The following is a 57,671-nucleotide window of genomic DNA, read 5'->3' as shown; positions in this document are numbered from 1 at the left end:
GTCTTCCGAAGGATATGGCTGCGGAACTTTACAAGCCGTTTGTTATTCGGAAACTGATTGAACGCGGTATTGTCAAGACCGTTAAATCTGCTAAAAAAATCGTTGACCGAAAAGAACCTGTCGTATGGGATATTTTGGAACATGTGATGAAAGGTCATCCCGTATTGTTGAACCGTGCTCCGACATTGCACCGCTTAGGTATTCAGGCTTTTCAGCCGAAAATGATCGAGGGAAAGGCTATTCAATTGCATCCATTGGCATGTACGGCATTTAACGCCGACTTCGACGGTGACCAGATGGCCGTCCATTTACCTTTGGGAAATGAAGCTATTCTGGAGGCTCAAATGTTAATGTTGGGTGCTCATAATATTCTTAATCCTGCAAATGGAGCTCCTATTACAGTGCCGTCTCAGGATATGGTGCTCGGGTTGTATTATATTACAAAACTTCGTCCGGGTTCTTTGGGTGAAGGTTTGGTATTTTATGGACCGGAAGAGGCCGAGATAGCGTATAATGAAGGAAAAGTTTCCCTTCACGCTCCTGTAAAAGTCGTAGTAAAAGATTTGGATGAAAACGGGAATATTGTAGATATACTTCGTGAGACTTCTGTGGGTCGGGTTTTAGTAAATGAGAAAGTGCCTGTAGAAGTCGGATATATTAATGAAATTCTGACAAAGAAATCTTTACGTGGTATTATCGGTAAAGTAATTAAAGTTTGCGGTGTTGTTCGTGCAGCTCAATTCCTTGATGATATTAAGAATTTAGGATATCAGATGGCTTTCAAAGGAGGTTTGTCCTTTAACCTTGCCGATGTGATTATTCCGCCAGAAAAAGAAGCCTTGGTTAATGAAGGGTATGCTAACGTAGAGCAGATCATGGCGAATTATAACATGGGTTTCATCACTTATAATGAACGTTACAATCAGATTATCGATACATGGACTCATGTCAATTCGAAATTGTCGGATATTCTGATGAAACAATTGACAAATGATAATCAGGGATTTAACTCTGTATTCATGATGTTGGATTCTGGAGCTCGTGGTTCTAAAGAACAAATTCGTCAGCTTTCCGGTATGCGTGGTTTGATGGCAAAACCTCAAAAATCGGGAGCAGAAGGCGGACAGATTATCGAGAACCCTATTTTGGCGAACTTTAAGGAGGGATTATCTGTATTGGAATATTTTATTTCCACTCACGGTGCTCGTAAAGGTCTTGCTGATACGGCTTTGAAAACAGCAGATGCCGGATACTTGACCCGTCGTTTGGTCGATGTAGCTCATGACGTAATTATTCATGAAGAAGATTGCGGTACGTTAAGAGGACTTGTATGTACTGAATTGAAGAATAATGAAGAAACCGTCGCCTCTTTGGAAGAACGTATTTTGGGACGTGTTTCGGTACATGATATTCAACATCCGTTAACTGGAGAGATTTTGGTTCATGCCGGTGAAGAGATAACCGAGGATATTGCTAAGAAAATAAGTGATTCACCGATTGAACGTGTAGAAATTCGTTCGGTATTGACTTGCGAATCGAAAAAGGGCGTTTGTGCTAAATGTTACGGACGTAATTTGGCTACAAATCGTTTGGTTCAAAAAGGTGAAGCTGTAGGTGTGATTGCTGCTCAGTCTATTGGTGAACCGGGAACACAGTTGACATTGCGTACATTCCATGTGGGAGGTATTGCATCCAATATTGCAGCAGTATCGAATGTTACTTCACGTTATGACGGTATTCTCGAAATAGATGAACTTCGTACGGTGGATAGTATTGACGAAACCGGAAAGAAAGTGATGATTGTAGTAGGCCGTTTGGCTGAAATGCGTATCATTGATCCAAATACGAAAATCGTGTTGACGACAACAAATATTCCTTACGGCTCTAAGCTTTACTTTAATAGTGGGGATACTCTTAAAAAAGGAGATGTCGTTTGCGAATGGGATCCGTTCAATGCCGTTATCGTTTCAGAAGCTACCGGTAAGGTTAAGTTCGATAATGTAATCGAAGGTGTGACTTATAAAGTCGAATCGGATGAGCAAACCGGTCTTCGTGAAAAGATCATTATAGAATCTAAGGATAGAACCCGAGTTCCATCGGCTCTTATTTTGGATGAAAAAGGAGATGTAATTCGCTCCTATTCATTGCCTATGGGGGCTCACCTTATGGTTGATGAAGGTCAGGAAATAAAATCAGGGGATGTGTTTGTTAAGATCCCGCGTGCCGTAGGTAAAGCCGGAGATATTACCGGAGGTCTTCCTCGTGTTACCGAGTTGTTTGAGGCTCGTAATCCGTCTAATCCTGCTGTCGTTTCTGAAATCGACGGAGAAGTTAATTTCGGAAAAGTAAAACGAGGTAATCGTGAAATTTCTGTAACTTCTAAAACCGGACAGGTTAAGAAATATTTAGTTCCTTTGTCAAAACAAATATTGGTACAAGAGAATGACTATGTCCGGGCCGGAACTCCACTTTCGGACGGTGCTATTACTCCTTCTGATATTTTGGCGATAAAAGGACCGACTGCCGTTCAGGAATATATTGTTAATGAGGTTCAGGATGTGTATCGTTTGCAAGGTGTGAAAATCAATGATAAACACTTTGAGGTTATCGTCCGTCAAATGATGCGTAAGGTAATGGTGATAGATCCGGGTGATACTCGTTTCTTGGAACAACAGATTATCGATAAGCACGAATTTATGGAGGAAAATGATCGTATCTGGGGTAAAAAAGTGGTTATCGATGCCGGAGATTCTCAGACAATGAAACCGGGACAGATTGTGACTGCTCGTAAATTGAGAGATGAAAACTCTGCATTGAAACGTCGTGATTTACATTTGGTAGAAGTGCGCGATGCTGTGCCTGCTACTTCTGAACAAATTTTGCAAGGTATTACTCGTGCGGCTCTTCAGACTTCCAGCTTTATGTCGGCTGCTTCGTTCCAAGAAACTACAAAAGTGTTGAATGAGGCTGCTATTAACGGTAAAGTAGATAAACTTGAAGGAATGAAGGAAAATGTAATTTGTGGACATCTGATTCCTGCCGGTACTGGTCAGCGTGAATTTGACAAATTGGTTGTCGGTTCTAAAGAAGAATTTGACCGAGTATTTGCTAATCGGAAAAATGTAACGGATTTTTAATCTTAGATTTCTAAATAAAAATAGATCGCCTGAAAATTTTTCAGGCGATCTATTTTTATTTTATGCTATGCAGTTCGTGTTATTGTCTTTTTTTTACAGAATCGTTCGCACTGCATTGTAATATCATAGCCTAACATTGCCCCTAATATAAAATCTTCTTCTGGAGAAAGTTTATTTAACGGTTTATTGATGAATGTCCGTACAGTTTCCAGGCAAGAACGTTTTCCGAAATATAAATTGACTTTATTTTGTACGACTTCTTGAATCAAATACTCGATTTTCTGCTCTTTTAATCGTTCTGTGACGAGATCGGCGCAAGATTTACACATCGTACAGAGAACCAGATTACGGACACCTTTCTTAAATTCATAAATCTGGTGAAGAAATACTTTTATAGAGTCAAAGCGGTTATAATCTTCTACACTCATTCAATTTCTTTTTTGATTAAGTTACACCATTCGTGTATGCGTTCTGATACTTTTTGTGAACTTTCATTGCAATCATCGATTGCCAGACCTACGAATTTTCCATTTTTGCAGATTAAAGAATCCGTTACGGTATAGTCTTTGGGTTCGAAACTACCGATAAAGTTGCAACCGTTTTCAGATAATTCATCATAAATTAATCCTACTGCATCACAAAATGTGTCGGGATATGATTCACTGTCTCCACATCCGAATATACCGACTTTTTTCCCATTCAAATTCTGACTTTTTAATGATTTTATGAAATCATACCAATCGTCTTGTAATTCTCCACATCCCCATGTCGATGAACCTAATAACAAACAATCGTATTTGTCTGTCGCTTCTACTGGGGTTTCGGATACATTGTGAATATCGGTAGAAGATATTCCTAATTCTTGTGCGATTTGGTTGGCTACGGACTCTGTTGTTCCTGTTGTACTGCCGAAAAATATACCTGTCATAATTTTAAATTATTTGTTTTTGGCAAAGTAATAAGATATATCTTCCTGCATCAATCCCCTGAACTTATGAAAATAAGCTCTTTCTATACCTACAAATTATGATAACCCTGCCAAAATCTTGTCTGAATTTTCCGACAAAAAATATTATCAGATCATTCTTGCGTTTTTTCCGGACTGTTTTCCCGTTTTTACATGTCTGTAATCCACTCGTTTTTTATCGGGAAGAAATTTTTTTCAAAAAAGCTCTCAAAAAACGTTCATATAAAATTTTAAAATAGGCTTATTAATAATGCTATATTCAAAATTGTAACTAATGTCCCTAAAGATAAAAGAATGATCGTTGTCGATTTTTTGTTGACGTGTTTACCCATTACTTTTTTAGAGGAAGTCAGATAAATTTGTGTGAATACAGTAATAGGAAGTTGTACGCTCAATAGCATTTGGGATATGATAAGTCCCTGAAACGGATCTTTGATAAAAAAGATGAGCAATAAAGCCGGAATAAAAGAGAGTAATGTTCCTATTTTCGTGTGAATGTCTTTCGGGCTATAAGCCTCGTTGAAAAAACCCGCGAAAATAGAAGCTCCTGCAATTCCCGATGTAATGGTCGATGAAATTCCTGCAAATAATAGGGCAATTGCAAATATAACTCCTGCATTGTTTCCGACGAGGGGGGTAAGTAAATTAGCAGCCTGACTAAGTTCGTCCACAACGACTCCTTGTTTATAAAAAGTTGCTGCAGCAAGAATGATCATTGCAGAGTTAATAGCCCAACCTATTCCCATAGAGAGTAGCGTGTCGTAGAATTCATATTTTAATTGCTTCTTTATTACGTTTTCATTCTCTAAATTCCATTCCCGGCTTTGAATAACTTCGGAATGAAGGAAAAGATTATGTGGCATAACTACAGCTCCGAGTACACTCATTATAATCAATAATGAATTGTCCGGAAAAGATGGTGTTACCCAACTTTTTGCGGTGTTTGTCCACTCTACATCTATCAATGTCAGTTCATATAGAAAAGAAAGACCTATTATTGAGACAAACATGATAATCCACCGTTCTATTTTACTGTATGTATTACTGAACAGCATAATAATACAAGCAATTGTTATGATGACAGCTCCTGCTTTTATCGGAATATCGAACAACATTTCTAAAGCGATTGCTCCCCCGAGTATTTCGGCAAGCGAGGTAGATATGCTTGCTAATATCGCAGACCCTAATATTGGTCGGGAGACTGTTTTGCGAATATATTTGTTGGTGGCCTCTGCAAGGCATAATCCCGTAACGATTCCCAAATGAGCGACGTTATGTTGGATGATAATCAACATAATGGAAGAAAATGTTACTACCCATAGTAATGCGTAGCCAAAGGAAGATCCGGCAGCTAAATTTGTAGCCCAATTTCCGGGATCTATAAACCCGACAGTAACAAGCAATCCCGGACCGATATATTTAAGTAAGTCCAGAGCCCCTGACCGGGTTTTATGGGTTGTTTTTAATTTCTTGAAAATATTCATATCTTGTAATTAACAGCAATTCCCGTCGCAATGTTCTCCGGGAAGCTCCATTTCTAATGTGACGTGTTGAATGTTTGCTTTTCTCAGTATTTCTTTCAAATGGCATTTCAAGTTTTGACTGTCAGCGAACGAGTCTATAACAATATGAGCCGTTAAAGCCGTTTGAGTCGTACTGATTGCCCATATATGAAGATGGTGTATTTCTTTTACTCTATTGTCTTCCAATATTAATGTCTTGATTTTATCGGGATTAATTCCGACGGGTACTCCGTCTAAAGATAGGCGTAGGCTGTCGTGGAGCAGATTCCATGTCGATATTAAGATGACGATGGCAACGACCAATCCGATGATAGGGTCTATCATGTACCAATTTGTATATTGTATGATTATACCTGAAATCAAGACTCCGACCGAAACAAGAGTATCGGCTGCCATGTGCAAGTAAGCGCCCTTGATATTAAGATCGTGTTTACGATCTTTAAAAAAAAGCCAGGCTGTAAAAGCGTTGATAAAAATTCCGATTCCGGCAACCCAGGCAATGGCATTGCCTTCGATAGGCTGTGGATTTTTCAGTTTTTCTATACTTTCGGAAAATATTACACCTACAGCAACTAATAAGATGATAGCATTTAACAAAGATACCAAAATTGTACTTTTTTTATATCCGTATGTATAGTTTACCGAAGCCTTTACCTTCATAAGGCGAAAAGCAAATAATGCCAATATGAGACTGACTACATCGCTTAAGTTGTGCCCTGCATCAGATAATAACGCAAGAGAATTCAAGTATAGTCCTGCGCCGGCTTCTACAATAACAAATGCAAGGTTTAGCCCGATTCCCCATATAAATGCTCGGTTTATATTTTCTATATGGGGAGTATGATGGCTGTGGTCATGATAATGTCCCATAACTTTAAATTTTTATTTCACAAAGTTATTTAGAATAATTATAAATAAAAAGAAATAGGTACTTTTTCTTAGTACCTATTTAAATTTTGTGTAGCTATTTTTCAAACAACTGCGTGAATAAAAATTTCTTTTGGCCTGTTTTTTCGTTTTTATTCGTCAGATAGCCTCTTTGTAAAATGAGAAGCCTTTCTCAGTCCTGACCCGAATAAAACTTGGGAGAATAGGAACATTCTATTTTAGCTTGAATGTATAGCCTATTGTCAAAGTTGCCATATCTACTTTGTTCCCATAGCAGTACCGGATTCGGATAGGCAGTTCACATTTTTTCAAATGTAAGTACATTCCTATGCCGGCTATAATTCCCCAGTTATAAACGTTGATTGCGTTCTTTGCTTTGTATTGTTGTGCAATGAAGTATCCGTGATGTACTCCGATTTCAAAAAATGGCCTGGCAGTTCCATTCATTACACGACTTTCTATTGTATAGTAGTTTGTGAGGGTATAGGACCATCCTTTTTTGCTTGAAGGGAATTCTGTCCAATATAAATAATCAGGAGATGTGTTTAGTTCCAATCCGATATTGAAAACAAAACGATCGGAGAATTTACTTAAATTTGTCGTTACAAATGAGCCGATGGCAAATCCCGGATGCCAACCGTTGAGATCGTTATAATGATTTATTACAGCCCCTGCTTGAGGAGTGATCCACCATCTTCGAGGAGAATTTTTTTCTTTATATGATACACAGGAGAAGTCGGCGCATATAATTTTATGAAAATTACTGAATAGTTTGATCAGGCTTTTTCTATCAATTCTGATATTATCGATTTGTGACTTAAGTTCTGGATATTCAGTAAAAAGAAAATTTAATTTTGCTCTGTTTTGTTGTCGTGTAATATTTTCGGTCTTTAGATTTTTGTCCTCTTTTAGTTCAATCATTTTTCCTGAAGGAGCTTCTGCTATAAAAGAAGATTTTCCGTCAGGATATTCAGGGCAGACTCCTATCTTCAAATAGTATAAATTTATATTTCCGGTCAATAATGTTTCTATAAAAACATATTTTTTGAAATGAGGAATATCTATTTCTTTTGATACGTATGTCAGCCCTTTTTCATAACCGTAAGAGATAATTTCTTCAGGTATGTAGGTTATGATTTCCGATTGTGGACTATTTTTAAATAAACATTCTCTCCAATCTCCATTTCCATTTCTATAGCCGAGTATTCCATGTATAGTGTCGTTACTGTGTGTAATTATGTATCCATTCATCCATTCTATGTTTGAGTTTGATGCATAAATTACAAAATTGAGAGATAAAAGCAAAGATGTAAAAAGTCCTTTAAAAAAATGCGTATTCATGATTTTATGGTATAATGAGGTTAACTTAACTATATTATAGACATATTTAGATGAGTGAAAACGTCAGTTTGAAGGCATAAATAACCCTCGAAAATTGGAAATAAAAACTTTCGAGGGTTGTAATTTTTTTGAGGTTATTATGTAATAAATAATCGGGCTATTTTTGTCCGAATTTTTTCGATTGTTCTGCAATTAATTCATCATCATCGAAATAGTTGATCTTCATCGCTTTGCGTACATCAGAAAGTGTATCGGCAGCCGCTTCTCTTGCCACTTCACTTCCTTTTTTCAATATATTATAAATTGCAGGAATATCTTTTTCAAACTCTTTTCTTCTTGAACGTATCGGTTCTAATTCTTCCTGCATGATTGCATTCAAAAATCTTTTAACTTTAACATCACCCAATCCTCCTCTTTGATAATGAGCTTTTAATTCATCGAGGTTAGGATAGTCTGGCAGGTATTTCTCAAAATGTTCGGGTTTGCAGAATGCATCGAGATAAGTAAATACCGTATTACCCTCAATCTTTCCCGGATCTTGTACACGTAAATGTCCGGGATCGGTAAACATACCCATTATTTTTTTCTGTAAATCGTCCGCAGATTCCGACAAGTATATGCAATTGTTCAGTGATTTGCTCATTTTGGCTTTCCCGTCTGTTCCCGGAAGTCTCAGACAGGCAGAGTTATCCGGTAATAAAATTTCCGGTTCGATCAAGGTTTCTCCATAAACGGCATTGAACTTCCGGACTATTTCTCTTGTTTGTTCCAACATCGGTTCTTGGTCTTCTCCGACAGGAACTGTTGTCGCTTTGAAAGCTGTAATATCAGATGCTTGGCTGATCGGATAAGTGAAAAATCCTACAGGAATTGAGGTGGCAAAATTTCGCATCTGTATTTCTGTTTTTACAGTAGGATTTCTTTGCAGTCGGGAAACCGTTACCAGATTCATGTAGTAAAAAGCCAGTTCGCAAAGTTCCGGTATTTGGGATTGAATGAATATGGTCGATTTTGTCGGATCGATTCCGCATGCTAAGTAATCTAAAGCTACCTCTATTATATTTTGACGGACTTTTTCAGGGTTTTCTGCATTATCGGTAAGAGCCTGAGCGTCGGCAATCATGATAAATATTTTGTCGTATAAGTTTGAATTTTGCAGCTCTACTCTTCTTTTCAACGACCCTACATAATGTCCGATGTGTAATTTCCCGGTCGGGCGATCTGCGGTCAATATTATTTTTTCTTTTCCCATTTATATGTTATGTTTAATTATGCTGTTTCGATATTTTGCAAAAATACAGATTTAGAGATTAGTTTTGCCTATTTAATTTATTTTTTTTGTATATCCTTTTGTCTTTCTTAGAAAATATAAAATTTACGTGTTGCTGTATTTTTAGAACGTTTTCCTCTTGAGAGGAGTTTCAATAGGGTGTGTGATTAAGAAAATAAGAAAGATGATGATTATAGGACGTGAAACAGGTTGCTTTATTCTTACAAAGCAGCCTGTTTGTTTTTAGAGACCAGTAAAAGTTCTATATACGGATTTTTTAGTTTTTTTCGGTGTATTCACTCGTTCCTGCATGTCTACGCTGCGCTTTTACCGGGACAAAGGGATGCCTTTGAAAACTATTCTCAAAAATTATCTGTGCAAAATTAAACACTCAATTACTGAAATTTTTTATTCAGGGAATATTTCGTAACCGCAAATTTGTGGAGCTCCTGATCTTATATCTTTCAATTCAATTGTGATTCTTTGATCTTTATCGGGAGCAATTCCTTTAATTTCTTTGACAAGAGCTTTAAATTTACTTCCGGCTTCATTAATAACATCTAAGTTTTCCAATACGATTTTACCGTTGATCAATACGTTGAAACGTCGTTTTCCCGGAGGTGTGTTTTTATCCAACTCTGCAAAGTGCAATCTGACCGTGTAAATTCCGTTTGGATTCTTCATCAAATTCGGATAGGAGCAAGATCCCCAACGAACCGTCTTATATATTGCTTCAGGTCCTGACATAGGTGCACTTACGTCGACGTCTTCAGTACAATATCCTAAAGCTCCTTCAAGAAAGCCCGGATCTTTGGAAAATCCGTCTCTGTTATATCCGGCACAATTGATACGGATTTCATCGGACGGTTCTATTTTCGGAGCGATGAATGTAAACTCTGATTTAGGCCAACTATTTACTTCTGCATTTTTATTCGGGGCTATATAGGTCGATGGGGATACTTTGATGTTCCATCCGTCAACCAGGACAAGAGGTTTTTCACCTTTGAGATTGTCAGCATCAGCTTCGATTGTTATTTTTTTCTCTTCTTTCGGGGCTAATGAAATATAATTGTCGCTGTAATATACCGGAAGTACACGTTCTCCGGTTTTCCCTCGATGCAATTGCAAGTGTGTCATTAAAGCGATCTTTTTACTCGGGTTGCGTAAAGTAACGTCAATGAATACTTTTTCGCCTTTTGTACGGGTAGAGGCTTTCGTTGCAAGTTTTACCACAGGCATCGATTCAAGAGCCGTGAGATCGTTTGGTTTTGAAGAGATCCCCCGCCAGTAAAAGTTGTCTGAAATCAGCTTTCCGTCAGAGTCTCGAAGTTCGAGTTTTATAAAATGCACCGGAGTTAAGGCCGAAGGCCATTTAATGTCGCTTATTTTGTTTACCGAACAGGCAGCAGTGTTTACCTCATGGTTCTTTTGGGCAGCAACAGACCCGTCGATATTGTAAATCATAATTTTTGCATGAGCTTTGTTTAATGCTTTCGGTTTGTGATTAATTACCTGTATTATACCATTCTCTGTTTCGTTGAATTGAATGTGTATTTGTTCACAGGCTTTTTGTAAAGCGAAGAGAGAGGCGTTCGGTTCTAGATCATAGTGGAACATTTGCCACACGAAACTCGGTTGGGCGGGAACACTCATCCATAGTAATATCCCTTGTGTCGGGGAAAACATTTTGCCTATTCGTCCTTCGTATAAAGCACGGAAACCTTCATAATTCATCATTTGTGATTTACGGACAAAATCAGCTATATTGACAACTTTTCCATAACGTTTTGTCATTATCTTCATTAAGTTGCGTCCACCTCCTGAAATGAAATTATGTTCTGCCCATGCATCGGTAATACTTGTCCAATCTTTTTCCGGCATCATGCCTTGAATAGATTCCAATGTCGGTATCGATTGAGGGCCGATCTCTGTTTTGAAAGTCTCTTTTTTGTTGAATTTTTTACTTTCGGAAAAACGGTAATAATCTACCGGAGTTTGCCATTCATACGGACCGCCAGAATTGCATCCGCCTCCACCTCCGGAATTGGATTGATAATGGCGCAAGGGATCGAGTTCGGCAAGTGCGTATCGTACAGCATCATCCAGATATTTAGGGGGATATGCTTCGTTGCGTGCACACCATATAACCAGTGACGGATGATTGCGGAAATTTAATATTTTATCGCGGACATTTGCCATATAAAGGTCTTGGTCGAGAGGATCTGCTGCATTGAATTGCCAGAATTCGTCCCAAATCATTATACCGTATTTATCGCAAAGGTCATAGAGGATTTTACTCGCTGCTTGTCCTCCCCATAGACGTATCATGTTGAAATTGGCATCTTTGTGCATGCGTATTTGAGCTTCTAACCGTTTGGGATCGATTCGTTTTAGGGCTTCATCCAATCCCCAGTTGCCTCCTTTACAAAATATGCGTACTCCGTTCACCGTAAGACCCAGATTATCGCTTCCGGGAATATCGTATGATATTTCTCGGATACCGAATGTTACTTCTTTTTCATCGGAAATTTTTCCATCTATTTCAAAAGACAGGTGCATGGAGTAAAGATTTTGTTCTCCCAATCCATTCGGCCACCAAAGTTTCGGATTTTTTATATTTAGTTGAGCAAAGTCTTTAGGATCGAATGTGAATGTCAGAGATCGCCAGGGTGCGATTTCTATTGTTTTTTCGAACTTTATGCTGTCAAAACTACCTTTGATTATTCCTTTCTGTACGTTTCCGGTCGTATTTTGTACTGTTGTTTGCACGGTTACGGAAGCTATATCGGTACGAGGTAACGGTAGGTCTGATGTAATTAATGGATCTTTCATTAATACGTGACCTGTTGCCGAAAGAAAGACATCTTGCCATATTCCGCTATTCCGATCACGGATTCCGGACAACCAGTCCCACCCGTTGGAACATCCGAAGGTAGGTCCGTCAAGGCGTCCTACACCTCCGCACGGACCTCCGACCGTACCCATAATATGTTCGAAAGGAACTCCTGTATTCGGTTGAGGAGAAATGCGTACGGCAATAATTGCTGTTTGCCCGGGTTTAACGAATGACGTAATATCGAAATTGCCTCGTATGAATGCTCCTTTAATTGGACCTACCCGATGTCCATTTACCCAAATATCGGCAGAGTAGTTAATTCCGTCGAAATTGAGCCATATCGTTTTATTTTTATATGAGTCGGGAATCATAACTTCATTTCTATACCACCAGTCTGTGTGACAAAGATATTCGGGTATTACTTCGGGTCGATTGTTCTCTCCGTATAGCGGTTCGGGATAAACACCATTATTTACTAAGGTCGTAAGAACCGTTCCAGGGACTGTTGCTTTATACCAGCCTGAAGGTTTATATTTTGTTGTAGATATTACTTTCCCCTCTTGTGGAACTTTGGCAGCGTTTTCCATTTCCCATCCGTCTTTCATACCCTCTTTGGAAATTATGGCTGCGTCTTGCATTTCCCATCCGGAGTTGATCAGTATCTTATTTGATGTTTGTCCTTGAACAGACAGAGGCAATAGCAATATGGTCAAGGTTGTAAACAAGTTAAGTATCCCTTTTCTTTGAATGATAGTTTGGAGTAGGCGCAATGCTCTGTTAAGGAGAGTGTGCGGTTGATGATAATAAAGTGTTTTCATAAGATTATGTGGTTTTTTGATATATGTAATGTATTGGAAACCCTTTTCTTTATTTCAGATTTTCAGTTGTTCTTGAAATAAAAAAACAGCTTTTGATAGAAGCTGTTTACAAAGTAAATCCCACAGGATTAACGATCGGATAAAATTGTACTTAAATTTGCATTAAGAATCATTCAACCTTATTTTAAGCCGATAATCTGTCATTTTTATCTGATATTTTCTTTTAGTAATAATGTAATGTCCGAATTTCCGGCAATGATTGAAATGCCTCTGTTATTCCGGAATGAAATTACTTTGCCTTGGGCTTCTTCTACCAGTAAAATGCCGGCGCAAACATCCCATAAATTCAGATTTAATTCCCAATAACCATCTAAATTTCCGGCTGCTACGCAACATAAATCATATGCAGCAGAGCCCATACGCCTGATCCCTCTTACTTTGGGTAAGATATGGACTATATTGGCTGAATTGTTATCCGGGTTAGTCCCATGATCGTATGGAAAACCTGTCGCAATGACAGATCGTGATAATTCTGTTTTATCGGAGACTTTTAATTTTTGTCCGTTTCTATAAGCCCCTTCACCTTTTATTGTAGTATAGAGTTCGTTTAAATAGGGAGCATAAACAACCCCGATAATTGTCTCTTTTTTATATTGCAGTCCTATCGATACACAAAAGATAGGTAATCCTTGGCTAAAATTCGTAGTTCCGTCTAAAGGGTCGATAACCCAACAATAATCACTGCCTTTTTCATGTATTCCGGTTTCTTCTCCTAACATATCGTGATCTGGATAATGAATGGTAAGCTGATCTTGGAAATATTGTTCACAGGCTTTGTCTGCGGCAGTTACTATGTCGAAAATATTCGATTTGGTTTTTATCGACAGTTGACTTTTCCTGAAATATGAAAGTTGAATTTCTCCCATCGTTTTAGCCCATTCTATTGCTTTTGCTTCTAGTTCTTTCCAATTGTTCATGGTGAAACATTGATTAAAAAAATCCGCTATGCCTTTTTCCATAGGTATAGCGGATTTATGTGATTTTTTATCGTTATTTAGTTAGTCTTCTGACTCATCTTCCAGATCTTCAATCGGTAATTGCCGTTTGAAGGCCTCTTTGAAAGAGATCAGCGATTCGGTTCTGGCTAAACCTAAAGGCTGTAATTTTGTGTGGATTATTTTTAACAGATGGCTATTGTTACGAGCATACAATTTGATAAACATATCATATTGTCCTGTCGTATAATGGCATTCTACGACTTCGGGGATTTGCTGGAGTTTTTCCAGAACTTCTTTGAATTGTCCGGGATTTTGAAGGTAAAGGCCTATATAAGCACATGTTTCGAACCCGATTTTGTTAGAGTCGATCGTGTATTCCGATCCTTTAATGATCCCCAAATTTGTCAATTTCTGTACCCGTTGATGAATTGCTGCTCCGGATACATTACATTCACGAGCTACTTCCAGAAACGGAATGCGGGCATTGGATGCGATTAGTTTTAAGATTTTATAATCTAAACTATCTAATTGGTGGTGTCCCATTTATATATGTACTTTAATTGATTTAAATGCAATTTTATACAAATGTATGGAAAATAGATTACATTTTCAAATAAAAATGAAAGAAAAACGAATTTATTTTTGAAAATCAATCTTATAATTTTCTTTTCATAATATTTTGATATTCTGATTATAACTAAATTCATTTTTATTTGTATCCGAAAAATGATATTTGTTTATGGTTTATTTAAAAAGCGGTATGCTAACCAGGATAATATTTTTACTCCGGTTTTTAAAGCTGCTTCATCAATTAGGAAATACGGAGTATGCTGGCCTTGACATTCAGGATTAGCAGAGCCTTTTATTCCCAATCTGAAAAATGTGGAGGGTATGGCATGTGAGTAAAATGCGAAATCTTCAGAGGTCATTCGTTTTTCTAACGGGATCACGTGTTCTTCTCCTAATAATTCTATTGCGTAGTTGCGAGCTTCTTTTGTAATGCTTGCGTCATTTATGAGTGCGGGATAACCGTCTTTCATGTCTATTTTGCAAGTACATCCGTAGCTTTCGGCTGTTTGTTTGATTGTTTGCAGAATGAGAGGTCTTAGTTTTTTTCTTTCGTCTTCCTCCATACACCTTAAAGTTCCGGATATTTGTACTTCCTGAGGAATGATGTTCGTCGCTCCGTCAGCAATGAAACGACCGATAGACAAAGTTGCCGGAATAAAGGGGTTTCGTCTGCGGCTAATGATTTGTTGTAAAGATATTACGACTTGAGCTGCCGCCAGTACGGTGTCGTTCAGCAAATGAGGCATTGCCCCGTGTCCTCCTTTTCCCTTTATTGTGATATGAATTTCATCTGCTGAGGCCATTACGCATCCTTCACCGAATGCTACTGTTCCACAAGGTATTTCGGTATGGGTATGTAGAGCCATCATACATTCCGGGCGGATATTGTCGAAAAGACCATCTCGGAGCATTAAACGTGCCCCACCCGGATGGCGTTCTTCTCCCGGTTGGAAGATGAGTAACAATGTTCCGCCGAATTCTTTTTTTAATTTGTTCATTACAAGTGCGCTACCTAATAAGCAAGCCGTATGGGCATCATGCCCGCAGGCGTGCATTACATGAGGGATCTTTGACCGATATTCGATTTGATTTTTTTCTTCTATCGGTAGAGCGTCCATATCTGCACGGAGTCCGATAATATGTGTGCCTTCTTTTTCTCCCTCTATTCTGGCCAAAATTCCATAGCCGCCTATTCGGCTGCTGTGAGGAATACCTTCTTTTTTTAATATTTCCTCAATAAAAAAAGATGTTTCTTTTTCTTGAAAAGAGAGCTCCGGATATTGGTGCAGATGTCGGTATATCGATATGACATCTTTTTCGATTTGGTCGCTGAGCCGGTTGATAATATTTTTCATATAAATATAAATGATTCACAAACTTACGTATTCTAATAATAAATAACGATATTTTTTCGTTATTCTTTTGTTGTTTTTAATAAGATACGATGTGTTAAAATCGTTAGTTTAAAATATTAAAGGCATCTGAATTTTAGATTTATTTAGCCTTTTGTCTTATATTTGTTTGAATTTTTGCATTTAGCAAAGATTTGTAACACAAAGGAAATAAAATGAAACTATTTCGTCCTATATGGATGGTTGCTCTTTTTTCTTGTTTTTTGCTTGTATGTTCTTGCATTCGTCAGCCAGAGCAAAAGAGGATAGTGACCGTAACCATACAGCCTCAAAAATATTTTGCGGAAAAAATTGCCGGAGACAGGTTTGATATTAATTGTATTGTGCCTAATGGCAGTAATCCGGAAGCTTATGATCCTTCTCCTTCCCATTTGGTTCGTGTAGGAAAAAGTGTTGCCTATCTGAAAATCGGTTATATCGGTTTTGAAGTGGCTTGGCTTGATAAATTGGCAAAGAACAATCCTGAAATGAAGATTTATGATACTTCTGAAGGTGTGTCATTGCTGACCGGTACTCATGAGTGTCATGAAGAACCGAATGCTTTGCACATGGAGAATATTGATCCTCATATATGGAGTTCTCCCAAAAGAGCCCGTATTATTGTAAAGAATATGTATGATGCATTTGTCGATATTGATTCTGACGGGAAGGAGTATTATACCCGAAATTATGAAAAACTTGTAGAGGAGATAAACCGGATAGATACGTTGTTGACTCATAAGCTTGCTCCTCATAAAGGGGAAATGTTTGCAATCTATCATCCGTCGCTTAGCTATTTGGCGCATGATTATGGTCTACGTCAACTAAGTGTAGAGTTGAACGGAAAAGGACCTTCGGCTTTCTATATGAAGAGGGCAGTTGATATAGCACGTGAAAATAATGTTCATATCGTATTTATTCAGAAAGAGTTTAATATTAAACAAGCTCTTACATTTGCAGAGGAGTTGAAAGGGACGGTTGTTCAGATCGATCCTTTGAATTATGAGTGGGGAGAAGAATTAATTCATATCGCAGATGCTTTTGATTAGGGATAAACGAATCGAGGTTGCCGGGGTTTCGTTGCAATATGATCGTACTCCGGTTCTTGAAAATATCGATCTTACCGTTTATGACAAGGATTTTTTGGCAATTACCGGTCCTAACGGGGGAGGAAAGACGACATTGTTGCGGATTATTCTTGGATTGCTGCCGCCTTTGTCGGGAACAGTTTCATTTTATCGAAACGGATTGGAAGTCCCGTATTTGAATATGGGATATTTACCACAAAAGAATGCAATAGATTCGCGTTTTCCTCTTACTGTTTCGGAAGTTATTTTTTCGGGTTTGATGGGAGAAAAGCGTTTTTTGAAACCGTTTACTCCAGAGCAGAGGTTGCGGGTAGAAGAGGCGTTGTCTCTTGTTGGGCTTGAGAGATTTGCGGAAAGACCTATCGGAAAACTTTCCGGAGGACAAATGCAGCGAGCCTTGCTTGCCAGAGCTCTTGTTTCACGTCCTGAAATTCTCTTGTTAGATGAACCGTCATCTTATGTCGATCAGGAATTTGAGGAACGGATGTATGAAATCTTTCGTGAAATAAATAAAACGACAACTGTTATTTTGGTATCGCATGAACTGAACAGAATGGAGGAGATGGCAACCCGTATAGTCAGGATTAATCGGTCTATTCGTGAGATAAATAACCGGGAATTATGATTTTCGGTATAACCCTCCGGGATATGGACGGACAAGACCTTTGAATTCGAGTTCGAGAAGAGTTGCCAATACTTGAGATGCAGGAAGGTTGCCGATAATTGTCAATTGATTTATATGGCATTCTCCTTTTTCCTCCAATATTTCCATCAATAATGTTTCGGTTTCGTTCAGCTCCGGAAAAAGAGATATTTGTTTCGGTTCTTTATCCGGAATGTCCCAACACATGGCATCGGCGATATCCCGAGCCGAAGTTACTAAGGCTGCCCGGTTGTTTCTTATTAATTGATTGCAGCCTTTAGAATATTCATTTTGTATGTTTCCGGGCAGAGCGAATACATCCCGATGATAGCTTTCTGCAATTCCGGCAGTAATTAAAGAACCACCCTTTTCTGCTGATTCTATAATCAGTGTTGCATCCGACATTCCGGCAACTATTCGGTTGCGGGCTACAAAATTCCCTTTATGTGTCGGATGTTGAGATGAATATTCAGTCAATAATCCTCCGCAAGAAAGCATTTCTGCAGCAGTCTTTCTATGTGTAGCCGGGTATAAAGTATTCATTCCGTGAGCTAAAATGCCAATAGTTTGAAGCTTATTATTTAGAGCTTCTCGATGTGCGCATATATCTATTCCGTAAGCTAACCCGCTTACTATTATTAGGTCAGGAAACCATCTGGACAATTCTTGTAAGAGGGTTTTACAAAAGTCTCGTCCGTAATTAGTCGCATGACGAGTACCTACAATACTTATTATTTTAGAGGAATTCAGGTTTGCTGTACCTCTATAATATAATAATATCGGAGCATCGATACACTCATTCAAACGGGCCGGATATTCAGGGTCGGAGAAGAATAGCGGGATAATATGATTTTTTTCAATAAAATCTATCTCTCTTTTGGCTGTTTCAAGGGCTGTTTTTATTGACTCGTCACTAAAGACAGGTGTTTGCAGTTTACATATATTCTGCAAGTTTTGCCCTTTTTCCTTAAATATCTCTGAAGCACTGCCTATTGTATCCAGTAATGTTTTTGCGAGTAACAAATTCATGCCCTTAATACGAGTCAATGCGATCTGATATATTGTTTCTTCGCACAGTGCCATAACAATAAAGAGGTTAAAGATATTCCTTGAATAGTTTTTCCAATTCTTCTCCCCGGCTGATACGTCCGTTTACGATACAGACAGTTTCCACTCTACTTTTGATACAGAGTTTGCCGTCTGATCGGCGAAAAATATCCTGATAAAAGACAAATTTAGCACCTTCTTTCCGTAAAAATAGCTTACAAATAAACCAGTCTTGACTTTTAAGTGAGGTTTTGTAGTCTATTTCTATACGGCAAACTACCGGTTCTATACCTTGTTCCCTCATATCGACAAAAGCTGTTCCCGTACTTTGCAGAAATTCATGCCGTGCATGTTCCAAATAGTGCTGGTAGTTTGCGTTGTTGACTATACCTTGCATGTCGCACTCGTAGTCACGCACTTTCATTTCCAATTCAAAACAATATTTCTTTTCCATTAAAAAGTTGATGCTAATTTATTAAATGGGCGATACGATCGATCAGTTCGTTCCCCAATTCTGTTTTTGCTTTAATATGTTCGTTTACGGTTTTTACAAAAGGATTATTCTCAAAAGCTCCTCTGACCTGTTCGAAATCGACATTTTTTTGTTGAGTGTTTCCGTCTATTCCGAATCCGGTTTTTGCAGTCATTGAGAATTCTTTTTTCGCATCGGCATATAACATCTCGTCGAGGCTTACAACGGCATCTTTCCATATATTGACGATTTCCGTAATATCTTGTGCCGTTATTTGGTCGATAGAACGGTGATACCATGATTGCATTACTTCATATGCCCATGCCCATTCTAAATCATAGTAGCGTTTATGCAGACTTATAAATGTTTGCTGTATCGGTTCGAGCGTTTTTATTTCTTCTGATTCTATTTGGTTGATGAGGCGGTCTATTTCCGATTTGGGAGCTATCAAGCCCGAAAGATCCAGCCAATCTCCTGTCCCTATGTTATTGTCGGGACGTAATCGCTCTCTTATTTCTTCATCGCTTTTGAACCGGATGTTTTCTAAACGTTTGATTATAGAGTTCCCTAAAAATTTGTTGATAGCTTTGGAGTATAAGTTAATACCCTTGACTAAAGATGTGTTTTTGATACAAGCGCTTTGATAGGAATACACTTCGGATGTTTCTCCCGAACTTTCCTGTAAATGGCGCAAAACGTCTATGGCTGTCAGCATTTTCTGTATCGTGTAGGGACTTAGTAGATTAAAATTCACCATGTCGAGGTGTTCCGGGTCTTTCCGATTATCTCGTTTCGGCCATTTTAGCGCATCCCGAATAGTTCCTACACTTTTCAGGTTTACTCCCGGTACGAGATATGATTCAGAACCTTTCTCGATAAGATAAGAAAAAGGAAGTTTAGACGTGTCCGGATGTCGCACATGCCGACCCATGACAAGAGAAAAAGCTCCTATTTTAGCAGGCCAAAGAACATAAGAATCACTTGTCGTTTTAGACCCTCTTTCTACGATGCCTTGGTGAATAGGTCCGAGTTTATACATATGGTTACTTTGGTTAGAACCGCTTCCTGCATTCAAGAAAGAAAACATGCCGGCGATTAAAAGACTCGATTTGTGCATCGATACGGTATAAGGCCCGGCGAAGATCGCGCAGGCTTCTCCGTTTTCTCCTTGACAATTACAGAAGAATAAAGAATCGTGTGCAGAGAAAAGGTGAGAAAGATGACAAGCTTGTCCGATAAAACAACGCATCATGACAACACCATCGCTGACATGTGCACCTGAACTGATAATGAAATCTTCTGCCATTACATTATGCCCGATCACGACGGGATCGTGTTCGTTACTGTTGATAGATCCGTTTTCCAGTCGTGAAGTTCCGTCGATGGTACAATAACTTCCGATACGGACATTTTTAATTGTTCCGGTATTTATGATAGTTACATGGTCTCCGATAGTTCCTGTTTCTGAGGCGTGATTTTCGGCATACGTGTCGATCATTTTTTTTAACTTCTCTATTAAGAGGGGGCGATGACGATATAAAGCTATGATATAAGCCAGATGAGCCGATAGTTTATCATAAATGGGAACTTCCCGTCCGCCTGTTTCGTTAAGTACAGAAACCTCTGTTCCGTTTCCGAATTTGCTTTTACCGTCAACTACCAGAATATTTACATTTTGGATGAAACTGTCATTCCCGATTCGGTAATTGGCGATATAATTAGGTACGTTTTCGATTAATACATCGTCTCCGATTTCGCAGTTATGTAAAGTCACGTGGCGCAATCCGGAATGTTTTTTTAATCCTCCATCTAACATGAACTCTTTTTTGAAAGCACCTAATTTTATTTGACCCGAAAAACGGGTATGACATATATGATCGGGAATAAAGTCCTTTGTTACGGATATTGCCGACCAATCATCTGCCATGCAGTTCTGCTGTTTTAATTGCTCGATTTCTGTAATCGTTAATCCTCTGTAAGCTCCCATTGTGTAGTGATGTATTAGTTGTATTTTAAAGTTTGCTCCTTTTTCAGAGCCTATATGTTTTCCTCTTCATCATATTTTTGAAAAAGGAAATCGTTATAGGGGAAACGGGTCACGTGTATCTCTTTAACACGTTCGTATAATAGTTTTTTTAGTTCTTCGATATTGTTTTTTTCTTTTGCCGATATGAAAATACAGTTTTCATTCATTCTGGCCATCCAAGTTTCTTTCAGCTCGTCTAACGAGATATTCTTTTTCGTTTTAGGCGATAGGTCATCCGGATCTTTTTCTACATACGAAAATGCATCGATTTTGTTGAATACGATTATCATCGGTTTATCGGAAGAATTGCAAACTTCGTGCAGCGTCTGATTCACGATTTCTATCTGTTCTTCGAAAGATGGATGGGAAATATCAACGACATGTACTAATAAGTCGGCATCCCGCACTTCGTCTAATGTAGATTTGAAAGATTCGACCAAATGAGTCGGAAGTTTCCGGATAAAACCTACTGTATCGGTCAACAAAAAAGGCAGATTGTCGATAATGACTTTTCGTACGGTCGTGTCTAAAGTCGCAAAAAGCTTGTTTTCAGCGAAAACTTCCGATTTACTGAGTAAGTTCATCAGAGTAGATTTCCCGACGTTTGTGTATCCGACCAGTGCGACACGCACCATCTTCCCTCTGTTTTTTCGCTGCATTTCTTTTTGCTTGTCTATTTGCTTCAGTTCTGCTTTCAACCGGGAAATTTTATCCAAAATGATTCGGCGGTCGGTTTCAATTTGGGTTTCACCCGGACCGCGCATTCCGATACCTCCTCGTTGTCGTTCCAAGTGAGTCCATAACCGGGTCAATCGGGGAAGAAGATATTGGTACTGTGCCAGTTCTACTTGACTTTTTGCATTGGCGGTTTGCGCTCTTTTTGCAAAAATATCGAGGATAAGACTGGTGCGGTCTAATATTTTTACTTGCAGTTCTTTTTCTATGTTTTTTAATTGCTTCGGAGAAAGATCATCGTCGAAAATAACGAGACCTATTTCGTTTTCTTCAACATAATCTTTGATTTCCTGTAATTTCCCGGCTCCGACAAATGTTACGGGATTTGGATATTCTAACCGTTGTAAAAATTTCTTGACCGGTTCTGCTCCCGCTGTTTCTGCCAAGAACGCTAACTCGTCCAGATACTCGTTTGCTTTTGTTTCGTTTTGAGTTTGGGTGATAATACCAACTAAGACCGTGCGTTCAGATTCTTGTTTAGTCAGGATAAATTCTTTCATTGACAATATTCTTATAATTATTGCAAATATAATGCAAATGGCTTATATTTTGTTCTTCTTGCAGTTATAAACTGTATATATCCTAATCTTATTGACAGAGTTACAAGTCGAGACGCTTTTTTACTGTTGCAGGGTTGCCTGCGGCAAAAGAGTCATCGGGAATATCTTTGACTACAACACTTCCTGCTCCGATAATGCACCGGTTACCGATCGTTACTCCCGGGCAAATTACGACACCTCCTCCGATCCAGCAATCATCTCCGATCGTGATCGCTTCTCCGTGTTCTACTCCGGTAGCTCGTGTTGTGTAGTCGTATGGATGAATCGGTGCATAGATCTGGACATTCGGACCTATCAGTATATTTTTACCTAAAGTGATGGGGGCAGTGTCTAAGATTGTGCATCCGTAATTGATGAAGCCGTTTTCTCCTCCATATATTAAAAAACCGAAATCACAAAGAAAGGGGGGCTGTATTCGCAATGTAGGATGCGCATTGGGTAGTAATTTACCTAATAGAGGGTTTTCTTCGAGACAATTGACAAAGGATTCTTTATTGTATTGTTCGACTAAAGCTAATGCTTGTTGATGCATTTGTTGTAATTCGGAGTCGTAAGGAGTGTATAATTCTCCCGCTAACATTTTTTCTTTTTCTGTTTTCATTCGTTATTCTTGAGTGAAGATAAAATTTGTTTTGTCTGAAAGATTCTTATTGAAAGAAAAACCTTCCCATGAAAAAGCTTTCAGGTCTTCAGGTTTTTCGATTTTATTTTTGATTATGAAACGTGTCATCGCACCGCGAGCCATTTTTGTGTAAATGACGACAGTCGTCTGTTTCCCGTTTTTCCAGACTTTAAATTGCGGAGTAATAATGGTAACGGAAGATTCTATTTTTTTCCAATCGAATAATTGTTTCATTTCGCTACTTGCCAGATTGAACAAAATATTCCCGTTTTTTCTTATTTCCGATAAAAGCGGTTGTGTTAGTCGGGATTTCCAGTATTCGAACATGGAGTCTGTTCCGGTTTCGGGTAATGAGACATTTCCTTCTAATCGATATGGTTTGATGCCATCTAACGGGCGTAATAATCCGTAACAAAAAGACGTGATTCGTAAATGTTCTTGTGCATATAAAAATTCTTCACGAGTAAAGTCCCCCGGATTGATATTTTTGAATACGATTCCCGTATATGCAAGCAGAGCCTGCAATGTCGGTGTCTCTTCGGAGTGGAAGAGTCTGTATCGTTCATAGTTTTCCATAGCCAATCGGGAAGTAGTATGTAACATCCTTTTTAGCTCATCGGGAGAATATTCGGTTAGTTGCAGGATAATATCCGAAGCCTCTTTTCCGAATTTCGGAGTAGTAAGAGCCGGAGCTTTTATTCCGGTCGTGTCACACATTGTTTTGGCACAAGATAGAAGTGTCATCATAATCGTGTCGGTAAAATGTTTATTCAGTAAATGTAAAAGAAAAAATCGTATTATGGAAAAACTTCTTTTGGTATGGTTAATATATTATTGTGTATTTTGTTGGATTACAATTTTTTTTATCTTTGTGAAAGTTGAATTCGTCATCAGTCGCTGATTAATACCATGTGCTTATAATAGGTCTATGAAAATCTCTCAAGTATATTTGATTTTTAGTGTATTCTTTATTATCGGTTTTGGAGAAGCTTATTCTATTTTAGACAAATCTCGGTATTTGTTTCATACGTTTCCTGTATCTATCAATACACATCAAGCTGTTACGTCTATAACGAGAGACCGTCAGGGGAAAATGTGGATAACAACAGAAGATGATGTTATGAGTTTTGATGGATATTCTTTTGTGTCGTTTATTCGTAAAGTGGATAAACCGGAGAATGCCGACCGGATGATGTTTAATCGTATTATCCCTGATTATTGCGGTAATTTGTATTTATCCAGTAGATATGGTGGTCTGTTTCGGATGTCTGCTGACCAGCTTTGTTTTAAGAATTTGTTTAAAGGAAATGTTGCATTCCCATGCGAATCTTCTGATCATAAAATTTGGCTATTATATAATGAGCAACCTTTCGTGTTTGATCCTGCAACTGGTGAACTAATGAAAGTTTCCGGTATGGAACGGGAAAAAGGCAGTTGCCTGTATGTTTTTAATAATGAATTTTGGGCAGGTGGTATTGCCGGTGGAATATTCCGCTTTGATACCGATTCCCAGAGGTTTGTCCCTTTTTCTCAATTGTTTGTTAAAGATATGATTCAGAGAATTGTGAGATATGGAGATTTTGTTTATGTTTTATCTGATCATAGTGGATTATTTAAATATGATATGTCGGGAGTATTGGTACAACATTATCCTTTATCTCATGATGGCAAAACTTCTGTTTATACGAAGGATATGAATATAGATAGTCAGAATGTGATGTGGATTGGAGTACAAAACGGTCTTTTTTTGCTGGATCTTCAAAGCGGAGATGACTTTTTTTTACAGAATGATCCACATCAGTTATATTCGTTACCCTATAACTCTGTTTGGACTATATATACTAATGAAGATGGAGAGGTTTGGACTGGCACATACGGAGGAGGACTGGCATATTTTAATTATTCCGATTCTCATTATCGTTTTTTCACCCAGACGACCGAAATACCGTTAAGTTATAATATTGTCAGTTGTTTTGCCGAAGATCAAGATCATAATATTTGGATTGGAACAGAGGGGGGCGGTCTGAATCGGTTGGACAGGGAATCAGGACGTATTACTTACTATAAACATAATAGTAGGTCGGATAGTCCGGGAAGTAATTTAATAAAAAAGTTGTACTATCATCCTATTTATGGAAAACTGTATGCCGGGTTATATAGGGGAGGGCTGAATGAAATAGATCCACATACGGGTAAGGCGTTTCGTTACCGATTGCCTGACCCTTCAAAATCTTCCCGAAATTTGGACGTTTATGATTTTGAAGTTCTTAACGATAGTATTGTCTTAGTGATAGATAAAGAGAGGGGAGTGTTTTCTTGCAATATACGGCTTGGAACGACCCGCCCGTTGTTTCCTGATGAGAAATTGAAATTTTATAGTTTATATAAGACAAGAGACGGATTATTATGGTTAGCGGGACAGCAAGGTATTGTCGTGATTAATCCTAATAATCAAAAGATCGTAAAGCGCTATGATAAGTATTCTGAAAAGGGCCGGTTAAGTGGTAATAATGTATATACAATTTGTCAGACTGTTACAGGAGATGTTTGGATCGGTACGCGGGGCGATGGGGTGACAGTTATCAGTCCTCGAGGGAATGTGACTTATTATAATCGAAAAAACGGACTTGATGCCGATATTGTATATAGTATATTAGAAGATGCAGAGTTTCATGACCTTTGGTTAACAACTGATAAAGGCATGTTTCATTATGTAACGTCTTCAAAAGAGTTTGTTCGGTTTGATCTGCCTGATGCATTTGTCTCCGGATCTTTTTATCCGAATGCCCAATATAAAACGGCTTTAGGAGATTTGTTATTCGGACATACAAATGGTTTTTTGTGGATTGAACCTTCTCGAATAAAAGTAAATCGGAATAAAGCTTCAGTATATTTTACGGGGTTATATATTAATAATGTTAAGGTAGAGCCGAAAGAAAAAAATTCACCGTTAAAACAAGATATCTCAGTAACCGACAAAATTGTGTTGGATGCTTCTGATACGAATATAGCTTTTAGTTTTGCATCGTCGAATTACCTTTATCCGTCCAGAAATCAGTTTGCATGTAGATTGAAAGGTTTCGATGACAATTGGAGGGTATTGGCTCCAGGGGAGTATAAGGCTTATTTTTCAGGATTATCTACCGGCCGGTATGTTTTTGAAGTGAAAGCCGCAAATAATAATGGGATATGGAATGATGCCGTTACTTCGGTAGTGGTGATCAAGAATCCACCTGTATGGTTTACCTGGTATGCATTTGTTGCTTATTTCTCAGTTTTGGTTTTTCTGTTTTATTGGTTATGGCGCAATTCATCTCGTTTCCGGTATTTACTTTTGCAGTTGTCGAAAGAACAGGAACAACGGATGCGGATAGAACAAACAACTGAGCAAAAAGTCTCTTTTTTCACGAATATATCTCATGAACTACGAGCGCCTTTGAGTGTGGTTAATGATTTGATTATACGTTTACGTCCCGGTTTGAGGGATAATAAAGAGTCTGAAGAGCTGTTGGGACAAATGCAATCCCAGGTTATAAGGGTAAATAATTTGCTTGATCAGTTGTTGGATATACAAACGATTGAGGGTAATTCTTTAATTATTAACTGTTTTAAGGGGGATTCTGTCACTTTTTTTCGAAAACTGTGTTCTAATTATGAGAATGTAGCGACAGGATATAATATTTCTATAATATTTAAGTCCGCTTTTGCTTCTGCAACTTTTTTGTTTGATCCGCTTATATGGGAAAAGATAATAGGTAATTTATTTATTAATTTGGTTCGTTATCTCCCTTCCGGAAATGATTTGACTTTTTCTTTGGAAGAGCCTGATACCCGGCATTTGGAGCAAAGCGGTTATTCTACGTTAGATAGCAAGAGAAAAATATCTTTAAGAATTTCAGGAAATGGAGTATTGTTATCTTTAGATGAAGCAAACGCTTTGTTTTATAGGTTCTATTCAGAAGCAGGAAATACTATTTCGGGGATAAATGCCGAATCTCGTTTAGGTTTGTCTTTGGTTAAAGAATTACTGGCATTATTGCAGGGGAATATATTTTATACTTATGTGGAGAGAAAGCTTGAATTCAATATCGTTTTTCCTGTAGAGTCCGCTCAAATGTCGTCCGTAAATTCAGAAGACTTCGATTTATCTTCTTATACTTTTTCTTATACGGCTCATTTATTGTCCGGGTTATGTCCCCAAATAAACAAGGAGGAATCGGAAACGATAGAAAAGAAAAAATATTCGATATTAATTGTCGAAAGGGATGCCGTATTAAGGAGTTATTTGACGGATATTTTGTCTTCGAAGTTTTCGGTTATTGCAGCGAAAGACGGGAAGGGAGCTTTAGAGATAGCTTTGCGGGAGAGGATTTCTGTGATACTTACAGAGATCATGATTCCTATAATCGATGGTTTTGAACTATGTAGGCAATTGAAATCCAATCCTACAACATCAAATATACCGATCATTATTTTATCCTCACGTTTATCTGAAAAAGACAAATGGAAGGGTATGGACTCTGGGGCGGACTTATATATAGAAAAGCCATTCGATTCAGCGTTATTGATTCGGCAGATACAGAATTTGATTCGAACTCTTGAAACCCAACGAATGATTTCAGGAAAAACATTGGTACCTGTGCCGACTCCCGTTTCGGTGGAATCTGCGGATAGTATTTTTTTGCAAAGAGCATTAGCGTTGATAGAGAAAAATATGGATGATCCGTCATATGATGTGGAAAATTTTGTTTTAGATATGGCAATGAGCCGTTCGTTGTTGTACAAAAAAATAAAACTGTTGACCAGACATTCTGTGAAAACGTTTATTTTAGAAATAAAGTTGAAACGAGCTGTACAGCTTTTGACCGATACGGATTTGAATATAAGTGAAATATCGGATCGAGTAGGCTTTACCGAATCTCGTTATTTCGGTACTTGTTTTAAAAAACGCTTTGGTATGACTCCGAGCGAGTTTATAAAGGAAAAGAGAAAAGCCGATAAATAACATCTGTTTATGTGCGGTATTTGTCCATAAAATGTTTAAAAAATGGTATAACTCCGTTTTTATACATCTTATAAATGTCTGTAAACCAATTCCTGTTTTTCGTACTTGATATTTGTATTGTCGGAATAGACCGATAAATAATATTAACCTTTAAATATTTTAGATTATGAAAAACAGATTACTGCTTCTTTCGGTTTTTTTATTAGCTGGAGTTATTTCTAAAGCCCAAAATTTAATTACGAATGGAGATTTTGAAAACTCGGATGGCTGGATAGTCGCTTCTCAAATGGTTAGAGGTGATGCCGCAATAGTAGATCATAGTCCTGATTTGCCGTTGGAAGATGGGGGAAGTAAGACTATGAGGCTTCATGGAAATTCAAATATTTTGACTACTGCCAAAACTTATTATAGAAGAGATGAAATAGCTGCTGCAGTAGAGAAACAGGTCTATACACTTACTTTCTGGGCAAAGGGAAAAAATGCAGAAATGGATATTTATCTTGCATTGGTAGGGAAAAATGCTGCAGGTGCGAATAAAGTTGATTTAGGAAATGGCGTGTTTACTATTCCGGCTGATGATGTATGGCGAAAATACACAAAAGTTTTAGATTACTCTTCCGGTAAAGTTATGGCCGGAACTGTAACTGATGTTTTAGAAGAAACGGAATGGGATTTTACTCAGCCTTTTACCTTTCGTATAGGTATTGCCGGTCCGCAAGATATGACGGGTAAAAATGCTTATGTTGCATTGGATAATGTGAGTATTGTTGCAGGAAATGCTTCCGGTATAAAATCTTATAGCGACAATTGTTCTGGTGAAATATATGGTAGTTCTTCGGGAATTGTCGTGAACGGTATTGAGGGGAAAGTCTCTTTTTATACAGCAACAGGAAGTTTGGTAAAATCGGCATATGTTGATGGTTCTTCTTCGGTATTTGATTTGCCACAGGGGGTGTATTTGGTGCAGATGAATGGGAATAAAGTGTATCGAGTTATACGTTAGGAAGGAGTCTTATAGTTTAAAATCTAAAAGTGATGAGAAATAAATTATTATTGATTGCTGTTTTGTTAGGGGGATTATCATCTCTTTGGGCACAAGAAAATAAGTTGATGAATGCCGGATTTGAAGAAGGTACGGTAAAAACCAAACGTGGAGGGGTTGAGAATGGAGAATGGTATAAAAATAATTTGCCGAATTCATCGATAATGCCTGTTGTAAATGTTGCGTATGAAGGAGATAAATCTCTACGATTTGTTTGTAATGATAGGATCGATACCCGTTATAAAAATTTTGTAGCTCAGAAAGGTCTTCAATTAAGTCGAAAAAAAATAAAGGTGTCGTTTTATGCTCGGTCAGCTAAACCTGTAATACTGAATGTCTCTTTTGTCGGTTTTGCAGAAGGTAAAGGAAATAAACCGATTGCCGGTCGTGGTGAAAATGTCAATATAACGGGTGATAATGATTGGCATTTATACACCGTAGAAGTGGATTTTGGATCAGGAAAAATCGTTTCGGATAAGAAATCTCATAGTTTAAATTTTGATGAGCCTTTTGAATTGAGAATTGCTGTCGATGGGGGACAAGATTTCAGTCGTGCGAAATCTGTTTTTTATATTGATAACATTTCTGTAAATGAAAAAGTGTAGGTGTTAATTTTTTATTATAAAACTACCGGCTTATTCTTGTCTCATCTGATATTTGAAAGCTCGGGGATAGGTCTGAGTCGGTTCTAAGATATACATATATGCAAATACTTGTTTTGAAAAAAATATGTGTTTTGATAGCTTCTTTGTTACTATTTGCGAATAATACAATTGCTCAAAAAAACAGTATGAGCAAAGTTATTGATGAAGCTTTCAAAAACGCAAGTTCTCAATATGCAGGATTAATAAACGAGATGTCTTCTACTCCGGGCCTTTTACCTCATTCTATTTTGCCGGACGGATCTTTACATCGGGTATCTCCGTCTTCTTGGGTGAGCGGTTTTTTCCCGGGATCTCTTTGGTATATTTATGAGTATACGGGAAACGTTACTGTTCGTAAAAATGCTGAGAAATTTACAACTTATCTGAAGACACAAAAAAATAATAATAAAACGCATGATATCGGTTTTATGCTTTATTGCAGCTATGGCAATAAATGGCGGTTATGCGGAAAGGATAAAGAAACAGAAGATGTCCTGTTGGCTGGAGCAAAGGCGTTAAGCTCTCGTTTTAATGTTCAAGTGGGTTGTACGCAATCTTGGGATACCGGTAAATGCGGTTGGAGTTTTCCGGTTATTATCGATAATATGATGAATTTGGAGTTATTGATGTGGGCATATAAAACAAGTGGTGATCCGGTATTTAAGAATATTGCCGTCAGGCATGCCGATACGACCTTAAAAAACCATTTTAGAAAAGATAACAGTTCATATCATGTTGTCTCTTATAATCCTAAAACCGGAGCAGTAGAGAAAAAAGAGACGCATCAGGGATATAGTAACGAAAGTGCATGGGCGAGGGGACAAGCCTGGGGGCTATACGGCTATACGATGATGTATAGGGAGACCGGAAATAAGTCTTATCTCGAAATGGCCCGCAAGATCGCATCTTTTATCATTCGTCATAAAAATTTGCCTAAAGATAAAATTCCTTATTGGGACTTTGATGCACCTAATATTCCTCATGCATATCGAGATGTTTCGGCAGGTGCTATAATATGTTCGGCCCTAATAGAATTGAGTGATTATGTAAAGGCAGATGAAGCTGATGAATATCTTGCTGTTGCCGAGACGCAATTGCGCGCTTTGGCTTCTCCGGCTTATACAGCCAAGCCGGGAACAAACAAATTCTTTATTCTGAAACATTCTGTCGGTTATTTGCCCGGGAATAGGGAAATAGATGTCCCTTTGAGCTATGCCGATTATTACTATCTCGAAGCTATGCTTCGTTTCAAAGATAGAGTATTAAAGAAATAACCTAATATATGTCAGGCCATGAAAATAAACGATTATTATTGTATCTATCTACTGTCATTATTACGAAAATGGCGGTTCGTATATATGTTTTTTCTTGTTTTGTTATCCTGTGTTTCTGTTTATGCTCAGCAAAACCGTAATATTTCGGGAAAAGTAATGGATGAGAAAGGGGAAATGCTGCCCGGTGTCAGTATTATGTTAAAGGGAACTTCCCGAGGAACGATGAGTGATGCGAATGGAGCTTTTTCTATTTCTGTGTCTTCTGATACTTCGGTTTTGATATTTTCGTTTGTCGGTTATGAATCTCAAGAAATCCCTGTGAAAAAAAATAAGCAGTTGCGGGTTATTATGACCGAAGATGTGCGTCAGTTGAATGAAGTCGTAGTAATGGGATATGGATCTTTTTCCCGGAAAGATGTGACCGGATCAGTTGCGAAAGTAGACATGGACGAGTTGTCAACCATTCCGGTATCTTCTTTTAGCGAGGCTTTGGAAGGTCGTGTTGCCGGTGTACAGATACAGGCCTCTGACGGGCAACCCGGAGAGACTCCCGGAATATTGATTCGTGGAAATAATTCCTTGACTCAAGATAATTCTCCGTTATATGTCGTAGACGGTTTCCCTATGGAAGATTTTGATGCGGCTTCGATAAGTAATGATGATATAGAATCCTTAAATATTTTGAAAGATGCTTCGGCTACGGCTATTTATGGAGCTCGGGCTGCTAATGGAGTTGTGGTCATAACGACAAAGAAAGGACGGAAAAGTCGCCCGATTATATCGTTCAGTGCATCGTTGGGATGGCAAGAAATCAGCAAACAGATGGAGATGATGTCTCCGTATGAGTTTGTTCGTTATAATCTCGAACTAAAGCCGGATATTACCGAGAGACGCTATTTGTCAGGATGCAATATGACTTTGGACGATTATAAAAATATGAAAGGGATAAATTGGCAAGATGAGATACAGAATGATTGTCCTTTGCTGATGACATATAACTTGAGTATAAGAGGCGGTAATGATCGTACGAAATATTCCGTTTCCGGTTCTACTTATAATCAGAATGGAGTTATTGATAATTCCGGATATGATCGATATACAGGACGAGTTTCTTTGGATCAACGAATAAATCGCTTTTTCTCTGCCGGATTAAATGCCGGATATACTGAAATGACAAAGTTCGGACAAAACCTGGCTACGGGTGATACTGAAAGCAATTCTACGACTTATTTGCTGTATCGTACGTGGGCATATAGGCCGGTAGGAACCGGAGGCAGCTTGGATATATTGGATGAAATTGTGGATGAGGATAACCTGTCGGCAACTGATGTACGGATCAATCCGGTACTCTCAAATGCGAATGAGTCGAGAAAGACCCGGTTAAAGGTCCTTACGACGAACGCTTATTTGGAAGCAAAACCACTTAGCGGATTGACTATTCGGATTACCGGTGCTTTAAATAAACGGATGCAACGGCGAGAGACCTTTAATAATTCGAAAACGACACAAGGAAGTCCTTTGAATAAATTGAATACAAGAGGCCAGTGGGGATCGGTTCTCAATGATGAACGTTCGGTGTGGAGTAATGAGAATACGGTAACTTATAATAAAACATTTTCTGGCGCTCATCATTTGAATGCAGTTGCCGGATTTTCGGTACAAGGAGGAAGGAACACGACTTACGGCTCGTCTGCAATTTTAGTGCCGAACGAAGAATTGGGAATCGATGGTTTAAGTGAGGGAACTCCTTACACGGTAACGTCGGATAATACGCATTATACTATGGCATCTTTTTTCGGACGTGTAAATTATAGTTTGTATTCGAGATATTTATTTACGTTTACATTCCGAGGTGACGGATCTTCTCGATTTGCACCCGGGAATCGGTGGGGATATTTTCCGTCAGGTGCATTTGCCTGGAATTTTTCAGAAGAACCGTTTATGAAAAGAGTCTCTTTTATTTCTACCGGTAAATTGAGAACAAGTTATGGAGAAACGGGCAATAACAGGGTTTCTGATTTTTCTTATTATCCTTCGATAGGATTGCCTATTGCGAGTTGTTACTCTTTCAATAACGGCACTCCAACACATGGCTTTATTCCTTCGGGTATTTCCAACTCCGAATTGAAGTGGGAAAGGACAGGTCAGTTCGATATTGGAGTAGATATCGGATTTTTTAGAGATAGAGTACAACTGACGGTCGATTGGTATCAAAAAATTACCCGGGATTTGTTACTATTGGCAGATCTTCCTTATACAATGGGTTTTGAATCGGCCTATGAAAATGTCGGAAAAATGAGAAACCGAGGATTGGAAATATCTTTGAAAACCGTAAATGTTAAAACTCGGAATTTCCGTTGGGAAAGTGATTTCAACATAAGTTTTAATCGTAATAAAATATTGTCTCTTACCGGAAATCAACGCAATCTGTATTCTTTTGTTCCTTTGAATACGAATTTTAATAATTCTCCGCTGTATGTTGCGCAGGTGGGGCAACCGACGGGAATGTTTTTCGGATATGTGTTTGATGGAATTTATCAAGAAGAAGATTTTGACCAGCCTTCACCGGGGAAATATATTCTTAAAGATAATGTCCCGACCAACGGAAATGAACGGTCGGTGATACAACCGGGTGATATCAAATATCGGGATTTAAACGGCGATGGAGTTGTCAATACTTATGATCAGACAATTATCGGTCGGGGGCAACCGTTGCATACCGGAGGTTTTAATAATACATTTACATATAAAGGCTTTTCATTGGGAATATTCTTAAGTTGGTCTTATGGTAACGATGTTTATAACGCCAATCGTCTTTTTCTCGAAGGGAATGCTCTGGTGGCTACAGATATAAATCAGTATAAAAGTTATGAAAACAGGTGGACTCCGGAAAATAGAAGCAATAAATATTTTCGGACAGGAGGACAAGGTCCTGCAGGGTATCATTCTTCTCGTGTTCTGGAAGATGGTTCTTATCTGCGGTTGCAGAATCTGACTTTCGGGTATAATTTCCCGCGGAAATGGTTGAAGAGGATATATCTCAGTTCTTTAAATTTGAGTTTTACAGCAAGAAACTTAGTGACATTTACGGGATATTCGGGGATGGATCCGTCTGTTTCTACAAGAAGCAGTATTTTGACACCTTCATTCGATTATTCGGCCTATCCTTCGGCTAAATCATTTATGTTCAGTTTGAAAACGACATTTTGAAACTTTAAATTTAGAATAGTATGAAATATAAATATTATATTCTTGTAGCCTGTCTTTCGGCTTTTTTATCATCATGTTCAGATTTTTTGGATACAGAGCCGGATGATTTTTTGTCGTTGACTTATTACGAAACGGAGGATCAGTTGGAATATGCATTAGCCGGTGTTTATGATATTTTGGGAAATACGGCTTTCTATGGTCAGCAGTATATCTGTCGTATGGGAAATGAGGCTGATGAAGGTTATTTTAACCGGGAAGAGGTAATGGAAGGTCCTCAAGTATATAATTTTTCTACTTCCGATAATATAGTACAAGGACTGTGGAAAATTTTGTATGATGGAATTAATCGAGCCAATCTTGTATTAGCGAGCCTTGAACAGAAACCTGCTGTCGATCCTTTATTGGCAGACCGGATAAAGGGCGAAACTCTTTTTTTGAGAGCATATTATTATTTTATTTTAGTAGAACATTGGGGCGATGTTCCTTTGATATTGTCTCCTGCTGTTGATCTCAAAAATAAAGAAGTCGGGAGAACTCCTTCGGAAAAGGTATATGAACAGATTATCGGAGATATGGATTTGGCTGAAGATTTGGTTCAGTCGGCTACGGAAGCAGGATTCGGCGGTCGGGTCACGAAATCTGCGGTACGAGGTATTTTAGCTCGGGTTTGTCTGCGTATGGCCGGTAATCCGTTAAATGATGAAAGTCGTTATGCCGAAGCTCGTTCGTGGGCAAAAAAAGTAATAGACGATACAGAATCAGGTCATCGTTTACATCCGGATTATAGTCAGGTATTCATCAATTATGCACAGGATAAATATGACATAAAAGAGAGTATTTGGGAAGTGGAGTTTTGGGGTAATGCCCAAAATTCTTATCGTGAGACGGGGCGTGTCGGAGCTTGGCTGGGTTTGCGTAGTGAGAGCGAGGAAATAGGGTTGGCCTATGGGCATATAAGTGCTACAGCATATCTTTACCGTTTATATGATACGGGTGATTTGCGAAGAGATTGGGCAATCGCACCTTATACATACGGTAAGGACGGCTCTCATATTCCGCGTCCGGAAGCCATAGGTTTTGATGCATGGAAACGTTATTGCGGTAAATGGCGTCGGGAATATGAGACTGTTTATCCGAGAGCGAATAATGCTACTTCACAAAACTTTCCGTTGTTGCGTTATTCCGATGTCTTATTAATGTTTGCTGAAGCTGATAATGCTGTAAATCATGGCCCTACTCAGGAGGCTTATAATGCTATAAATCTTGTGCGTCGCAGGGCTTTCAGGTTATTGGATGTAAACGGTAAAACCGATCTGACACAACCGGAATCCTGTGATTTATCAGGACTCAATGAGACATCTTTCCAAGAGGAAATTATGAATGAACGTTCTCGGGAGCTATGTTTTGAGGCATTGCGAAAACAAGATCTTATCCGATGGGGTAAGCTTGTCGAAAATATGAAAAATATAGAAAATTTGATCGATATGGAATATAGCGGGCAATTTTTTGTATTAGCTTTCCGGAATGTATCACAAAGGCATCTTTTGTTCCCTATTCCGGCACGAGAAATGATTTTAAATAAAAAGTTGACTCAAAATCCTCAATGGTAATGGAAAAAATAAGTATAAATCTAAAAGAGATATTTAGAGCCTCTGTATATATCGGTTCATTGTTTTGGGGGCTGATTGGGGTAACTGCTTGTGATCCTCAGATGGAATTGAGCGGTGATGTAGAAGATTTTAAGGTTACATTGCTTACGCCTAAAATAAAGGCCGGCGAACAGGCTGTATTTGAGTTTACCGGAGATCCTGATATTATTTCTGTATTTACCGGTGAAGTATATAGCGAATATTCTTGTCGAGAGCATCGAATATTGGAGAGTGGAGATTATAATCTGTCTTTCAGTACAGCGACTAAGTATGGAGTCCAGGAGAATCATTTTTCGATATTGATTTCATCAGACTTTAACGGAAACTATTCGGATATATCACATGTGAAAGCTGCTACATGGACTGATATAACCGATCGTTTTACGATAGCTACGGGTAATACGAACGGGACTTATGTCAATTCGGGAACTTTAAAGATGAATGAATTTATGGAAGAAGGTAAACCTGTATATATAGGATTACGCTATGTTAATCAGGCTACGGCGATAGCCGGGGCTTGTCGAACATGGTATGTTCGGGATTTCCAGTTATCGACGGAGACTAATTTATTCGGAGAACAAGTTATTGCTGATATGTCATCAGCAGGGTTTTCATTAGTTGATGCCGGAATTGGGGGAGCTTGTCGTTCGACAATTTTATCGGTTATAACATTGCTTGGACCGGCAGGTACTTCATCGCAGGAAGCAAGTGAGAATTGGATGATAACAAAACCTTTAGTTCGCCAATCGCAGATAGATTTAGGTCCGGATCGTCCTACACCGTTGAAAGGCATGACCGAGCAACGTTTGTCGGAGTATAAGTATATTTATAAAGAACCGGGTAAGTATAGAGTGACTTTTGTAGCAACTAATGCCAATGTCGACCGTTCTCAAACTGTTGTGAGAGAAGTAGAAATTGAAGTAGAACCTTAAAATCAGACTACTATGAGTATGAATACCATGATAAAAAAAGGTTTTTGTTTAGTATTTGCGTTCTGTTTACCGTTGCCTATATTGGCTTTGGATTTAAACGATTTACGTCTTAATTGGTATAATGAGTTGACCGGGTATCCCTATGATCCGGAAGTAATAGAAATTAAAAATAAAATTACCAGTTTGACTTCGGCCGGAAAAAAGCAGTGGGATGCGATGATTAAAGATTCCGGCAGATCTCGGTTATGGAACGATCTTTCATATGGCAGTTCTGCCGATATAACTGAATCGTATGATCGGTTGCAGAGCATGGCTCTGGCTTATAATTTGGACGGATCGGACTTGTATCGGAATGAGCAATTGAAATCGGACATTCTTTCGGCTTTGGAATGGATGTATATGAATCAGTATAACGAAAGTACCAATGATTCGGGACAAAATTGGTGGGATTATAAAATCGGAGCTCCTCTCAGGTTGAATAATGTCATTGTTTTGATGTATGATAATATGCCTCCCGATTTACGGAACAAGTATTTGCTTCCGGTATTTCATTTTTGTCCGGATGTAGGACATTACACAGGTGCTAATCTGGCGTGGATAGCGACGGTTATTGCTGTACGGGGCATTATTTCTGGTAATGAAACGGATGTTATTTATGCTCGTAATAGTCTGAATCCTTTGTTTGATTATGTAACTCAAGGTGACGGGTTTTATGAAGACGGTTCGTTTATACAGCACGAACGTCATCCGTACACAGGTGGTTACGGAACATCGTTGTTAGCTACTTTAACCGACTTGATGATATTATATCATGGTTCTTCTATCGATTTTTCTGAAGAGAATAGAAATGTGGTTTCCGAATGGATATGGAGAGCTTTTGAGCCTCTTGTATTTCGGGGAGGCATGATGTCTATGGTAAGAGGGCGGGAGATTGCCCGATCTGCTACTACAGACCATAAAAGGGGACGTTCATTGGTACAGATTCTGATGCGGTTGCGGTATTTACTTCCTGAAGAGAGTTCTTTGAGGATTGCTTCTTTGGTAAAAGACTGGTTGATTTCTGATAAAACTTTTTCGGATTATTATGCGTACATGAATTCTATTCGAGCGATTAAAGAAACAAAAGCGTTGATAGAAAATACCGATATTCCTGTACGGGAAGTTTACGAAGTTTATCGTCAATTTCCCTGTATGGACAGAGCAGTGCAGCATCGTCCGACGTATGCGGTAGGAATATCCATGTATTCTTCCCGTATATATAATTATGAGAATACCAATCGTGAGAATATCAGAGGATGGCATAATGCCGATGGTGCAGTTTATCTATATACTCCGGATCAGAACCATTATGAGGGAAATTTTTGGGCAACCGTAAATCCGTATCGTATATCAGGAACGACTGTGGCCGAAAATTCTACGGCAAAGGCTAAAACTTTGTCTGAAAAATCATGGGTAGGAGGAGTCGGTATTTCCGGAAAATATGGTTGTTCCGGCATGTTCTATGAATCGAAAGATCCGGTGGTGAGTGCTAAAAAATCATGGTTTATGTTTGATGATGAGCTGGTCGCATTAGGTGCCGGCATTACAAATAAAAGTCAGGTGAATGTGTGTACTTATATCGATCAGCGAAAATTGGTCTCGGATAACCGGAATGTTTTTACAGTAGACGGTGTAAAGCAAAATGCATTATTCGGATCGGATACAGCTCCGTTGAATTTGACCGGTGTTACTTGGGCGCATTTGTCCGGAAAGTATTCCGGAATGGAAGTCGGTTATTATTTTCCGGAATCTGTGGATTTGAAAGCAATACGGCAACAACAAACAGGATCATGGAGAGATATAAATGAAGGTGGTAGTACGGCGGTACAGAAAGATTATTATTTGACTTTATGGAAAGAGCATGGGAATTGTTCGGATGATACTGATTCGGATGAAAATCGTTATAGTTATGTATTGATCCCGTCGTGTACTACTTCTCAGTTAAAAAATTACTGTTCCGATCCTGATATAAAAATATTGAGCAATACGTCATCCGTACAAGCAGTAATGGAAAAAACATTGGGGATAGTAGGCGCGAATTTTTGGAATAATTCGACTTCTCAATATGTCGCTGTAGATGGTGTCCCTTTTTTATATTGTGATAAAAAGGCGTCGGTTATGGTACGTGAAGGAAAGAACGAGATTGAGGTTTCCGTGTCAGATCCGACAATGTTGAATACCGATGAAATTATGATAAGATTGGTCTCTTTGGCTGCCGGATCGATCATAAGAAAAGATGAGCGGGTAACTGTTCTTTCTTATGAACCTTTGGTTTTGAGTTTTAATGTAAAAGATTTATCGGGGAGAGGGTTGAATGCCGTTTTTCAAAAAAAAGAGCTTTCATCTGTCGAACGGATACAGACCGACACGGTTTCTTTTGACCTGAAGTATGTTTCTGAAAAAGGGGATATAAATCTTTCGGTATATTCTCCTAAAGAACAAAAAGCTCTATTTAGAGTTACGGATATGAACGGGAGATTATTTGTCGAGCGGGAACTGTCTCTTGTTTCCGGAATGGAAAATTATTATCTCCCTTCGAAGTTTTTCTCTTCAGGGTGTTATCTGCTTTCATTGATTTTATCGGACAGAGTTATCAGTAAAAAATTTATCCGATAGGGAAACTATAAACTATTATAAAATAAGAAGTTTATGAGTCGATTTATTTTATTATGTATAACCGGTATTTTGTCTTTTTCTGTTGTTCATGCAGAATTGAAACTCGCATCTCTGTTTTCTGATAATATGGTTATTCAGAGAGATTCCTATGTGCCGGTATGGGGTTTTGCAGATCCGATGACCGAAGTTGCGGTACGGGGATCTTGGTGCAAACAGTGGAGTAGGGTAACTTCTGATTCGGCGGGTAAATGGAAAGTATATATAAAGACGCCTCCTGCCGGAGGTCCATTTTCTATTTGGTGTAAAAGTAAATCCGATAAGGCAGAAGTACGTAATGTCCTTTCGGGTGAAGTGTGGTTATGTGGCGGTCAGTCGAATATGGAAATGACGGTCAGAGGAAGTTTAAACCAACCAGTTCTACATGCAAATGATATTCTTATGGATGCTGATAATGAGCAAATTAGGCTAATACGTATAGCTCGTAATGCACAGTTGATCCCTCAAGACACTTGTAGAGGACAATGGAAAACGGCATCTTCCGTATCGATTAGGTATTTTAGTCTTATCGGTTATTTGTTTGCAAAAACTTTACAAAAACAACTTAAAGTTCCGGTAGGAATGATTGAAACTTCTTGGGGCGGTTCAGCAATACAGCCGTGGATGAGTAGGGAGTGCTTAGAATCAATGAATATTTCTGTCCCGAATGATTTCCGTAATTTTAAAGTGCATCGTAGAGCACCCTCTTCTTTATATAATGGAATGGTTGCTCCGATTGCCGGTTTCGGAATACGGGGTTTTCTGTGGTATCAGGGTGAATCAAATGTAGGAGATCCGGATTTGTATAGAAGATTACTTCCTGAAATGGTAAAGGATTGGCGTAAATCATGGAATAACGATACTTTACCTTTTTATTATGTTCAGGTTGCTCCGTATGATTATCCGAATGGGAATGGTGCATTGCTACGAGAGGCGCAGTTGAAAGCGTATAAGGATATTCCGTATAGCGGTATGGTTGTCATTACAGATGCCGGAATCGAAAAGTGCATTCATCCGTCAAATAAATCTATTGTGGCAAAAAGGTTGATCTATTGGGCGATGAATAGGACATACGGGAAACGTGCTATAGCTTGTGATTTCCCGGAACTGGATTCTTATGTTGTAAAGGATGGAAAAATGCTACTTCAGTTTAAAAATGCTCCGAACGGGCTGACATCGTATAATAAATCGATTACGCTTTTTGAGGTTGCTGGAGAGGATAGGGTATTTTATCCTGCAAAAGCTGTAATTGGTAAAGAAAAGGGGATTGTCGTTTGGAACGATCAAGTAAAGAATCCTGTCGCAGTGCGTTATGGATTTAGAAGTTGGATTAAAGGGGAACTTTATAGTACAGAAGGGATTCCTGTCCCTTCATTTCGGACAGATAATTGGAATGTTGAATAATTTAATATAGAGAAGAGTATGGGAAAAAATAAAATATCACGGCGAAGTTTTGTAAAGCAATTGGGTTTAATGGGTGTTGCCGTATCGGGTATTGCGTCTGTTTCTGCTGCGTTACCGATTAATTCAGAGGATAGAGAAAAAATATCTTTAAGAAAACGTTCTGTTCCTATATCAAAGGGTTGGGATGTAATTGTCGTTGGAGGAGGACCTTCGGGTTGCACTGCTGCTATTGCTGCAGCAAGAGAAGGTGCGAAAACGCTTTTGATCGAATCTACCGGAATGCTGGGTGGCATGGGTACTGCCGGACTGATGAATGCATGGTGTCCTTTTACCGACGGTGAGAAAATTATTTATAACGGATTGGCTGAAAAAGTAATGAGGGCGGCTAAAAAAGGTGTACCTCACGTCCCAGAAAACAGTTATAACTGGTTACCGATAAATACCGAGCAATTGAAAAGGGTATATGATGAAATGGTTTTGAGTTCAGGAGCTTCTGTATTGTTATTTACTCAGTTATCTGCTGTGGAAATGAAAAATGACGAAACGATAGATTCGATTATCGTGTCGAATAAAGCCGGACTGACGGCATATAAAGCGAAAGTATATATCGATTGTACTGGAGATGGAGATATGGCAGCCTGGGCCGGTGCAGATTTTCTGCATGGAGATGAGTCGGAGAAAGTACAATCTGCGACACTCTGTTTTTCTATGGCGAATGTAAATCAACAAAATTATAATAAAGCCCGCTATACGATAGAAGGTGCCAAACCGCAAAGCCCTATCCATAAAATTTTGGCTTCGGGTAAGTATCCTTTGATCCCTGATTCTCATTTTAATGTAAAAATGTCTGCACCCTCTTTTTTGATGTTCAATGCAGGACATATACAGGTGAATAGTACTGATCCTTTAGATCTTTCGGATGCAATGATACGAGGGCGGCAGCTGGTGAAACAAATGGATGAAGGACTACATGAGTTTGCTCCGGAAATTTTCGGAGATTCTTATCTTTCGGCAACAGGATCGTTATTAGGCTTGAGAGAAAGCCGCCGTATTGTGGGCGATTATTTATTCACAATAGATGATTGGCTGGCACGGAGATCTTTTGATGACGAAATAGGACGGAATTGCTATTATATCGACGTCCATAAAAAGAACAAGAAAAAGCGTTATCCTCGTTATTCCAAAGGGGAATCTCACGGTATTCCGTATCGTTGCCTTACTCCTAAGAAATTGAAAAATGTTTTGGTAGCAGGCCGTTGTATATCTACAGATGAATATGCTTTTGGCAGTTTGCGGGTTATGCCGGCTTGCTTGGTGACTGGTGAAGCTGCCGGATTGGCTGGGGCTTTGGCTGTTCGTTCCGAAAAACCGGATGTGCATGAAGTTGATGTAACTTTATTGCGGAAACGCTTAAAAGAAGAAGGACAGAATATACGGTAATCAGACATAAAAATAGAGTTTATAAAATTGTATTATGAGAATTTTTGAAAATTGATATACATGGGAGGTTACCCGTATAAAATATTATCTGTTTTTTTCTTCTTTCTCTTCAATATGGTGTATGCTGAAGATATACAGATTTGTAAGAAGAATTTAATAGAATGGCATACGAATTCATTATATGAAGGTGAAAAAATAGTATCTGAGATTATTCAGTTGACAGATAACGGTTCGTATATTGATCAATCTGTTAAAGAATTATACTTGAACATTCTTTTACCTTGTGATACGATAGAGCATTGGGTCGTTTCGCAGTTGCCGGATGGAAGTTGGCCGGATATAAATTATGAAGATCGAAGTGCAAGTCTTTGGCTCCCGTCTTTTCATGTAATTCGTCTTTTTCATTTAGCAAAAAGCTATTGTGCTGTAAAATCAGGTTTATATCGTCACGATAAGGTGCTAAAAGTGTTTTTATCGGGATTGAACTATTGGTGTAATTACGACAATTGTTCTACAAATTGGTGGTTTACCGATATCGGAATTAATAAAATACTCGGACCAGCATTGTTGATGATGGAAGATCATTTACCCGAGGATTTAAGAAGTAAAGCACTTGAACAGTTGAGCCGTTCTCGTATAGGCAAGACCGGACAAAATAAAGTGTGGTTAGCAGGAAATGTTATCTATAAAGCGTTATTCGAGAAAGATAAAGATGAATTGGAGTCGGCCCGTAATGTAATTGTTTCGGAGATATATTTGACAATGGGGGAAGGAATACAACCTGATTATTCATATCATTTGCACGGCCCTCAGCTTCAGTTTGGAAACTATGGTCTTGCTTACGCCTTGAATATGACATATTGGGCTTGTATTTTTCGAGATACAAAATTTTCTTTTGCAGAGAAACAGATTGGGATATTGGGGGATTACTTGTTAAAAGGTTTAAATGGTGTTGTATGGAACGGTAGAATGGATTTTAGCGCTTGTGGTCGCCAACTGTTTAAAAATGTTCAAAGAGGAAAGGCCTTGGCATTAGTACAGGCTTTGTACGATATTTCTCATGTCGATTGTATGAGGGCTTGTCGATATAAAGAATCGTGCAGATCTATTCTTACTGAAGGTCGAGATTGTGACTCTTTCGGGACTTGTGCTTTTTATCGGTCTGATATGCTGGTTAGTAAAACCTCAAAAGCTTATATCTCCGTGAGGTTTTCATCTCCTCGTGTTATTGCTACGGAGACAGGTAATAAAGAGAATTTGAAGGGATATTATTTAGGGGACGGTGTGACGGCTTTAATGCGAGACGGAAAAGAATATGAGAATATTTTTCCGGTGTGGGACTGGCATTGCCTTCCGGGTATTACTGCTCCTGCAAATTATAGAGATTTGCCTTTATTGGGATGGGAAGGTTATCGTAACGGAAATGCTTTTTCAGGAGTGATAGCTGATGGAGAAAACGGTATTGCCGCTTTTTCTCTCGATCGTGACGGGATAACCGGGAAAAAGGGGTATTTTTTGTTCGGAGATTTGCTTGTATGTTTGGGAAATGGTTTAAGAAGTTCTAAGGGCGATTCTTTACAGACAACGATAAACCAAACGTATTATGCCGGTAATTGTACCATAAACTTTGAAGGGAAAACATCTGTTCTGAAAGATGATATTTTTGAGTTGCCTCCAGAAAGTAGCTGTCTGGTTAGTCATGGTGGTTGGGATTATTGTATTCTTCCGGGACAAAAAGGACGTATTTTTGTAAAAAAGAGTTTTGGTAGTTGGCATGAAATAGCAGCATTTTACGATATGTCCGAACAGTCTGCAAAAATATTTACTTGTGTTTTAGATAATCATCAGGGATGTTATGCTTATATGGTAACACCTTCTGATAAAAGTAGTCGGAAGGCTTTTTCGTCAGTGGATATTTTAAGCCGGACAGAAGAGTGCCAAGCTGTAAAACAAAAAAACAATAATCTCATATCAGCTATATTTTATAAACCGGGTTTGCTTTATCTCGATGCTTATTGCGATTTTATTGCAGTAACTCCGGCGTTATTTATACTCCGGCCTTATAAAGATGGTTGGAAAATAACGATGTCCGATCCTACGCAGCAATTAAAAACGATAGTTTTTGAAATTTCCGGAGAATATTCAGGAGGAGTTTATATCCCGGAAGAAAATCGTACTCGTTTTACTGTCAGCTGTCCTCAAGGTAAATATGCAGGTTCAGGAATTTCTGTTACGTTATAGTTTGGATTAAGAGTTTTGTCATCTAAATTTCTGGCAAAGAAATTCTCAAAGTTGATGCGGGTAAATTTAACAAGCTATTTCTATCAGACCTGAAAAAAAATCCTTTTGTCTGTTCTCCGGTGCGGATAGGCAGACAAAAGGATATCATCAAATTATAGGTAGATGGAAAAGCTTTTTCAGTCGGGTGTAATACCTTGTTTCTTTAATAGTTCGAGTCCCAAATCTTTTAGTTTATATTTTTGTATTTTTCCGCTACCGGTTAATGGGAATTGGTCTATAAAGAAAATATATTTAGGTATTTTATGTCGTGAAATTTTCCCTTTACAGAAGTCTTTTACATCGCAGTCATGCAGGCTTTCGCCCTCTTTCAGTATAATGAATGCTCCGACTTCTTCTCCGTATTTCTTTGAGGGCACGGCAGCAACTTGTACGTCTTTAATTTGCGGGATCTGATACAAGAATTCTTCAATTTCGCGTGGATATATATTCTCTCCGCCTCGAATAATCATGTCTTTGATACGCCCGGTAATTTTGTAGTTGCCTTCAGGAGTTTTTATTCCCAGATCCCCGGAATGCAAAAAGCCGTTTTTATCGATAATGGCGGCTGTGGCCTCCGGCATTTTGTAATATCCTTTCATGATATTGTATCCTCGGCAACACATTTCACCCTGCACACCTACCGGACATTCTTCGAGAGTTTCCGGATCTATTACGCGCACTTCTACTCCGGGAAGATCGCTTCCTACTGTCGATGCTCTGACTTCGACCGGATCATCGACTTTACTTTGAGTCATGCCCGGCGATGTTTCTGTCAGTCCGTAAACACTTGTGATTTCTTTCATGTACATTTTGTCCATTACTTCCCGCATAAGCCATTCGGGGCACAGAGATCCTGCCATAATTCCCGTGCGCAGAGATGAAAGGTCGAACATGCTGAACATCGGGTGATTCAATTCGGCAATAAACATAGTCGGGACGCCGTATAGTGCAGTGCATCGTTCTTTATGAACCGAAGCCAGTACGACAAGCGGATCGAATCGTTCAAGCATTACGGCACATCCTCCATTGGTGATGATCGCCATGATGCCGAGTACGATACCGAAACAATGGAAAAGGGGAACGGGAAGGCATACCCGATCGTTTTCGGAGAATTTCATGCATTGCCCTATGCAATATCCGTTGTTCGTGATATTGTGGTGAGTAAGCATTACTCCTTTTGGGAAGCCTGTAGTCCCCGAAGTATATTGCATATTCACTACATCATAACAGTTGAATTTCTGTTTTTGGGTTTCTAACTTTTCATCAGTTATGGTATTTCCCAATAAAAGAAGTTCTGCTGTATTGTACATGCCCCGATGTTTTTCCTGTCCGATATAAACGACATTGCGCATATAGGGAAACTTATTACTTTTCAAATGTCCTCGTTGTGAGGTTTTCAATTCGGGGAGCATTGTGTAGGTCATGTCGACGTAATCGCTGTCGAATGTACCGTTGGATATGCATAATGTGTGAATATCGGCATTTTCTACCAGGTATTCCAACTCATGTTGTTTGTAGTTTGTATTTACAGTAACCAGAATTGCTCCGATTTTGGCAGATGCAAACAGAAATGTGAGCCAATCGGGTACGTTCGTTGCCCAAATACCGACTTTAGAGTCTTTTTCGACTCCTATGGCCATCATCCCTTTGGCAAGATTATTTACACGTTTGTTGAATTCTGAGTAAGTAAAACGCAAGTCTCGGTCCGAGTAAACGATAAATTCTTTATCAGGTGTTTTTTCTGCCCAATATTCGAGAAAATCTCCTAATGTTTTTTCAAATAATTGCATAGTCTGGAATTTTAGCGGTTTTTAGGCAGGAACATAAACTACAGCGAGAATAGTGGCTGTTTGGTTGTTATAGGCATGTACGTGATGAGGCACGATAGAGTCGTAATAAATGCTATCACCTTTTTTCAGGACATATGTTTCGTTACCGTAATTGATTTCAATTTCTCCGTTTGCGACTATAATAAATTCTTCTCCTTCATGTGAGGACATTTCATATTCGTTTGCCGGGGCTGGAGCTATGTTTATAAAAAAAGGCTCCATGTGGCGGTTCGATTTCGATTTTGACAAAGAATAATATTCCATGTGTCTGGATGCATTTGGAGTATTTGTAGAGAAACTAATACTTTTTTCCTTTTGCATATTCCGACATATAACAGGTCCGAGCTCTTCCTGATCATCAAGGAATGTTCCTAACCGTACCCCCATAGCTCGAGCTATTTTTAATAGCGGGGCAAGTGCCGGTAAATCGATATCTTCTTCTATTCGTGTAACCTGCTCTTCGCTTAATCCGGCTTGTTCGGCTACCTCTTTACGGCTCATATTCTTATTTTCCCGAATCGTTTGTATTTTGTAACCTACGGTCTTGTTGTTTTTCATAACTTACTATTATATTGTATGTTTTTGTGATGTAATTTGCAATAATATGAAATAATTATTGGCAAAAATAAGAAAAACTTTAATTTGAATGAAAGAATATACGAAATTTTTCCGAAATAAATTACTGAAAATCGTTTTATCGAGTTTTTTATTTTTCGGATTTGATGTTTGGAAAAATATGATTGCTGATATTTTATATTGAAATTAATTAAGTAAGTAGTATATTTGTAGTGTATAAATATTTATTATGCAGAAATAAATCAAATATTTTAATAAATAAAAAAAATGAAAGTAGTAAATTTATGTGTATCATTATTGGTACTCTCTTTTGTCGTAGCGTGTCAGCCCAAAACGACAACCTCTGATCAGATCACAGATGAAGTGTATCAGGTAGATAGTTTGTTGGTTTTGCAAGACTCCTTGATCGGTGATACGGTGGAGGTTGAAGGTTTTTGTGTCGATATCTGCGGGCATGGCGGTTCTCATATTACTTTGATGGGAAGCGATACGACTCAGATTGTCAATGTAGAGGCCGGATCTCAAATCGGTTCGTTCAGCAATGATCTGAGAAATAACAACGTTCGTGTAAAAGTCGTTATTAATGAACAACGAGTGGATGAAGCTTTTCTTTCTGATTGGGAGCACCGTTTAGATGAAAGTTTGAAGACTCCGCAAGGTAATCCTGAGGCGGTAGCAATGTTGAAACAGCAAATTGCCGAAATTCGGGCAGCAATAGCGGAACGTGCCGAAAAAGAAAACAAGAATTATTATAGTCAGTATCATATCGTTGCTTCAGAATATGCCGTCCAATAATTTTTCTGCTAAGATACGCAAATGGTTTCGGGTCATTCATCGGGATCTTTCCTTTATTTTTGCCGGGATAATAATTGTTTATGCGGTTTCAGGTATTGCATTGAACCATAAACGTGATTTTAATTCGGATTATCGGATTTCTCGTTCTGAAATTATGTTGAAGGGCGATTTCCCGAAACAGGAAAAAGTGTCGAAAGAGGAGACTTTGGCTTTACTTGAGCAAGTCGGGGAAGAGAATGCTTATATGAAACACTATTATTTCGGGGATCAGCAAATGAAAGTCTTTTTGAAAGGTGGCTCTTCTTTGGAGGTCGATATGAATACCGGTAAAGCTTTATATGAGTCGGTAAAAAAACGTCCGATATTGAGTGCTTTCAACCGTTTGCATTATAATCCGATGCGTTGGTGGACATGGTTCTCCGATGTGTTTGCCGTATCTCTGATTATCATAACGATTACCGGATTGTTTATGAATAAAGGAAATAAGGGCATTATCGGACGAGGAGGAATCGAATTTATAATAGGAATCTTGATTCCCGTTTTGTTCCTGATTTATTTAAGCTGATATAGACTTGATATTATAAAAAAACGTTCGTTTCAATAAACGAACGTTTTTTTATAATAGGGAAAAATATTAGTTGGCTTTCTGAACTACCGGTATGCGGAAAAGTTCAACGTCACCGCCTTTTAATACAACATCTAATTTACGGTCCGCTCCTGTGGTATTAGCAGATTTGGGGGATATAACAACATTCCCGTATATTCCGTAACTTGCATTTAACCAAGATTCTTCTTCTGTTATGGGATTTGATGTTCCGGCAGTACAAATTGCTACATCGATGCTTCCGTTTGCGTCGATACCGTATTCAACTCTGCTTGTGCTGATGTCGCTAGCATTGAAACTCAATAATGTATTGTTTGCGATTGTTGTTTCCCAATTTGCATCCCAAACCGTGATTTCTGTTGCAGGCATAGGATTTTGCATGATGGAAATGCTCACAGGTTCTGCTGTTCCTGCGCTGATATTTAATGTTATATTTCTCATCATACTGGTTTCATTTGCTTGGGTAAATTTGATTTCAACTGTTTCTCCACTGCGTCCGCTAGTCTTGTTGATACTATACCAGGGTGTATAAGTTCCATCTTCAGGGTCGTTCCAATCTTCTACGGTCATGTTCCAACGTCCGGCATTTGTTTTAATAACGAAACTGAATGGAGCTCCGTCTTTATAAGGTGTGGTATAAGTATACATGTTATTTTCCATGGGGACACCCGATAAAGTGATCGTATTTTGAGTATCAGTTCCCAATTGGGTTATTGTAAATTCAACGGGTTCTGCACCGGGTACGGTAATTTTGAATGTCGCCGTTCTGTCGTCACTTTCCGTATGAATGCCGGCTTTTACTGAGATGGTCGTATTATTCAATACTTTGGCAGTACACCAAGAACCGTTATTTTCGACAGCTTCTACCTTGATCAATTCTGCGGGAGCATTTGTCGTGATGTGAACGACCGTATCGACTAATTGGTCGGTAGGAAGTTCCAGTAAAGCATCGTCTTCGGATGCTAAAGACAGAGTGTAGTTTACTTCTTCTCCCTTTTTGTCATCATCGTCATCTGAACAACTGTTCAATGTAAATGAAAATGTTACTGTTAATAAAGCGATGGCTAAGAATTTCAGATCAGTAATTTTCATAGATCATTTATTATTTAGTTAGTAAATAGGGGAAGCGGTAACCGCCGCTTCCCATTAGTTATTATTTGTCAAACAATTTTTGAATAACTGTGATCTGGTAATCATAGTATGCTCTTGTACGAGCATCTCCTGTACCCCTCTTTGCTTTGTACAGATTTAATATGTTTTTCAAAGTTGCGGTAATAATCGGACGACCGACACCTGCGGATAATTTTGCAGGGGTCATATTATGCCGGGCATAAGATTGTTCGTCTTTATGAAAACTGCATTTATCGTGTTGTTTACAAAAAGCGTTGCTCTCTTTTGCTACCGAATCCATCATTTTTTTCAACTCTTGTTCCGGATCAGCCAATCCACCCATTAACCCTTTGTTCATAGACGGGTCGAGGTTGGAGTATTTCATCAATGCTGCAACTGCGGCATTTTGAAGATTCATGTCTTCCTGAGTCAGGGATTTTGATTTAATCGTATTTACGAATATCGCATTTGTCGCATCTTTCAGATACTCATCCAATGTATATAGATTTTCTTGTCCTGAACGTTCTCCTTCATAAACGCTTCCCATGATTCCAGGACCTAAGATTCTCCCTACAATAGAGTATTGGAAATTGTCATAGAGGTTAGATTCCAATCCGGTAATTCTCATTATGTTTTCAGGAAGAAGCCATTTCCGGCAATTCAGCGCTTGGTCTGTGAGCCATATCATCGCTTTTTTCTGTTTATCTTTTGTAATATACCGTTTTGCATAATTGCTTTTTCCGTCTTGTACGATATCTTTATATTCCACTCCTCCGAGGTAAGGCATTACATGAGTCAAATATCTCATGTATTGACTTACGCAGGCCAGATACATTTCTTGTATATCATCGTAGTTTTTATTTTCTTGAGCAAACCATTTATCGATATTCGAAATAATATATTTCAGATTTTCGATACCGTAGTTACTGGCTTTAATATGATCATTTCCCAAATCTTCAGTTTGGTCGGTAGGATCTTCATTGAGAAATAGCTGCTGTGCTCCGAATTCATACATCGGATCTCCTTTTTTATCTGTGATGATTTTATTCAGGTAAGGATATTCATCTTCTGCAGTTTTTGCATCTTTGAAGATACGATACCCCCAATTGATAGCGTGCATATCATAAACCCCCATTAATGGCGGAACCATCCGTACACCTTTTTCAAAATCTCCTCTTTGCGCAACATAGTTATTTCGGGCATAGTCCATGATACTCGGAGTAGTTCCGTATTTTTGTGTGAAAGACGGACTGCGTAAGGAGTCTACGGGGAAGGAGTAACTTGCACCCATATTGTGCATCAATCCGAGTGTGTGGCCGATTTCGTGGGATGCTACATAACGTAAAGACTCATTCATTACATCATCATCGAAAATCATTTTACGGACACGTGCATCTACTGCTCCGGTCTGAGAAAAACGCCAATTGTGGACTAACGAAATTACATTGTGATACCACATGACTTCACCAACCAGAATTTCTCCACTACGCGGATCGATATAACTCGGCCCGGCGGCATTAGCAATGTCATTGGTCATATAACGTACGCAATTGTAACGAATATCGTCCGGATCGAAATTCGGGTCGTCTGTCGGATAATCTTTTGCTACTACTACGTTTTTAAATCCTGCTGCTTCAAAGGCTTTGTTCCAGTCTTCGATACCGGCTTTTACTGCTCCTCTCCATTTTTCAGGAAATGCAGAATCTACATAATAGACAATTTGTTTTTTAGGTTCTACCAGTTCTCCTTTGAAATATTTTTCCAAGTCTTCTTCTTTCGGTTCTACACGCCAGCGGTGAATAAATTCTTTGGGTAAAATTTTATCTGCTTCGGATGTGTAATAATAGTAACCGGAACTGAAGTATCCTACTCGATTGTCTTGATAACGGCTTCTCATCGGTTCTTTGGGAAGTTCTATTATAGAACGGCGCATTGTAAGGGTATATCCTCCTGCTGTAATATTGAAATTCAGAATGCTGGTAATTTCTATATTCTTTTCAAAGCTTTTCACCTCTTTTAATCTTGAGGCTGATGCATCATAAGAGGCGCTCATCGTTTCTCTTGTGCGGACACTTTGGCGGATCGGAGTGATACATTTCTCGTTCGATACGAAAAATGAGGTGACGTCTATCAATAAAGTGTCGTTACGAGATGCTTTTATTTTGAATGTTTTTAAAATCGGATTATTGAAATTCCGTTTGAAAGAAGCAGCGATGGCATCATCTTCTTTTACTTTATCGTAAGTTTGTACTGTATGCATATATACGTTGCTTGTGTCTGCTGAAAGACAGAACATGAACGGATCACCTAACATTTCGCCTGCCGTAAAGTTTGAACTGTTACTGGTTTCCGATACTCGGTTTGCCAACAAATACAGGTTATCCAAGTTTTTCGGTGTTATTTCCAGAAGAAGTTCGTTTTTGGGTGTAACCCATGCTTTAAATACTCCGTCGTGGGGTGTCGCTTTTTGAATAGCATCGGCAAATTTATCTTTTTTCTTTGCTGGTGCTGTTTGTTCGGTTTTACCTTTATTTTTCTTACTTTTTCGCTTAAACCATCCTGCATTTGCGTCTGGCAGAGCTACTGATAATGAAATCAACAAAGCAAACAACTTGTATTTCATACTGTACATAATTTATGATAATTAATGATTTTGGTTGAAGAATAAATTTGTTATTTGTTTTTTAGAATTGTTTGAATGCAATATTCTTTATACGGGAGAAATCTCCCCACGTTTCTTGATCGATAATTTCTATTTTATCTGCCGAGTCGATTACCTGATATTTTCTTAAAGTCCCTCCATTTTCCTGTCCTTCTTTATATGTGGCGATATAAAAGAAGTCTTGATCTTTTTGATCCGAGATAATATCATTGAAGATTGCCGTGATTTTTTCGCCCGGAAAAGATCGAAGTTCGACGGCTGCACTTCCGTTTCTGAAATTGTAACCGTATAACGTATTTCCGGCTGCATATATCAAGTATCCTTGTCGGTTTGTTAAACTGAATAGTTCAGATTGGTCTATATTCGTTGCCCCTGAAACCATGTATTTCCCGCCTTTAGTTGCAGAGCCTCCGGTACGTGTAATCGTGTAAGTGTAGAGGTATAGTTTGCCATCGACCGGATTTTTTAGCAATGTGGCAGATTGTCCGCTACCAAAAAGCGAATTGATTGTCGTTACGAAATCGAGTCCGTCAGGAGCAAAATCTTTTTTGGTATTCCAACTGAACGTGTTGTCGCTATCACTATCAGCCATATCTTTCATACTATTGGCCAAAGTTCTTAGATAGGTGAATCTTTTGTCATCGGTATTATATAAAATGAATTGATCGATGACAGCGGCGGATATATCTTCACCACTACGGTTACAAGCTATTTTGTCCCCGATATTGAAATATTTATATCCGCTTTCTTCTTCGTAATAGCTGACCGGATTTCCGAATTCTCCTTCATTCGAACTGGATAAAACATAAGCTTTACCGTCAGCGAGAAACATTCCTCTTTTGTCTTTTAATTTTTGAATATCCGTAATAACTATGTTGTTGCGGTATCCTTTTTGATCCGGATCGAAAATTGTAAGTTCCGTAGGTTGGTCAAATTCGTCACGTCCGTATCTGAAAGTATTATGTGCCGTGCATACATAAACTTGTTCTTCATATAATTCGGGACTATTATCTACCCATATCAGATTAATATCTTTATGCGGAACGTTACTGCTGTTTGTCAGGATATTTTTTAAATGCAAAGTATCCCGGCTTATCGACAGCATATCGACGCGGACATTTCCGGCGTCATCCTCACAAGCCAATATCCACCCCTTGGTATATGATGTACTTACATTCAGTTCTACGCTTTTGCTGAACACTACATTGGTGTTTTGATCGGTTATTTTTAGATAAAGGGTAAAAGCCTCAGCCGGAAGTGTTATGATGCAGTCCAGATTTCGTTCGTTTCCGAGAACAAAACGTTCTCCCGGATATTTTTGAGTTCCGACAGCGACCCACTCATATTTATAAGATCCTTTTTCTTCGGGGTCTAATGAGAAGTTCAGTTCCGGTGTAATCGTCAGTCTATCTACATTTGCCCGTACATTGTAAATCGTATCGGCTGCAAATCCTTTATCTCCGATCGTGATGTCATTGATGTCCGTATAGTCGTAATTCCCTTTGTCCTTAAAACAAGACGAAAGTAACAACATACAAAATACCAATAAATAAGCATTATATTTCATTGTCGATTCTTTTTTAATATTGAATACCTTCTCCGGCAGTCATTTTTACAAGATTCCCTTCTGAGTCCCGGTAATCTTCATAAATGGTCTGTCCTTTAGCCTCCATTTCTTTTAGGTATTGGTCGAACTTAATTCCTAACGTTTTTATTTTTACAGTTGACATGGGCTCTAAGAAATCAAGCAGTGTCAAATTGAACTGTTCGCAAATAAGCCTATTCTTTTTTTCAGAGTAAGGGCCTAAAAAATATTCGTTAAATCCCGGTAATTTTACCCATTTATCACTGATCGAGATCGTGTGGTGTATGACATCTATACCGGTTTTGTCAGAACTGTTGGGTGCGAGCCAATATGGCATAGGCAGATTGAAATCTTTTGATTCTTTCAGTTGAAGCTGAAGTGTTCGTTCATTATCTTTTAATGAACTTTTTTTATAGAAGTGAATCGGTATTTGGGCATAGATTTCATTTGCCTTTACATAGTATTTTTCTTGTAAGGGTTCGTAATCTTCTCCGGCGATAGCCGTACTTTTTTCCGGTACGACTTTAATAAATACTTCTCTGTCGTGTGGAACAGTTTCTCCGATGATTTTTACTCTGACAATCAGTATAGAATCTTCCTTGTCGAATACGGCAAACGGTAAACTCGTATTATCGGTATAGTCTAATTTGCTGTCATCCAATCCGCCTTTTGTTTTGGACATGGCAAAATAGATACCTGAAGTTCCCGAATATTCAGGTATCTCTTCCCTGCATCCGGTAAATAGTGCTAAAATAGCTATAAGATTCAGAAATATGATTTTCTTCATTTTCCTTTTTCCTTTTTTCATTATTTTATTCACGCTCTGCCAACTCCTTATCAGGGAGATCGAATTGATAGTTCGATAGTTCTATTTTCATATCTCCTGCACTCCTGTTGTATAATCGGGGTATTTCTGTAATTCCTTTTCGTTTATAATACCAGAATAGTTGACCTTCACCGATAAACTCCCGCACATATTCATCTTCTATACTTCCGTCAAGGCTTCCTCCAGAAGAAACCTGTGCTGCTTTTCTTGCACTTCTCAAGTCGTTGACCCATGTGAGAGATTTTTCGCATTCGGCTGCGATAAGATACATTTCCGAGATTCGTAAAATGGGAATAATCGATGCATATCCTAAATCACCGTCGGTTACGAAGCCGTATTTAACAAAAAAACGACCGTCATTTGCTTCGATATCCCGCAGAGCCTGAAAGTGACAAGTTCTTAAATCTCCTTCATCATCATATAAAGCCTTTACGCCGTTTTCAGTCATTGTAAGGAGGTTTTTAAGTTCCAGTTTATTAGAAAACAACTTGTCATATATATCGGTAGATCTTTGTGTATTATAAGCTCCAAACAAAACTTCTGAAGAAAATATGCGGTCTTCAGCTTCGCGATTCACAGTACCGGTGGCAGCTTGTCCGTTTACTTGTTCACGGGTTGCGAACGGGAAAAATTTAGATGCTCCAGAAATGACTTTCCGTGCATATTTCCCGGCTTCTGTCGTATTTCCGGCATATAGATATACTCGTGCGGTTAATGCTTGAACTGCAAAGTAATTTAAACGGAGATTTCTGTATCTCAGTCTGTTATTTCCTTCGGCACTGGATTGTGGACCTTTGGTAATGACCGGATCTACATTTAATAATAGGTTTTCGGCTTGGTTCAAATCCGTTAATATTTTATCTACGACATCTATTGCGCTTAATAAAGGCTTTACATTTTTTTCTGTATCATCTGAATATGGAATGCAGACTTTTCCCGGTTCGTAGGAATAGATCGGACCGAAAATGCGAAACATCTCGAAATGCAACATCGCGCGTAATGCCAAACATTCTCCCTTTATCAATTCATAGTTAGATTCGGAGAGAACCGAACGATCGTTTTCACAGTGTTCCAGTATAGTGTTTATATTGGCGATCAGAAAATAAGCTTCTTTCCAAGTGTCTGCTACCGCATCTTTTTTAGCTTGGAGTTCGAAGTTTGCTAAAGATCTGTATGTATGAGAATTTAACGGTTTTGTCGTGTCGTAATATTGTGCTAATATATCGAATGTCCCTGCCGTTAAAGTTCTTCCGTATAAGTTGGTATTTAGCAGGTGTACATATACACCGTTCAATGCGGTGAAGAAACCCGATTCACTTTGGAAAAGAGCGTCTTCCATAATACGATCTTCCGAGTCAACTTTCAGCCACTCTTTGCAAGAGCTTCCTCCTAAGAGTGTCGATATTAGTGTGATAATAATGACATATTGTTTCATAACCTATGATCCTTTTCTAATTAAAATCGTACACCTACAGATAAAGAAACGCTTTTGGAGAACGGATAATCAGTTCCTCTTTCTTCTTTAAATGAGGATATTCTGAAAATATCATTCATATACAAACGGAAAGAAATACCTTGAGCTTTCATTGCTCGTACCCATTTACCTGCAGTTTCATAACCAAAACTGATAGATTCGCCGGATAGTACGTTTTCGTTGATTACGAAACGGGAAGACATCGGGGTACTTTCAAAATTATCGATCGCCTTGAATTTTGCCTTATCGCCCGGTTTCTGCCAACGATCATATAGGGCTCTTTTGTCTTGATTATAATACATCCCCTGTTCTGTTATATTTTCGACTTTGTTGTATAAAGCAGAAGCAAAAGTCTGTGCTCCTAACTGGTAACGTAAGTTGACGGATGCGGAAAATTGTTTGTAATAGAACGATACACTGAAAACTCCTTCGAGATCTTTTGCTGTAGATCCTACAACGACCTCATCATTTGCATCGTATTGAAATGTATAACTCCCGTCTTTTTTAATGAAAACTTCGCGTCCTGTCGCCGGATCTATACCTGCCGAGCGTACAGCCCATATATCGTCGGGACTTGCTCCGTCGTAGTAACGACGGAGGGATGTGCTGCTTCCTTTTTCATTCATGAAGTCGAGCTTATTTCCGATATTAAAGTATTCGGAAGTTCCGTTACTGAAAGTAAGATTAAAGTTCAACCGTGTCGTGGGGCGTTTTATTGCTGTATAGCTAATCATTCCGGAAAAACCTTTGGAGATCTGTCCGCCGAAATTGGTATATATCTTGTCTGTCCCGACAGATGGAGGCATAGGGATAGAAACCAGAAGAGGATCGGTTACTTTATAGTAATAGTCTCCGCCTATTCTCAGACGGCTATCCAAAAATTCAAAATCTATACCGAAGTTTTTGTCGATCGTCTTTTGCCATTCCAGCCCTTTGTTGGCGAATTTTTCTATAATAGCACTTGTGCCGAAATGATTTTGGTATTCGGGGTTATAAATATATGTTCCGGACGAAAGATAAGCATCGAAGTTTTGGTTGCCCGGATTACCTATCGAGAACCTCAGTTTCAACAGATCGATCCAATCGACCTGAAACCAACGTTCGTTGTTGATATTCCATGCGATACCGGCTGCCCAAGTTGAGGTAAACAACTTTTGAGCTCCGAATACAGACGATCCGTCGAAACGTAAACTTGCATCGACCATATATCTGTTTCGGTATGAGTAGTTTCCGTTCAGGTAGAAGCTTGTCGATCGACTTGTAGCGTTTTTATATGTCGGCTTTGCGCCCTCATCAAATCCTGCAGAGAATTGGGGGTTTTGATGGAGATCACTGGTAAATCCGTAAACGGAATATCCTGAGTTTTTGGTGCTTTTTTCACTAAAAGTCCATCCTCCTACGGCATTTATTTGGTGTCTGTCTTTAATGACTTTACCGTAAGTTAGCGTAATGTCTCCATTATAAGAAAAAGTTTCACTGTCGTTTTTAGAATAAGAACCTTTTTTATCTACACCTGTGAAATCCGGATGGCTCGGAGACTTGAATGCTTCATTTTGAGAGATCAACTTACTGATTCCTATACGGCCTCTCAATTGGAACGATTGAAGAAATCGCCATATAATGCTGAAATTGTCTCGTAAAGTGATGTCATTAGTGGCATCATTGTTAACGATGTTATAAAGATATAGAGGATTATAGATCGGTTCT

General features: G+C 38.6%; 40 protein-coding genes (2 of these 40 only partly in view). 16 read left to right on the top strand and 24 right to left on the bottom strand.

Annotation, left to right across the window (positions count from 1 at the left end):
* A protein-coding gene (rpoC, locus tag QUE35_RS07495) for a DNA-directed RNA polymerase subunit beta' (protein ID WP_009317995.1) crosses the window boundary here: on the top strand, positions 1-3,137 show its 3' portion. It extends 1,129 nt beyond the left edge of the window; 3,137 of the gene's 4,266 nt are visible here — the last part of the coding sequence; the start codon falls outside the window, past its left edge; the stop codon is at positions 3,135-3,137.
* A gap of 65 nt (positions 3,138-3,202) precedes the next feature.
* Here the strand turns inward: rpoC and QUE35_RS07490 are convergent, their stop codons facing one another.
* From QUE35_RS07490 to QUE35_RS07445, 10 genes are all read right to left on the bottom strand, one after another.
* Positions 3,203-3,565 carry a DUF2023 family protein gene (locus QUE35_RS07490; RefSeq protein ID WP_022603095.1) on the bottom strand — a complete coding sequence of 121 codons (363 nt, stop codon included), beginning with the start codon at positions 3,563-3,565 and terminating at the stop codon, positions 3,203-3,205.
* Positions 3,562-4,065 carry a flavodoxin gene (locus QUE35_RS07485; RefSeq protein ID WP_022603097.1) on the bottom strand — a complete coding sequence of 168 codons (504 nt, stop codon included), beginning with the start codon at positions 4,063-4,065 and terminating at the stop codon, positions 3,562-3,564. Before QUE35_RS07485 ends, QUE35_RS07490 begins: the two co-directional genes overlap by 4 nt.
* Positions 4,066-4,334: 269 nt before the next feature.
* Positions 4,335-5,588, bottom strand: a complete 1,254-nt coding sequence (locus tag QUE35_RS07480) for an Nramp family divalent metal transporter (protein ID WP_009317992.1) — start codon at positions 5,586-5,588, stop codon at positions 4,335-4,337.
* A 9-nt stretch (positions 5,589-5,597) separates the two neighbouring features.
* Positions 5,598-6,497 (bottom strand): cation diffusion facilitator family transporter, encoded by a 900-nt coding sequence (locus QUE35_RS07475; protein WP_009317991.1) that lies wholly within the window; start codon positions 6,495-6,497, stop codon positions 5,598-5,600.
* Positions 6,498-6,728: 231 nt separating this feature from the next.
* On the bottom strand, positions 6,729-7,766 hold the full coding sequence (locus QUE35_RS07470; RefSeq protein ID WP_147404882.1) for a hypothetical protein: 1,038 nt from the start codon (positions 7,764-7,766) through the stop codon (positions 6,729-6,731).
* A 247-nt stretch (positions 7,767-8,013) separates the two neighbouring features.
* A complete protein-coding gene (gene trpS, locus QUE35_RS07465; protein ID WP_009317989.1) occupies positions 8,014-9,108 on the bottom strand; it encodes a tryptophan--tRNA ligase in 1,095 nt (364 codons plus the stop codon).
* A gap of 426 nt (positions 9,109-9,534) precedes the next feature.
* The gene (locus QUE35_RS07460; RefSeq protein ID WP_031258965.1) at positions 9,535-12,780 is read right to left on the bottom strand and encodes a glycoside hydrolase family 2; all 3,246 of its coding nucleotides are present in this window, start codon (positions 12,778-12,780) and stop codon (positions 9,535-9,537) included.
* Positions 12,781-12,986: 206 nt separating this feature from the next.
* On the bottom strand, positions 12,987-13,799 hold the full coding sequence (locus QUE35_RS07455) for an inositol monophosphatase family protein (RefSeq protein ID WP_022390101.1): 813 nt from the start codon (positions 13,797-13,799) through the stop codon (positions 12,987-12,989).
* A 39-nt stretch (positions 13,800-13,838) separates the two neighbouring features.
* On the bottom strand, positions 13,839-14,321 hold the full coding sequence (locus tag QUE35_RS07450) for an Lrp/AsnC family transcriptional regulator (protein ID WP_009317986.1): 483 nt from the start codon (positions 14,319-14,321) through the stop codon (positions 13,839-13,841).
* 194 nt (positions 14,322-14,515) lie between these two features.
* A complete protein-coding gene (locus tag QUE35_RS07445; protein WP_022603106.1) occupies positions 14,516-15,703 on the bottom strand; it encodes a M20 metallopeptidase family protein in 1,188 nt (395 codons plus the stop codon).
* A gap of 212 nt (positions 15,704-15,915) precedes the next feature.
* Between QUE35_RS07445 and QUE35_RS07440 the strand changes: the two genes are divergently transcribed.
* Both QUE35_RS07440 and QUE35_RS07435 read left to right on the top strand, forming a co-directional pair.
* A complete protein-coding gene (locus QUE35_RS07440; RefSeq protein ID WP_022603108.1) occupies positions 15,916-16,788 on the top strand; it encodes a metal ABC transporter solute-binding protein, Zn/Mn family in 873 nt (290 codons plus the stop codon).
* On the top strand, positions 16,775-17,452 hold the full coding sequence (locus QUE35_RS07435) for a metal ABC transporter ATP-binding protein (protein ID WP_022603110.1): 678 nt from the start codon (positions 16,775-16,777) through the stop codon (positions 17,450-17,452). The genes QUE35_RS07440 and QUE35_RS07435 overlap by 14 nt, the downstream gene beginning before the upstream one ends.
* Here QUE35_RS07435 and dprA read toward each other — a convergent pair.
* The 6 genes from dprA to yaaA form a co-directional block, all read right to left on the bottom strand.
* A complete protein-coding gene (dprA, locus tag QUE35_RS07430; protein ID WP_022603112.1) occupies positions 17,447-18,553 on the bottom strand; it encodes a DNA-processing protein DprA in 1,107 nt (368 codons plus the stop codon). The two genes, QUE35_RS07435 and dprA, sit on opposite strands and share 6 nt — an antisense overlap.
* 13 nt (positions 18,554-18,566) lie before the next feature.
* Positions 18,567-18,971 (bottom strand): acyl-CoA thioesterase, encoded by a 405-nt coding sequence (locus QUE35_RS07425; RefSeq protein WP_022603114.1) that lies wholly within the window; start codon positions 18,969-18,971, stop codon positions 18,567-18,569.
* 13 nt (positions 18,972-18,984) lie between these two features.
* Entirely contained in the window at positions 18,985-20,976 is a 1,992-nt protein-coding gene (locus tag QUE35_RS07420; protein WP_022603116.1) for a DUF4954 family protein, read from the bottom strand.
* Between the two features lie 50 nt (positions 20,977-21,026).
* Positions 21,027-22,250, bottom strand: coding sequence for a GTPase HflX (gene hflX, locus QUE35_RS07415; protein ID WP_022603118.1), 1,224 nt, complete (start codon positions 22,248-22,250; stop codon positions 21,027-21,029).
* A 100-nt stretch (positions 22,251-22,350) separates the two neighbouring features.
* Complete coding sequence (locus tag QUE35_RS07410; RefSeq protein ID WP_022603120.1) at positions 22,351-22,911, bottom strand: sugar O-acetyltransferase; 561 nt, start codon at positions 22,909-22,911, stop codon at positions 22,351-22,353.
* A gap of 3 nt (positions 22,912-22,914) precedes the next feature.
* The gene (gene yaaA / locus QUE35_RS07405) at positions 22,915-23,679 is read right to left on the bottom strand and encodes a peroxide stress protein YaaA (RefSeq protein WP_022603122.1); all 765 of its coding nucleotides are present in this window, start codon (positions 23,677-23,679) and stop codon (positions 22,915-22,917) included.
* 181 nt (positions 23,680-23,860) lie between these two features.
* Here yaaA and QUE35_RS07400 point away from each other — a divergent pair, with 181 nt between their 5' ends.
* The 11 genes from QUE35_RS07400 (at position 23,861) to QUE35_RS07350 (ending at position 44,464) form a co-directional block, all read left to right on the top strand.
* Positions 23,861-27,937 carry a hybrid sensor histidine kinase/response regulator transcription factor gene (locus tag QUE35_RS07400; RefSeq protein ID WP_022603124.1) on the top strand — a complete coding sequence of 1,359 codons (4,077 nt, stop codon included), beginning with the start codon at positions 23,861-23,863 and terminating at the stop codon, positions 27,935-27,937.
* 166 nt (positions 27,938-28,103) lie between these two features.
* The gene (locus QUE35_RS07395) at positions 28,104-28,940 is read left to right on the top strand and encodes a T9SS type A sorting domain-containing protein (protein ID WP_022603126.1); all 837 of its coding nucleotides are present in this window, start codon (positions 28,104-28,106) and stop codon (positions 28,938-28,940) included.
* A gap of 32 nt (positions 28,941-28,972) precedes the next feature.
* Complete coding sequence (locus QUE35_RS07390) at positions 28,973-29,584, top strand: hypothetical protein (protein WP_022603128.1); 612 nt, start codon at positions 28,973-28,975, stop codon at positions 29,582-29,584.
* 98 nt (positions 29,585-29,682) lie between these two features.
* On the top strand, positions 29,683-30,897 hold the full coding sequence (locus QUE35_RS07385) for a glycoside hydrolase family 88 protein (RefSeq protein WP_022603130.1): 1,215 nt from the start codon (positions 29,683-29,685) through the stop codon (positions 30,895-30,897).
* An 18-nt stretch (positions 30,898-30,915) separates the two neighbouring features.
* Positions 30,916-34,107 carry a SusC/RagA family TonB-linked outer membrane protein gene (locus QUE35_RS07380; RefSeq protein WP_031258966.1) on the top strand — a complete coding sequence of 1,064 codons (3,192 nt, stop codon included), beginning with the start codon at positions 30,916-30,918 and terminating at the stop codon, positions 34,105-34,107.
* A 20-nt stretch (positions 34,108-34,127) separates the two neighbouring features.
* Positions 34,128-35,717: a RagB/SusD family nutrient uptake outer membrane protein gene (locus QUE35_RS07375; protein ID WP_022603134.1), complete on the top strand. Its 1,590-nt coding sequence runs from the start codon at positions 34,128-34,130 to the stop codon at positions 35,715-35,717.
* The gene (locus tag QUE35_RS07370) at positions 35,717-36,688 is read left to right on the top strand and encodes a DUF5017 domain-containing protein (RefSeq protein WP_169721148.1); all 972 of its coding nucleotides are present in this window, start codon (positions 35,717-35,719) and stop codon (positions 36,686-36,688) included. The genes QUE35_RS07375 and QUE35_RS07370 overlap by 1 nt, the downstream gene beginning before the upstream one ends.
* Before the next feature lie 12 nt (positions 36,689-36,700).
* A complete protein-coding gene (locus QUE35_RS07365) occupies positions 36,701-39,343 on the top strand; it encodes a polysaccharide lyase 8 family protein (protein WP_022603138.1) in 2,643 nt (880 codons plus the stop codon).
* Positions 39,344-39,376: 33 nt separating this feature from the next.
* Complete coding sequence (locus QUE35_RS07360; RefSeq protein ID WP_022603140.1) at positions 39,377-40,783, top strand: sialate O-acetylesterase; 1,407 nt, start codon at positions 39,377-39,379, stop codon at positions 40,781-40,783.
* A gap of 18 nt (positions 40,784-40,801) precedes the next feature.
* Positions 40,802-42,223: an FAD-dependent oxidoreductase gene (locus QUE35_RS07355; protein WP_009317967.1), complete on the top strand. Its 1,422-nt coding sequence runs from the start codon at positions 40,802-40,804 to the stop codon at positions 42,221-42,223.
* Between the two features lie 60 nt (positions 42,224-42,283).
* Positions 42,284-44,464: a polysaccharide lyase family 8 super-sandwich domain-containing protein gene (locus tag QUE35_RS07350; protein ID WP_022603144.1), complete on the top strand. Its 2,181-nt coding sequence runs from the start codon at positions 42,284-42,286 to the stop codon at positions 44,462-44,464.
* Between the two features lie 176 nt (positions 44,465-44,640).
* Here the strand turns inward: QUE35_RS07350 and QUE35_RS07345 are convergent, their stop codons facing one another.
* Positions 44,641-46,293: an AMP-binding protein gene (locus QUE35_RS07345; RefSeq protein WP_022603146.1), complete on the bottom strand. Its 1,653-nt coding sequence runs from the start codon at positions 46,291-46,293 to the stop codon at positions 44,641-44,643.
* Between the two features lie 21 nt (positions 46,294-46,314).
* A complete protein-coding gene (locus QUE35_RS07340) occupies positions 46,315-46,890 on the bottom strand; it encodes a helix-turn-helix domain-containing protein (RefSeq protein ID WP_022603148.1) in 576 nt (191 codons plus the stop codon).
* Positions 46,891-47,175: 285 nt separating this feature from the next.
* Here QUE35_RS07340 and QUE35_RS07335 point away from each other — a divergent pair, with 285 nt between their 5' ends.
* Entirely contained in the window at positions 47,176-47,703 is a 528-nt protein-coding gene (locus QUE35_RS07335; RefSeq protein WP_022603152.1) for a hypothetical protein, read from the top strand.
* On the top strand, positions 47,690-48,268 hold the full coding sequence (locus QUE35_RS07330; protein ID WP_022603154.1) for a PepSY-associated TM helix domain-containing protein: 579 nt from the start codon (positions 47,690-47,692) through the stop codon (positions 48,266-48,268). The genes QUE35_RS07335 and QUE35_RS07330 overlap by 14 nt, the downstream gene beginning before the upstream one ends.
* Before the next feature lie 69 nt (positions 48,269-48,337).
* Here the strand turns inward: QUE35_RS07330 and QUE35_RS07325 are convergent, their stop codons facing one another.
* The 6 genes from QUE35_RS07325 to QUE35_RS07300 form a co-directional block, all read right to left on the bottom strand.
* On the bottom strand, positions 48,338-49,399 hold the full coding sequence (locus QUE35_RS07325; protein ID WP_022603155.1) for a BACON domain-containing protein: 1,062 nt from the start codon (positions 49,397-49,399) through the stop codon (positions 48,338-48,340).
* A gap of 61 nt (positions 49,400-49,460) precedes the next feature.
* Positions 49,461-52,040: a zinc-dependent metalloprotease gene (locus QUE35_RS07320; protein WP_031258968.1), complete on the bottom strand. Its 2,580-nt coding sequence runs from the start codon at positions 52,038-52,040 to the stop codon at positions 49,461-49,463.
* 61 nt (positions 52,041-52,101) lie between these two features.
* Positions 52,102-53,646 carry a PKD-like family lipoprotein gene (locus tag QUE35_RS07315; protein WP_022603159.1) on the bottom strand — a complete coding sequence of 515 codons (1,545 nt, stop codon included), beginning with the start codon at positions 53,644-53,646 and terminating at the stop codon, positions 52,102-52,104.
* A gap of 13 nt (positions 53,647-53,659) precedes the next feature.
* Positions 53,660-54,451 (bottom strand): DUF4843 domain-containing protein, encoded by a 792-nt coding sequence (locus QUE35_RS07310; protein WP_031258969.1) that lies wholly within the window; start codon positions 54,449-54,451, stop codon positions 53,660-53,662.
* A gap of 25 nt (positions 54,452-54,476) precedes the next feature.
* Positions 54,477-55,925 (bottom strand): RagB/SusD family nutrient uptake outer membrane protein, encoded by a 1,449-nt coding sequence (locus tag QUE35_RS07305; RefSeq protein WP_022603164.1) that lies wholly within the window; start codon positions 55,923-55,925, stop codon positions 54,477-54,479.
* 20 nt (positions 55,926-55,945) lie between these two features.
* A protein-coding gene (locus QUE35_RS07300) for a SusC/RagA family TonB-linked outer membrane protein (protein ID WP_031258970.1) crosses the window boundary here: on the bottom strand, positions 55,946-57,671 show its 3' portion. Its footprint extends 1,202 nt past the window's final position; 1,726 of the gene's 2,928 nt are visible here — the last part of the coding sequence; its start codon lies beyond the right edge, outside the window; it ends in the stop codon at positions 55,946-55,948.

The sequence above is a fragment of the Coprobacter fastidiosus genome, from assembly GCF_030296935.1.
Taxonomy (GTDB): Bacteria; Bacteroidota; Bacteroidia; order Bacteroidales; family Coprobacteraceae; genus Coprobacter; species Coprobacter fastidiosus.
This window is presented reverse-complemented; position numbering and strand designations above follow the sequence as displayed.

Excerpts from the sequence above, each read along its gene's own strand:
- QUE35_RS07490 (WP_022603095.1), bottom strand. The coding sequence starts at position 3,565 with ATGAGTGTAGAAGATTATAACCGCTTTGACTCTATAAAAGTATTTCTT.
- QUE35_RS07485 (WP_022603097.1), bottom strand. The coding sequence starts at position 4,065 with ATGACAGGTATATTTTTCGGCAGTACAACAGGAACAACAGAGTCCGTA.
- QUE35_RS07480 (WP_009317992.1), bottom strand. The coding sequence starts at position 5,588 with ATGAATATTTTCAAGAAATTAAAAACAACCCATAAAACCCGGTCAGGG.
- QUE35_RS07475 (WP_009317991.1), bottom strand. The coding sequence starts at position 6,497 with ATGGGACATTATCATGACCACAGCCATCATACTCCCCATATAGAAAAT.
- QUE35_RS07470 (WP_147404882.1), bottom strand. The coding sequence starts at position 7,766 with ATGAATGGATACATAATTACACACAGTAACGACACTATACATGGAATA.
- trpS (WP_009317989.1), bottom strand. The coding sequence starts at position 9,108 with ATGGGAAAAGAAAAAATAATATTGACCGCAGATCGCCCGACCGGGAAA.
- QUE35_RS07460 (WP_031258965.1), bottom strand. The coding sequence starts at position 12,780 with ATGAAAACACTTTATTATCATCAACCGCACACTCTCCTTAACAGAGCA.
- QUE35_RS07455 (WP_022390101.1), bottom strand. The coding sequence starts at position 13,799 with ATGGAAAAAGGCATAGCGGATTTTTTTAATCAATGTTTCACCATGAAC.
- QUE35_RS07450 (WP_009317986.1), bottom strand. The coding sequence starts at position 14,321 with ATGGGACACCACCAATTAGATAGTTTAGATTATAAAATCTTAAAACTA.
- QUE35_RS07445 (WP_022603106.1), bottom strand. The coding sequence starts at position 15,703 with ATGAAAAATATTATCAACCGGCTCAGCGACCAAATCGAAAAAGATGTC.
- QUE35_RS07440 (WP_022603108.1), top strand. The coding sequence starts at position 15,916 with ATGAAACTATTTCGTCCTATATGGATGGTTGCTCTTTTTTCTTGTTTT.
- QUE35_RS07435 (WP_022603110.1), top strand. The coding sequence starts at position 16,775 with ATGCTTTTGATTAGGGATAAACGAATCGAGGTTGCCGGGGTTTCGTTG.
- dprA (WP_022603112.1), bottom strand. The coding sequence starts at position 18,553 with ATGGCACTGTGCGAAGAAACAATATATCAGATCGCATTGACTCGTATT.
- QUE35_RS07425 (WP_022603114.1), bottom strand. The coding sequence starts at position 18,971 with ATGGAAAAGAAATATTGTTTTGAATTGGAAATGAAAGTGCGTGACTAC.
- QUE35_RS07420 (WP_022603116.1), bottom strand. The coding sequence starts at position 20,976 with ATGGGAGCTTACAGAGGATTAACGATTACAGAAATCGAGCAATTAAAA.
- hflX (WP_022603118.1), bottom strand. The coding sequence starts at position 22,250 with ATGAAAGAATTTATCCTGACTAAACAAGAATCTGAACGCACGGTCTTA.
- QUE35_RS07410 (WP_022603120.1), bottom strand. The coding sequence starts at position 22,911 with ATGAAAACAGAAAAAGAAAAAATGTTAGCGGGAGAATTATACACTCCT.
- yaaA (WP_022603122.1), bottom strand. The coding sequence starts at position 23,679 with ATGATGACACTTCTATCTTGTGCCAAAACAATGTGTGACACGACCGGA.
- QUE35_RS07400 (WP_022603124.1), top strand. The coding sequence starts at position 23,861 with ATGAAAATCTCTCAAGTATATTTGATTTTTAGTGTATTCTTTATTATC.
- QUE35_RS07395 (WP_022603126.1), top strand. The coding sequence starts at position 28,104 with ATGAAAAACAGATTACTGCTTCTTTCGGTTTTTTTATTAGCTGGAGTT.
- QUE35_RS07390 (WP_022603128.1), top strand. The coding sequence starts at position 28,973 with ATGAGAAATAAATTATTATTGATTGCTGTTTTGTTAGGGGGATTATCA.
- QUE35_RS07385 (WP_022603130.1), top strand. The coding sequence starts at position 29,683 with ATGCAAATACTTGTTTTGAAAAAAATATGTGTTTTGATAGCTTCTTTG.
- QUE35_RS07380 (WP_031258966.1), top strand. The coding sequence starts at position 30,916 with ATGAAAATAAACGATTATTATTGTATCTATCTACTGTCATTATTACGA.
- QUE35_RS07375 (WP_022603134.1), top strand. The coding sequence starts at position 34,128 with ATGAAATATAAATATTATATTCTTGTAGCCTGTCTTTCGGCTTTTTTA.
- QUE35_RS07370 (WP_169721148.1), top strand. The coding sequence starts at position 35,717 with ATGGAAAAAATAAGTATAAATCTAAAAGAGATATTTAGAGCCTCTGTA.
- QUE35_RS07365 (WP_022603138.1), top strand. The coding sequence starts at position 36,701 with ATGAGTATGAATACCATGATAAAAAAAGGTTTTTGTTTAGTATTTGCG.
- QUE35_RS07360 (WP_022603140.1), top strand. The coding sequence starts at position 39,377 with ATGAGTCGATTTATTTTATTATGTATAACCGGTATTTTGTCTTTTTCT.
- QUE35_RS07355 (WP_009317967.1), top strand. The coding sequence starts at position 40,802 with ATGGGAAAAAATAAAATATCACGGCGAAGTTTTGTAAAGCAATTGGGT.
- QUE35_RS07350 (WP_022603144.1), top strand. The coding sequence starts at position 42,284 with ATGGGAGGTTACCCGTATAAAATATTATCTGTTTTTTTCTTCTTTCTC.
- QUE35_RS07345 (WP_022603146.1), bottom strand. The coding sequence starts at position 46,293 with ATGCAATTATTTGAAAAAACATTAGGAGATTTTCTCGAATATTGGGCA.
- QUE35_RS07340 (WP_022603148.1), bottom strand. The coding sequence starts at position 46,890 with ATGAAAAACAACAAGACCGTAGGTTACAAAATACAAACGATTCGGGAA.
- QUE35_RS07335 (WP_022603152.1), top strand. The coding sequence starts at position 47,176 with ATGAAAGTAGTAAATTTATGTGTATCATTATTGGTACTCTCTTTTGTC.
- QUE35_RS07330 (WP_022603154.1), top strand. The coding sequence starts at position 47,690 with ATGCCGTCCAATAATTTTTCTGCTAAGATACGCAAATGGTTTCGGGTC.
- QUE35_RS07325 (WP_022603155.1), bottom strand. The coding sequence starts at position 49,399 with ATGAAAATTACTGATCTGAAATTCTTAGCCATCGCTTTATTAACAGTA.
- QUE35_RS07320 (WP_031258968.1), bottom strand. The coding sequence starts at position 52,040 with ATGAAATACAAGTTGTTTGCTTTGTTGATTTCATTATCAGTAGCTCTG.
- QUE35_RS07315 (WP_022603159.1), bottom strand. The coding sequence starts at position 53,646 with ATGAAATATAATGCTTATTTATTGGTATTTTGTATGTTGTTACTTTCG.
- QUE35_RS07310 (WP_031258969.1), bottom strand. The coding sequence starts at position 54,451 with ATGAAGAAAATCATATTTCTGAATCTTATAGCTATTTTAGCACTATTT.
- QUE35_RS07305 (WP_022603164.1), bottom strand. The coding sequence starts at position 55,925 with ATGAAACAATATGTCATTATTATCACACTAATATCGACACTCTTAGGA.